Annotated in this window: 53 protein-coding genes and 4 pseudogenes (1 of these 57 only partly in view); 37 read left to right on the forward strand and 20 right to left on the reverse strand. The window is 44.3% G+C overall.

Going from position 1 to position 57,671, the window contains the following annotated elements:
- Window positions 1-701: 701 nt before the first annotated feature.
- Window positions 702-1,790 (reverse strand): DUF1214 domain-containing protein, encoded by a 1,089-nt coding sequence (locus tag H735_RS16620; protein ID WP_020197337.1) that lies wholly within the window; start codon window positions 1,788-1,790, stop codon window positions 702-704.
- Window positions 1,791-1,925: 135 nt separating this feature from the next.
- On the opposite strand from H735_RS16620, the gene H735_RS16625 reads away from it, so the two are divergent.
- From H735_RS16625 to H735_RS16655, 7 genes are all read left to right on the forward strand, one after another.
- Window positions 1,926-2,861 (forward strand): LysR family transcriptional regulator, encoded by a 936-nt coding sequence (locus H735_RS16625; protein WP_020197338.1) that lies wholly within the window; start codon window positions 1,926-1,928, stop codon window positions 2,859-2,861.
- 44 nt (window positions 2,862-2,905) lie between these two features.
- Window positions 2,906-3,454 carry an AAA family ATPase gene (locus tag H735_RS16630; RefSeq protein ID WP_020197339.1) on the forward strand — a complete coding sequence of 183 codons (549 nt, stop codon included), beginning with the start codon at window positions 2,906-2,908 and terminating at the stop codon, window positions 3,452-3,454.
- A gap of 226 nt (window positions 3,455-3,680) precedes the next feature.
- Window positions 3,681-5,000 (forward strand): peptidoglycan DD-metalloendopeptidase family protein, encoded by a 1,320-nt coding sequence (locus H735_RS16635; protein WP_020197340.1) that lies wholly within the window; start codon window positions 3,681-3,683, stop codon window positions 4,998-5,000.
- 241 nt (window positions 5,001-5,241) lie between these two features.
- Window positions 5,242-6,120 (forward strand): AraC family transcriptional regulator, encoded by an 879-nt coding sequence (locus H735_RS16640; protein WP_020197341.1) that lies wholly within the window; start codon window positions 5,242-5,244, stop codon window positions 6,118-6,120.
- 123 nt (window positions 6,121-6,243) lie between these two features.
- Complete coding sequence (locus H735_RS16645; RefSeq protein ID WP_020197342.1) at window positions 6,244-7,104, forward strand: nuclear transport factor 2 family protein; 861 nt, start codon at window positions 6,244-6,246, stop codon at window positions 7,102-7,104.
- 829 nt (window positions 7,105-7,933) lie between these two features.
- Entirely contained in the window at window positions 7,934-10,822 is a 2,889-nt protein-coding gene (locus H735_RS16650; RefSeq protein ID WP_020196355.1) for an Ig-like domain-containing protein, read from the forward strand.
- 138 nt (window positions 10,823-10,960) lie between these two features.
- Window positions 10,961-11,593, forward strand: a complete 633-nt coding sequence (locus H735_RS16655; protein WP_020196354.1) for a cytochrome b — start codon at window positions 10,961-10,963, stop codon at window positions 11,591-11,593.
- 119 nt (window positions 11,594-11,712) lie between these two features.
- Here H735_RS16655 and H735_RS16660 read toward each other — a convergent pair whose 3' ends face one another.
- Complete coding sequence (locus H735_RS16660) at window positions 11,713-12,285, reverse strand: YceI family protein (protein ID WP_020196353.1); 573 nt, start codon at window positions 12,283-12,285, stop codon at window positions 11,713-11,715.
- A gap of 428 nt (window positions 12,286-12,713) precedes the next feature.
- On the opposite strand from H735_RS16660, the gene H735_RS16665 reads away from it, so the two are divergent.
- Complete coding sequence (locus H735_RS16665) at window positions 12,714-14,273, forward strand: methyl-accepting chemotaxis protein (protein WP_027726711.1); 1,560 nt, start codon at window positions 12,714-12,716, stop codon at window positions 14,271-14,273.
- 70 nt (window positions 14,274-14,343) lie between these two features.
- On the opposite strand, the gene H735_RS16670 is transcribed toward H735_RS16665, so the two are convergent.
- Window positions 14,344-15,867 carry an AGE family epimerase/isomerase gene (locus H735_RS16670; protein WP_020196351.1) on the reverse strand — a complete coding sequence of 508 codons (1,524 nt, stop codon included), beginning with the start codon at window positions 15,865-15,867 and terminating at the stop codon, window positions 14,344-14,346.
- 47 nt (window positions 15,868-15,914) lie between these two features.
- On the reverse strand, window positions 15,915-16,511 hold the full coding sequence (locus H735_RS16675; RefSeq protein ID WP_020196350.1) for a sugar O-acetyltransferase: 597 nt from the start codon (window positions 16,509-16,511) through the stop codon (window positions 15,915-15,917).
- Between the two features lie 331 nt (window positions 16,512-16,842).
- On the opposite strand from H735_RS16675, the gene H735_RS16680 reads away from it, so the two are divergent.
- The 3 genes and pseudogenes from H735_RS16680 (at window position 16,843) to H735_RS16685 (ending at window position 18,752) form a co-directional block, all read left to right on the forward strand.
- Entirely contained in the window at window positions 16,843-18,000 is a 1,158-nt protein-coding gene (locus H735_RS16680) for an AI-2E family transporter (RefSeq protein WP_027726709.1), read from the forward strand.
- 128 nt (window positions 18,001-18,128) lie between these two features.
- Window positions 18,129-18,278, forward strand: a pseudogene (locus H735_RS31415) (DUF1349 domain-containing protein); the annotation flags it as partial.
- Window positions 18,279-18,311: 33 nt separating this feature from the next.
- Window positions 18,312-18,752 carry a YtoQ family protein gene (locus tag H735_RS16685; protein ID WP_020196348.1) on the forward strand — a complete coding sequence of 147 codons (441 nt, stop codon included), beginning with the start codon at window positions 18,312-18,314 and terminating at the stop codon, window positions 18,750-18,752.
- Window positions 18,753-18,842: 90 nt separating this feature from the next.
- Here H735_RS16685 and H735_RS16690 read toward each other — a convergent pair whose 3' ends face one another.
- Window positions 18,843-19,733: a helix-turn-helix domain-containing protein gene (locus H735_RS16690; protein WP_020196347.1), complete on the reverse strand. Its 891-nt coding sequence runs from the start codon at window positions 19,731-19,733 to the stop codon at window positions 18,843-18,845.
- Between the two features lie 166 nt (window positions 19,734-19,899).
- Between H735_RS16690 and H735_RS16695 the strand changes: the two genes are divergently transcribed.
- Window positions 19,900-20,865: a phytanoyl-CoA dioxygenase family protein gene (locus H735_RS16695; protein WP_020196346.1), complete on the forward strand. Its 966-nt coding sequence runs from the start codon at window positions 19,900-19,902 to the stop codon at window positions 20,863-20,865.
- A gap of 114 nt (window positions 20,866-20,979) precedes the next feature.
- Here H735_RS16695 and H735_RS16700 read toward each other — a convergent pair whose 3' ends face one another.
- Window positions 20,980-21,966 carry a zinc-dependent alcohol dehydrogenase family protein gene (locus tag H735_RS16700; protein ID WP_020196345.1) on the reverse strand — a complete coding sequence of 329 codons (987 nt, stop codon included), beginning with the start codon at window positions 21,964-21,966 and terminating at the stop codon, window positions 20,980-20,982.
- A gap of 326 nt (window positions 21,967-22,292) precedes the next feature.
- Here H735_RS16700 and H735_RS16705 point away from each other — a divergent pair, with 326 nt between their 5' ends.
- On the forward strand, window positions 22,293-23,138 hold the full coding sequence (locus H735_RS16705) for an enoyl-CoA hydratase/isomerase family protein (RefSeq protein ID WP_020196344.1): 846 nt from the start codon (window positions 22,293-22,295) through the stop codon (window positions 23,136-23,138).
- A gap of 205 nt (window positions 23,139-23,343) precedes the next feature.
- Window positions 23,344-23,973 carry an SGNH/GDSL hydrolase family protein gene (locus H735_RS16710; protein ID WP_020196343.1) on the forward strand — a complete coding sequence of 210 codons (630 nt, stop codon included), beginning with the start codon at window positions 23,344-23,346 and terminating at the stop codon, window positions 23,971-23,973.
- A gap of 187 nt (window positions 23,974-24,160) precedes the next feature.
- Here H735_RS16710 and H735_RS31420 read toward each other — a convergent pair whose 3' ends face one another.
- A complete protein-coding gene (locus H735_RS31420; RefSeq protein WP_162998339.1) occupies window positions 24,161-24,322 on the reverse strand; it encodes a hypothetical protein in 162 nt (53 codons plus the stop codon).
- A 276-nt stretch (window positions 24,323-24,598) separates the two neighbouring features.
- Here H735_RS31420 and H735_RS16720 point away from each other — a divergent pair, with 276 nt between their 5' ends.
- A complete protein-coding gene (locus H735_RS16720; protein ID WP_020196341.1) occupies window positions 24,599-25,813 on the forward strand; it encodes a CobW family GTP-binding protein in 1,215 nt (404 codons plus the stop codon).
- Between the two features lie 147 nt (window positions 25,814-25,960).
- On the opposite strand, the gene zigA is transcribed toward H735_RS16720, so the two are convergent.
- Entirely contained in the window at window positions 25,961-27,160 is a 1,200-nt protein-coding gene (gene zigA / locus H735_RS16725) for a zinc metallochaperone GTPase ZigA (RefSeq protein WP_020196340.1), read from the reverse strand.
- 190 nt (window positions 27,161-27,350) lie between these two features.
- Here zigA and H735_RS16730 point away from each other — a divergent pair, with 190 nt between their 5' ends.
- From H735_RS16730 to H735_RS16740, 3 genes and pseudogenes are all read left to right on the forward strand, one after another.
- The gene (locus H735_RS16730) at window positions 27,351-27,776 is read left to right on the forward strand and encodes a TraR/DksA C4-type zinc finger protein (RefSeq protein WP_020196339.1); all 426 of its coding nucleotides are present in this window, start codon (window positions 27,351-27,353) and stop codon (window positions 27,774-27,776) included.
- Between the two features lie 188 nt (window positions 27,777-27,964).
- A pseudogene (locus H735_RS16735) lies at window positions 27,965-28,867 on the forward strand (homocysteine S-methyltransferase family protein).
- Window positions 28,854-30,389 carry a BCCT family transporter gene (locus H735_RS16740; RefSeq protein WP_020196336.1) on the forward strand — a complete coding sequence of 512 codons (1,536 nt, stop codon included), beginning with the start codon at window positions 28,854-28,856 and terminating at the stop codon, window positions 30,387-30,389. The pseudogene H735_RS16735 and the gene H735_RS16740 overlap by 14 nt, the downstream one beginning before the upstream one ends.
- Window positions 30,390-30,476: 87 nt before the next feature.
- Here H735_RS16740 and H735_RS16745 read toward each other — a convergent pair whose 3' ends face one another.
- The 3 genes from H735_RS16745 to H735_RS16755 are packed head-to-tail and all read right to left on the reverse strand — an operon-like array spanning window position 30,477 to window position 33,272.
- Entirely contained in the window at window positions 30,477-31,484 is a 1,008-nt protein-coding gene (locus tag H735_RS16745; protein ID WP_152447632.1) for a FecCD family ABC transporter permease, read from the reverse strand.
- 25 nt (window positions 31,485-31,509) lie between these two features.
- Complete coding sequence (locus H735_RS16750; protein ID WP_020196334.1) at window positions 31,510-32,451, reverse strand: ABC transporter substrate-binding protein; 942 nt, start codon at window positions 32,449-32,451, stop codon at window positions 31,510-31,512.
- Window positions 32,448-33,272: an ABC transporter ATP-binding protein gene (locus H735_RS16755; protein WP_020196333.1), complete on the reverse strand. Its 825-nt coding sequence runs from the start codon at window positions 33,270-33,272 to the stop codon at window positions 32,448-32,450. Before H735_RS16755 ends, H735_RS16750 begins: the two co-directional genes overlap by 4 nt.
- Window positions 33,273-33,692: 420 nt before the next feature.
- On the opposite strand from H735_RS16755, the gene H735_RS16760 reads away from it, so the two are divergent.
- Window positions 33,693-34,043, forward strand: coding sequence for a DUF3147 family protein (locus tag H735_RS16760; protein ID WP_005440716.1), 351 nt, complete (start codon window positions 33,693-33,695; stop codon window positions 34,041-34,043).
- On the opposite strand, the gene H735_RS16765 is transcribed toward H735_RS16760, so the two are convergent.
- The gene (locus H735_RS16765; protein ID WP_020196332.1) at window positions 34,030-34,869 is read right to left on the reverse strand and encodes an AraC family transcriptional regulator; all 840 of its coding nucleotides are present in this window, start codon (window positions 34,867-34,869) and stop codon (window positions 34,030-34,032) included. The genes H735_RS16760 and H735_RS16765 overlap by 14 nt on opposite strands.
- Window positions 34,870-34,979: 110 nt before the next feature.
- On the opposite strand from H735_RS16765, the gene H735_RS16770 reads away from it, so the two are divergent.
- The 3 genes from H735_RS16770 to H735_RS16775 all read left to right on the forward strand — a co-directional run bounded on the left by H735_RS16770 (window position 34,980) and on the right by H735_RS16775 (window position 36,913).
- Complete coding sequence (locus tag H735_RS16770; RefSeq protein ID WP_020196331.1) at window positions 34,980-35,456, forward strand: YHS domain-containing (seleno)protein; 477 nt, start codon at window positions 34,980-34,982, stop codon at window positions 35,454-35,456.
- A gap of 416 nt (window positions 35,457-35,872) precedes the next feature.
- Window positions 35,873-36,031 (forward strand): YceK/YidQ family lipoprotein, encoded by a 159-nt coding sequence (locus H735_RS32200; RefSeq protein WP_475349702.1) that lies wholly within the window; start codon window positions 35,873-35,875, stop codon window positions 36,029-36,031.
- Between the two features lie 132 nt (window positions 36,032-36,163).
- Window positions 36,164-36,913 (forward strand): acid phosphatase, encoded by a 750-nt coding sequence (locus H735_RS16775; protein WP_020196330.1) that lies wholly within the window; start codon window positions 36,164-36,166, stop codon window positions 36,911-36,913.
- Window positions 36,914-36,970: 57 nt separating this feature from the next.
- On the opposite strand, the gene H735_RS16780 is transcribed toward H735_RS16775, so the two are convergent.
- Window positions 36,971-37,303 carry a PepSY domain-containing protein gene (locus H735_RS16780; protein WP_020196329.1) on the reverse strand — a complete coding sequence of 111 codons (333 nt, stop codon included), beginning with the start codon at window positions 37,301-37,303 and terminating at the stop codon, window positions 36,971-36,973.
- 261 nt (window positions 37,304-37,564) lie between these two features.
- Between H735_RS16780 and H735_RS16785 the strand changes: the two genes are divergently transcribed.
- Window positions 37,565-38,869, forward strand: coding sequence for a ferredoxin reductase family protein (locus tag H735_RS16785; protein ID WP_020196328.1), 1,305 nt, complete (start codon window positions 37,565-37,567; stop codon window positions 38,867-38,869).
- 76 nt (window positions 38,870-38,945) lie between these two features.
- Here the strand turns inward: H735_RS16785 and H735_RS16790 are convergent, their stop codons facing one another.
- Together H735_RS16790 and H735_RS16795 are read right to left on the reverse strand one after the other, a co-directional pair.
- Window positions 38,946-40,277, reverse strand: a complete 1,332-nt coding sequence (locus H735_RS16790) for an MFS transporter (protein ID WP_020196327.1) — start codon at window positions 40,275-40,277, stop codon at window positions 38,946-38,948.
- Window positions 40,278-40,391: 114 nt separating this feature from the next.
- The gene (locus H735_RS16795) at window positions 40,392-41,183 is read right to left on the reverse strand and encodes a CLCA_X family protein (RefSeq protein WP_020196326.1); all 792 of its coding nucleotides are present in this window, start codon (window positions 41,181-41,183) and stop codon (window positions 40,392-40,394) included.
- A 284-nt stretch (window positions 41,184-41,467) separates the two neighbouring features.
- Here H735_RS16795 and H735_RS16800 point away from each other — a divergent pair, with 284 nt between their 5' ends.
- Complete coding sequence (locus H735_RS16800; protein WP_020196325.1) at window positions 41,468-42,472, forward strand: metal-dependent hydrolase; 1,005 nt, start codon at window positions 41,468-41,470, stop codon at window positions 42,470-42,472.
- 17 nt (window positions 42,473-42,489) lie between these two features.
- Here H735_RS16800 and H735_RS16805 read toward each other — a convergent pair whose 3' ends face one another.
- Complete coding sequence (locus tag H735_RS16805; RefSeq protein WP_020196324.1) at window positions 42,490-42,882, reverse strand: hypothetical protein; 393 nt, start codon at window positions 42,880-42,882, stop codon at window positions 42,490-42,492.
- Window positions 42,883-43,134: 252 nt separating this feature from the next.
- Here H735_RS16805 and H735_RS16810 point away from each other — a divergent pair, with 252 nt between their 5' ends.
- From H735_RS16810 to H735_RS16830, 5 genes are all read left to right on the forward strand, one after another.
- Window positions 43,135-43,821 (forward strand): glutathione S-transferase, encoded by a 687-nt coding sequence (locus H735_RS16810; protein ID WP_020196323.1) that lies wholly within the window; start codon window positions 43,135-43,137, stop codon window positions 43,819-43,821.
- A 198-nt stretch (window positions 43,822-44,019) separates the two neighbouring features.
- On the forward strand, window positions 44,020-44,211 hold the full coding sequence (locus H735_RS16815; RefSeq protein WP_009704524.1) for a hypothetical protein: 192 nt from the start codon (window positions 44,020-44,022) through the stop codon (window positions 44,209-44,211).
- Window positions 44,212-44,323: 112 nt separating this feature from the next.
- Complete coding sequence (locus H735_RS16820) at window positions 44,324-44,782, forward strand: hypothetical protein (protein ID WP_009704523.1); 459 nt, start codon at window positions 44,324-44,326, stop codon at window positions 44,780-44,782.
- A 236-nt stretch (window positions 44,783-45,018) separates the two neighbouring features.
- Entirely contained in the window at window positions 45,019-45,456 is a 438-nt protein-coding gene (locus H735_RS16825; RefSeq protein ID WP_005440697.1) for a hypothetical protein, read from the forward strand.
- Window positions 45,457-45,636 carry a DUF1289 domain-containing protein gene (locus tag H735_RS16830; RefSeq protein ID WP_020196322.1) on the forward strand — a complete coding sequence of 60 codons (180 nt, stop codon included), beginning with the start codon at window positions 45,457-45,459 and terminating at the stop codon, window positions 45,634-45,636. It begins immediately after the preceding gene.
- A 9-nt stretch (window positions 45,637-45,645) separates the two neighbouring features.
- Here H735_RS16830 and rcnR read toward each other — a convergent pair whose 3' ends face one another.
- On the reverse strand, window positions 45,646-45,918 hold the full coding sequence (rcnR, locus tag H735_RS16835) for a Ni(II)/Co(II)-binding transcriptional repressor RcnR (protein ID WP_005440696.1): 273 nt from the start codon (window positions 45,916-45,918) through the stop codon (window positions 45,646-45,648).
- 157 nt (window positions 45,919-46,075) lie between these two features.
- Complete coding sequence (locus tag H735_RS16840; protein ID WP_020196321.1) at window positions 46,076-47,836, reverse strand: ABC transporter ATP-binding protein/permease; 1,761 nt, start codon at window positions 47,834-47,836, stop codon at window positions 46,076-46,078.
- Between the two features lie 297 nt (window positions 47,837-48,133).
- On the opposite strand from H735_RS16840, the gene H735_RS16845 reads away from it, so the two are divergent.
- A complete protein-coding gene (locus H735_RS16845) occupies window positions 48,134-48,547 on the forward strand; it encodes a PaaI family thioesterase (RefSeq protein ID WP_020196320.1) in 414 nt (137 codons plus the stop codon).
- Between the two features lie 153 nt (window positions 48,548-48,700).
- Here the strand turns inward: H735_RS16845 and H735_RS16850 are convergent, their stop codons facing one another.
- Together H735_RS16850 and H735_RS30965 are read right to left on the reverse strand one after the other, a co-directional pair.
- Window positions 48,701-49,339, reverse strand: a complete 639-nt coding sequence (locus tag H735_RS16850) for a hypothetical protein (protein WP_020196319.1) — start codon at window positions 49,337-49,339, stop codon at window positions 48,701-48,703.
- A 290-nt stretch (window positions 49,340-49,629) separates the two neighbouring features.
- On the reverse strand, window positions 49,630-49,806 hold the full coding sequence (locus H735_RS30965; RefSeq protein WP_009704518.1) for a DUF6435 family protein: 177 nt from the start codon (window positions 49,804-49,806) through the stop codon (window positions 49,630-49,632).
- Window positions 49,807-50,271: 465 nt separating this feature from the next.
- On the opposite strand from H735_RS30965, the gene H735_RS16855 reads away from it, so the two are divergent.
- The 7 genes and pseudogenes from H735_RS16855 to H735_RS16885 all read left to right on the forward strand — a co-directional run.
- Window positions 50,272-51,498 carry a DUF819 family protein gene (locus H735_RS16855; RefSeq protein WP_020196318.1) on the forward strand — a complete coding sequence of 409 codons (1,227 nt, stop codon included), beginning with the start codon at window positions 50,272-50,274 and terminating at the stop codon, window positions 51,496-51,498.
- Window positions 51,499-51,746: 248 nt separating this feature from the next.
- A pseudogene (locus tag H735_RS16860) lies at window positions 51,747-52,827 on the forward strand (threonine aldolase family protein).
- 82 nt (window positions 52,828-52,909) lie between these two features.
- On the forward strand, window positions 52,910-53,170 hold the full coding sequence (locus H735_RS16865) for a DUF5062 family protein (protein ID WP_005376453.1): 261 nt from the start codon (window positions 52,910-52,912) through the stop codon (window positions 53,168-53,170).
- Between the two features lie 685 nt (window positions 53,171-53,855).
- Window positions 53,856-54,311, forward strand: coding sequence for a DUF6392 family protein (locus H735_RS16870; protein ID WP_020196317.1), 456 nt, complete (start codon window positions 53,856-53,858; stop codon window positions 54,309-54,311).
- A gap of 164 nt (window positions 54,312-54,475) precedes the next feature.
- Window positions 54,476-54,811, forward strand: coding sequence for a DUF6392 family protein (locus H735_RS16875; RefSeq protein WP_020196316.1), 336 nt, complete (start codon window positions 54,476-54,478; stop codon window positions 54,809-54,811).
- Between the two features lie 697 nt (window positions 54,812-55,508).
- Window positions 55,509-56,225: pseudogene (locus H735_RS16880) on the forward strand (diguanylate cyclase domain-containing protein); the annotation flags it as partial.
- 303 nt (window positions 56,226-56,528) lie between these two features.
- A protein-coding gene (locus H735_RS16885) for an ATP-binding protein (RefSeq protein WP_020196314.1) crosses the window boundary here: on the forward strand, window positions 56,529-57,671 show its 5' end (the start). The gene runs 2,508 nt beyond the window's last position; 1,143 of the gene's 3,651 nt are visible here — the first part of the coding sequence; its start codon is at window positions 56,529-56,531; its stop codon lies off the right edge, out of view.

Here is a 57,671-nt window from a genome sequence, read left to right on the forward strand (position 1 = left end):
CAAAAACGTGCCGTACTAGAAATCGTGTGTATCTGTAATTTAGTTACGAAAAATCGGGCAGTTTGGATTCATGTATCGAGAAAGACAGGTGATTCTGTTTTCTTCTAACCATGATTTATATCAACTAAGACAAAGAAAGGAGTGTGGGAAATTGTCTCAAAATGCCGCTAATAGTCGCGAGAAGTGAGTAAAAGAAAGCAAATGTAACTGAAGCTGCATGAATTAAGATTAGTTCGAATTATCCTTATGATGGTTTCGATAATTCTGAAATAAAATTACAGAAACAGTGTTTTTAGTAAGGATATTCGCGTTTGTTGCTTTGGATGTTCGATTTTGGTTTATCAGACAAAAAAACGGCGCGGAATTGGAGTCATCCGCGCGAGTCAATGACTGCTAGATACATAAGAGTGCTTGGCTAATCACTCGGAGATCTTGAAAAACACAACAATCGAGTAGAACGTTAGCGTTTTCGCCAACCATTCCATTCTTTTGTGACTACGTTTAATTCTCCATTAATTAATGGCTAAATAATGCACATAAGTGCATATTTGAGTTCCAACGTGAAAGTACTCAGCCATTGACCCATTATTTGTCTTGCCCTAAAAAGAAAGGACAAGCAACAAGAGAGGACAAACAACAAAAAGGACAAGCGTTAACTTGTCCTTAAAAACTATTAATCGAAATTGTCTAGAGCGTTTTCACTACAGTTTTTCTAGTTTTGGTAACTGGTAGTGTTTCATCTTCTCCACATCTGGCACGTAAGCTCGAAGCTGTGCGCGCCATCCATCTACTGGTGTTTTCGCGTAGTTCACGCCTTTTTCGTCAGCGATGGCATGACATTGTTCCCCACCAAAGATGATCGTAAAGCTGCCGTCTTCGTTACTCTTAAAGTCTTTACGGTTTGTGCTCACAATATTGTGGTCGTTTGTCATCAAGTAGTTGTCTGAGTTGTACATAGTTAGCGAGCTGAAGGCTTTCGCCGGAACATGATCAAACGTTGCGGTGTAACATTCATTCGCCTTGGTGTTTTTAGGCGCCCAAGAAGCATACATTGCCGTCGATTCAGGGCTCAGACCCCAAGAACCAGCGATGGTGTAGGTCCATTTCTCCCAATTAGAAACATCATGAATATCGAATTGCACCGTGTCGTACATGTCAGGTAACTTACCCCATTCTTTAAGTAGGGCAGAACGCAGCTCAGCAATGTCTTCCTCTTTGGTGTCAGTGGTATATGGTACAGCTGAGTTTGACTCAATCTTCATCTTGGGTTGAATTTCGTTCTTGATGTACGCCAAGTCATCGGCCGTTGCGTCTGTTCCTACACGAACACCAATAAACGCGTAGTCGGTTTCAATATCACCCGCTTTGTATTCATACACACCCGGTGTCCAAGTGTACTGAACAAAAGTATGGTTTTGGTCTTGGATGTGAAGGGAGACAAAACGGTCACCCATGTCTGGGATTTCAATCTTGAAGCCTTTACGCGCATCAATAACCGCAAGGGAATAGACGTTGTCGACATTCGGCGTGACTACCCAAGTATCACCCGCTTGAGATAGGCCAGGGAAGTGGATGAACTGGTTCAACTCACCACGGCTTAGCATCTTTTGTGCGAACAAATCGGCTTCTTTGCGCTGGTACTCCATTGCTGTCATGCCGTAATCAAGCGGATTTACTGCCCAGTTAGAGGAATCGATGCTGTCGATCACTTGTTGTGTCGTCGGTAAATCAGCAGCAAAAGCAGCCGAAGAGATCAGAGCCATGGTCAGTGCTAATGACGTCTTTTTCATAATAGGACCTTTCAGGGTTAAGGAAGCGTTGACCCCATATTAGGCAGAACGAGATATGTTCAGAAGTGAAGCTGTTGAATGTTAGAAATTAACTGTATTAATATCTAAGACAAAGAGTGATGAAAGAGACGGCGTATGTTTGACTACAACCTACTCAAAGTATTACGAGTGCTGCTCGAAACCAGAAATACTAAGCAGGCAGCAGAACGTTTGAACCTTAGTCAATCGGCGGTAAGTCACGCGCTCAGTCGATTAAGGGAAACTTTTGATGACGCATTGTTCGTGCGCGAGCGTTATGGATTAGTGCCTACAGAGCGTTGTTATGAATTAGAGCGCCGTCTTCCTGAATTGATCGAGCAGATTGATGGACTGTTGGCCTTAGAAGCGGCATTTGATCCCTCTAAATATCAAGAAAAAGTTTCCATCAGTTTGACCAATGCACTGACGAATGCAATTGGTGTGGATCTGTTCTCTACTTTGCAAGAGAAAGCCCCAAACGCAAGATTTGAGATTATGGATTGGCGTTCACAAGTAGAATCGGCTTTGTTGTCTCGAAAAATCCACGTCGCTTTGGATTACGGCCCAGAAGGGTATTCCAAACAGATCAAACAAGAGTTGATGCCCAAGAACCACTTCAAGTTTTGTGTCAGACAAGGGCATCCGCTCACTCAACTTGATGTTGTTACTATTCATGATCTAGCCAAGTATCCAATGGTGTTGATTCGTACTCCGGATTGGCAAACAAGACACGAAACGGCAGAGCAGACCATGTTAAAAGCCGGTCATGTTCCGGATATTTTGTTGAAATCGGATTCGCCGGAGGTTAACTTTAATGCCATCCGACATTCTGATGCCTTCTTCCCAGTCGCCAGTGTCATGACGACACTTCCAGACGATATCGTCGCTATTCATCCTAACGTTACTTCCAGCACAGGCTTACCCAAGCAAAATATGGATGTGTACGCCTATTACCTCTATCAAACTCAAGATACCCCATTGATTAACTGGCTTCTTTCAGAGATCAAACTTCTTCTACAACACCGATTCGAGAATAACCAAAGACCGACATAAAAAGGGCGGAAGGCGAACATTACGCTTCAACAATCGAGGTCTACATGAACAACCTAATCGTATTTACAGGTGGCCCAGGTGCGGGCAAAACCTCTGTAATAGAAAAGCTGATTGAGCTTGGTTACGCTTGCGCGCCAGAAGTGGGGCGCAAAGTGATCAAACAGCAAGTTGCTCTGGATGGTGATGCTTTACCGTGGAAAGACAAAATAGCCTTTCGTGATGAGATGGTACGTGAAGAGAAAAAACACCATCAAGCCTTCGAACAACTCAATGAGCTTGTCTTCTTTGACCGCTGTATTGTGGATTCATACGGTTATAGCCAATTAGAAAACTTACCCATTCCACAAGCATTAATGGATACTTGTCAGCATATACGTTACGCCAACTCTGTCTTTATCTTTCCACCTTGGGAAGCCATTTTTGCTAATGATGAAGAACGAAAACAAGACTTTGCTGAAGCCGTAAGGACTTATCAATCCATGGTAGCGGCATATCATCAATATGGTTATGAGTTGATAGAAGTGCCGACGATGAGTGTCGAACAACGTGTGGATTTTATTCTCGAACGCTTAAAAGATCGGCAGTTGCTATAGAATTTATAGAAGTTGGGAGTAGTAAAGTGAACTAAACTGGGATCACGCAATCATAGAGAGGGTAAGAGGAATTTACCCTTTTTTACAGTAAGGTTTATTTAAGCAAAATAGGCGCTTAGCGAGACTAGAAAAGCTTAGAAACAAAGTTCTCAAATACGCAATGTTTAAATTTTGAGATTCAGATGTTATAACATAACAATTACTGTTTCCGATTATCCCAAGTACTATGAAGTTTGTTCGTTATTCACTCATTGCTGTCGCTGCTACCGCATTCTCTCTTGCAGCCTATCTCACCTATCAAGCAGAAACGAAACCAGAAGAAATCACCATTAAGGTCACGCCTTATTCCGAGCTAGAGGGCTCTCACGTACACGAGGCTCAGACAGACGACACGGCACCAAACGCCGAAGAGGCAAACCAAGATCACGACAACATTGCACGTATTCACTACTTCGTTAAAGTAGGTGACACACTCAGCACGATCTTCTCCTCATGGGGCGTCCCATACGAAACCACGCAAAAGCTTCTTGAAGCCGATTTAACCTCCTTGAAACTGGATACCATCAAACCAGGTGACCACCTTGAGTTTGTCGTGGACAGAGACACCAAGACACTGCAACAAGTGATCTTCCACGAAAGCCTTGTCGAACGTTCGATTTACACGCAGAACGACGATGGCACATTCGCTTATGACTTTGTTGAAGAGCCGGGTGAATGGCGTGAGGAAATGTATTCCGGTGAAATCAACGGCAGTTTCTCATCTTCTGCGCACCGACAAGGATTAACTACTACCCAGATTGCCAACATTACGCGTGTACTTCGTGACAAAGTGAATTTTGCCCGCGAGCTGCGAGCTGGCGATAGCTTTCATGTGCTGGTGCGTCGTCAGTACGTTGATGACCACTTAACCGGCAATACCGAAGTACAGGGCATTGCCATCAAGATGCGTGGTAAAGACGTAGAAGCGTTTTTGGCTGAAGATGGTCGCTTCTATGACCGTGATGGAAACAGCCTAGAACAAGCCTTTAACCGTTATCCAATCGACAAACAATTCCGACGTATTACGTCTCCGTTTAACCCGAACCGAAGACACCCAGTAACAGGCCGCATTCAACCGCATAATGGTACCGATTTCGCGACGCCAGTGGGTTCGCCAGTTTACTCAACGGGTGATGGCAAAGTGATTGCTGTTCGTAACCACCCTTACGCAGGCAAATACTTGGTGATTGAGCACAACAGTGTGTACAAAACTCGTTATTTGCACTTGAGCCGTTTCTTAGTCAAGAAAGGCGATCATGTTAAGCGTGGACAAAAGATTGCGCTTTCGGGTGCGACAGGTCGTCTAACAGGCCCACACTTGCACTTCGAAGTACTGGTGCGCAACCGTGCAGTGGATTCGATGACAGCCGATTTGCCGTTGGCGAGTTCGATTCCAAACAAAGACAAACCTGCGTTCCTAGCACGAGTTTCTGAGTTTGATGACATGGTTGCTACCGCGCAAAACGCAAGCAACGCAGAAGCGAGCGAGGGTAAAAAAACGTCTTAGACTCTTTGCATAGCTCAATGAACAAAGGCAGGCTTCGGCTTGCCTTTGTGTTTTAAGAGCCATGTTTTTTATGGACCATGTTGTTTTATGAACTGGCTTATTTTAAGCAGCATGTTGGTTTAGAGAGAATAGACAGACATTCACCACCTCAAACGCTACCTTGGTTGCGCGATGTGATACAGTTCGATTCGCATTCCTGCTGAAATTGACCAAAATACAAGTAGTAACGAGTGGAGGGTGAATGCAAATACCAACCGTAGGCTTTGACCATAAGAAATCGAATCAAGCAGAGATTGAAATCTTCGATCTAGAAAGCTTGCATGGCCAAGAGTACAAAAGCCATTCACCTCAAAAACCGCATCGCATTACCTTCTTTATGATGGTTTACATCGAAAAAGGCAGTGGCGTGCACATGGTGGATTTTAAGCAGTATCCGTTTGAATCTGGCAGCATCCTCTTTGTTCGTCGCGAGCAGGTGCAAGCTTTCGATTTGTCCAACAAACCCTCCGGCAAAGTGATCATTTTCACCCAAGCGTTTTTAGACCAAGTGCATGCCAACATGCGTTTACCTAACTACACTCCAACGCATTTAAACCAAGCTCGTTCACCGTTATTGAACTTAGACGAAGCTACCTGCCAGAGTGCCAAACTGCTTATTGGTGAGGTTATCAAGGAAATTGAAAGTCAGCATTCCGACCCATTGATCGTCATGTATCTTTTCTCTTCTTTCGCCCTGATGCTGCATCGCCTTCGCCCTGAGGAGCGGCACGATAAGTTAACCAAAGAGCAGAGCTACAAGCTTGCACGTTTCTTTGATTTGCTCCAAGCGAATTATGAACATATCCGTGATGCGAACTGGTATGCGAGGCAGATGGGGTCAACGTATAAAACGTTAAATGTTATCTGCAAGCTGGCTACCAACTTAACCGCGAAACAAATGATCGATGCGTTTGTCACGATAGAGATAAAGCGTCGCTTGGTGGTGAGTAACGTTACGACACAACAGTTAGCTTTTGACTTTGGTTTTGAAGATGCGAGTAATTTTGTTCGATACTTTAAAAATCAAACCGATATGACACCAAGCCAATTCCAGAAGCAATACGCCGAACCACAGTTATGATGTTGACTATGAACGCCTTTTTGTGTTCATGTTCGATATTGACCATTTTCCGACGCACATCCACACAGACGAGTCTTTGATTCATTCCTATTATTGTTCTCAAGCCAACAAGAGGAAAATAATATGAACAAATTGACTCGCTTTTTCGCTAGCTCTGTTATCGCATTCACTGTTTTTGCTAGTGCTTCTTTCGCTGTAAATGCCGAGGAATTGTCGAATCGTGATAAAGCCGTCGCGGTTATCTCAAGCATTGAAAGTGGTGACCAAAACGCGATTTCATACATTAATCCAAACAAGTACATTCAGCATAACCTTGCGGTTGCAGACGGTTTAGCGGGCTTTGGTGAAGTAATGAAGATGCTGCCAGAGGGCAGTGCTAAAGCGAAAGTGATTCGTACCATTCAAGATGGCGAATACGTGGCATTGCACACGGAATACGACTTTTTCGGACCGAAAGCTGGCTTTGATATTTTCCGTTTTGAAGATGGTTTGATCGTCGAGCACTGGGATAACTTACAAGACGTAGCGAAACCTAATCCAAGTGGTCGCACTCAATTTGACGGTGCAACAGAAATTACAGATGTAAACAAAACGGATGAGAACAAAGCGATCGTTTCTGATTTTGTACAAACCATTCTGATGAAAGGGGATATGTCTCAGATCAGTAAGTTTATCGGTGATAAAGACAGTGACTACATCCAACACAACGTTGCAGTGGCCGACGGTTTGAGTGGTTTGGGTGTTGCACTTAAACAATTAGCGGAAGCGGGCATGCCGATGGTATACAGCAAGAACCATTTGATTATCGGTGAAGGGAACTTCGTGTTATCAGTGAGCGAAGGTCAGTTCATGAATCAACATGTCGCGTTCTATGACTTATTCCGTGTCGACAATGGCAAAATTGTAGAGCATTGGGACACGATTGAAGCGATTCCACCGAAGTCAGAGTGGAAGAACGGCAATGGCAAGTTCGGCTTTAAATAGCATCTAAAGACAACATGCACGAAAAAGAGAGTCACATTGTGGGCTCTCTTTTTTCGTTTAAGCGAGTTATATATCCAATAATAGTTCGAAAATAAATCAATGTGATACAGGTGTAAAATAAAAACAGCTTAACTTTGGTTTTTATTTGTACAGAAATTAACGACATTAAGTGATAACTGGATTATTAGGGTCTTTATGAAGTATGAATAGAATTAAGGCTCTAATTTTTCTCTTTCGTATTTTTGTTGTGGCGCATGAAAAATGTGTGACTTTAATTCCAAATAATATTTTGAAAATCGATTTATTTGATTTTCTTCGCCTTTGTTATCTTTCTATTTGTGCTGGCTATTAAATTGGGTGAATTATGCATCTTACTTATTTGTTGTAAGAAAAATACTACAACAAAGTCAGTTAAGTTAATGTTTTTACGGTTTTATTTAACTCAGAGTTAGTTCTTTTTGTTGAATGTGAAATGAGGCTTTTGTTGCTAACTTGCTGTTAGAGTTCTAAAAGTTGCCGTCTATTTTCTCAAAACAACGCCTTTCTTTTGATCGTAACAAAGCTACTTTGAATTAAATTAAAATAAGCTAATTAAGTTTATTCTTTAACATGAATTTAAACTTGGTTGATATAATAATTAGCTTTATAAAATTGGGCGGTTATTCGCTATCAAAGATAAAGTTTGATATTTATCCCAGAAGTAAGAAGGAATTTTTGCCTTGGTTATTTTTATTTATAAATTAAGTGTGCTTGCAAAAAATAAATGAACCGTTAATTGCAGGTCTTTGTGCAGTACCTAAATAATTAATATAAGACTAAGGACTTAATTATGTATCTAAGAAAGAGCAGTGCTACGCAGACAAACTCCATTGGTTATCGCACGTTAGGGTTAACAATGCTTTGTTCTGGTTTATTGTTGAATCCGATCTCCCAAGCCATGGCAGCGGAATTCAGCACCGATGCGGTTGCACAATCAGAAAGCGAATACTGGAGCACCTATAAGTTAGACATCAAAAACACTGGCTCAGACAGCGCAGACATGCGTGAGGCAGTGATTGAGTTCGTACTGCCTGTCGCAATTAACGACATTGGTTGGGCATCAAATCACCTTTCATACCCATCATGGGAGATTGCTCATACAACACAAGCTGACGGCGTATTGAGCGCTGTAACACTTAAATTCCCAGCAGGCTCTTGGGTAGACAGTGAGTTGGCATCTGGTGAGTCGGCGGCGTTAACCATCTCTTTTGGCGGTGAACTGAAGGATCTCAATGCGTTTGAAGATTCCGTAGTGGTGAAAGTCGATGGTGAAGTTGTTCCTCCACCAGAGTTCTCATTGGATATCTTAGCGCCGGCACAAAACTCTGTGGTTTACACTGGCTCGAACGTAGACATCATCACGAGCGTAGAGGGTGAAGGTGCAAGCAAGCTAGAGTTCTGGGTCAACAATAACAAGCTGGCAGAACAGCCTGTAGTAGAAGGAACGACCGAGTATCAACAAGCTTGGCTACCAGCGGAACTTGGCGCCGCTTCAATTGCTGTCATGGCGTTCAACGAGAGTGGCGAAAAGCTGACTGAACAATCTGTACAAGTCTCGGTTGAATCAGAATCTACCGCGCCGAATCCTCCTGTGATTGAGTTTATCTCGCCAGATGCAGGCTCTTCTCACCAAAAAGGTGACACGATTTCGATCTCAGCTAATGTTACCGATGCGGATGATGACTTAGCGACGGTTAAGTTCTTCGCTAACGATGCTGAAGTATGTCAGTTAGACGCGAAAACGACACAAGATTTCTCTTGTGATTGGACTGCACAAACAGCGGGTTCAGCAACGCTTCGCGCAGAAGCTCAAGATGACGAACAACATGTTACTCGCAAGAGCCTAACCATTACTGTGACAGACACGGGCACCAGTTGTGGCGATGTTCCTCAATACGAAGATGGCGTGGCATACAAGGTGGGTGATGAAGTTACCAATATCGGTAACATCTATTCATGTACCGTAGCAGGTTGGTGTGGAAACCCAGTTTGGACGCCGGGGACAGGTCACCCAGATTATCCGGATGCGTGGAAAGACGCGTGGGACGAAGTAGGGCAATGTGATCCGAACCCAGTTCCAGTGGTGGATGTTCAATCTCCTCAAGATGGGCAAAAAATTGCACCAAACCAAGCGTTCGATGTGATTGTCGATGCGACTGACGATACTGAAGTTGCTCGTGTTGACGTTCAGTTGAATGGTCAAGTGGTGGCAACATCAAGCACTCCGTCACAAGGCGATACCTACACCATTACAGTTCCTGCACAAGACGAAGGTCAATATACGCTAACCGTCGTCGCTTACGATGACCAAGGCGCAAGTGCAGAAGCCGCACCAATTTCTCTGGCGATCACCGATAAAGACTTGGTGGTTTCGCTGTCTTCTCCTGTTGATGGTTCGAGCTACTTTGAAGGTCGTGCGATTTCAATCAAAGCTGACGCGAAGAGCTACGAAGGTGATATTACTTCAGTAAGCTTTATTGCAAATGGTAATGAGCTATTCAAAGACACCGAAGCACCATACGAATACGAATGGCTAGGTGCACAGAAGGGCGCTTACGCGATCACGGCTAAAGCGGTTAACACAGCAAGCCAAGAACAAACTTCGGCAACGTCAAACATTACGGTGAAAGAAAGCACTGGCGGCGGTGGTTTAGTCGATAACCCAGATCGCTCTATCAGTTACCTAACATCATGGGGCTTGAATGACTACGAGCAGTTGTTCAATTCAGAGGGTGACGGTTACCTATTGTCATTTGGTAAGTGGGACGCGAGCGGTAACATTACGATCTCTGATGGCATGCTAACGCCACCAGATTACAATCCGGATTGGATGCCAACGCAGTACCTAGCTTGGTCGACGCTTAAGCATGACAATGAAAACGTGACTATGATGGTGGCGTTCGGTGGTCAAACGTACGAAAGCATTTGGTCAGCGATCAGCACGCCACAAAGCCGTGAAGCGGTTGCAACTGGATTGGTTGATTTGGTACATACGCCATTCCCTGTGTACAAAAAGAATCTGACACCAGAAGAGATGGAAGGTGAATGTCTTGCATCAAAACCTGATGGCAGCTGTGATTACAGTAAATACCAGCTAGCAGGCTACGTACACATTGACGGTCTAGATTTTGACTTCGAAAAAGCCGCTCGAATCACGGATAAAGAGAACCAAGATCTGACTGCTCTGATCAAACTGATCCGTGAGAAAGTAGGCAATACGAAGGTTCTGTCTCTGACTACTTACCACGTAGGTGCAGACCCAGTTGAATGTATGGATGCGAGTGTGTTCGAAAATTGTTCTTACATTGAGCCATCAGGCCGTTCATCTCACCACGGTGAAGTAATCGATTTGCTGAAAGCAACCAAGAACGACTTCGATTTCTTCAACGTAATGACATATGACGCAGGTCGAAATTTCCTCTACGACGTCGCGATGGCGAACTATGCTGAATATATTGGAGACAAGTCGAAGATTGTTTTAGGTAACACGATCAACAGCCAATGGGCGCCAGGTGGCAACTTTGTTGAAACGCGTCAAAACAACCTAGACCGTGCTAAATGGCAGAAAGATAACGGTTATGGTGGTTTCTTTATGTGGACGCTAGGTTCAAACAACCAAGGTTTGAGCATGGCAGAACAAGTTGACTACTTTAACGACATGATCAGTGTAAGCAAGTAGTACTCACCTCATCTTGTAATCTACTTGAACGACGGAAGGCTCTCATGCCTTCCGTTATTTCTTCAATCTTCATCATGGGAACGCTTCTCGCTCGCCGTATTCCCATGCAAATTCCAATTGAAATTCAGTGGTGACAATATGTCAAAACTAGATTCTGGTCAGCACCAGAAAGCGATTCCGCACGCCCAAAATAAGGCATTCAAACCTAAAAATGACTCACCCCAACGCCAAAGTAATACGTCACAACACTATGACGCGTTTAGTAAATGGTTACATTGGATAATGGCGGTGATCATCATCTACGCCACCATTGCTGGTTATGGCATGTTGTTTGTGATGGATATGCCGCAACTGTTTCATGTGTTGTCGACGCTCAATATGTCATTCGCGACCATCGCATCCGTGTTGTTAATCGTACGTTGGGGTTGGTCATTCTTTCGAAAGACACCGGAGTTACCAAGCACGATACCTAGCACGCAGAAAAGCATTGCTAAATTGGCCCATGGCACCATCTATCTTGTGATGTTTGTTGTCTTTGTTAGTGGCTTTTTGATGCTTAAGCACGAGTACCCATTCTTTTGGCTGTTTACCATTCCAAACCCAATTTCTAATGCCGAAGTGAATGAGTTTTTCTTTATGGTTCATCGAGTTGGTTGTGCCACATTAGCGACGCTGGTGGCGTTGCACGTCGCGGCGGCATTGAAACACCACTTCGTGAGTAAGAATGATGTGTTAAGAAGCATGGCGTTGAGTACGTCTAAGCAAAATTGATAGCGGGGAAACTGGCGCTTTAACGCACATTGAATAAAGCGGTTTAAACCACAAGAAAAAAGGCTTGGTGAGCCTCCAAGCCTTTGTTTCGCGTTATCAAGCCGTTTTGGGCTAAATAACTACTTTTTAAAGGTGAGATTCAGAGTGAGTGGAACTCGGTCTGAAATCTTAATGCCACCAACCGTTGCTGCTAGGTTTGTTAAGTTTTCAGTTGGGATACCAAAATCTGAAGCGCCAATAATGACAGGCGCACTTGAGCTAACCATCACAGTATCGCCAGCATTGAGTACCACAACAGGGAATTCTACCGACTTGGTCTTACCAAACAGCGTCACTTCAGCAGGGACTTTAAGCTTGTGAGAGCCTTCGCCTAGTGCTGACCAATCGACTTTACCGACAACTTTCACAGGGGCATGTTTTGCCGATTCGAAGAAGATTTCGTTGAGTCGCGTATTACGGATTGGAATGCCGGTTTCAATGCTGTTTAGGTCGATAGACACATCAAATTGTCCTTCGCTGTTAAGCGTGCCTTTGAGGGCATCGATGGTCGCGGGTTCAACAACAAATTGATTTTTGATGGTAGCAAAGCTGACTGAGGAGAATTCTGAATCTAGCGTGTAGTTATCAGCAGCGAACGATGCACCTGAAAATAGCGCAAGCGCGATGCTTAGGGTGGATAAAGTCTTTCTCATTATTATTAACCTTATATACGTTGAACAACGGTTCTACTTGATAGTAGTTCGGATTTATAAAAGTTAATAAAGAATTAAATCGATTGATTTCGATGATTTTTTCGATGTGATTGTGCGCTCACTAATGATGATTTGATATCAATGTAACTGATGCCATTTACGCTTTTTATGTCAAAAATGTGCTAATTAGCAATGACTTATTAAGGTGTTGGTAAATCTATACGCCCAATATGGTTATTCTATAAAAGTGTGATGCTGATATAAAAAAGGTTCATTTTATTAAAGTGGTTGCACCTGATGCGGATAACGTAACTGAATAGTTAAAACCAGTGTCGCGGGAGAGAGATTTGGCAAAGAGAGTAATGCCAAACCATCGGCTTAATTAACCCCGTTGATAGAAATTAATCGCTTGCGTTGAGACAACCATAATGAAAAGAATCATTCTATTAGCCGTTTGTGCCATGTTTGGCATTGCTGTCATGGCGAGTATGGCGTCTACCTACTTTATCTCAAGTCAGAAAATCGATGACATTATCTTGCACAAATCTCAGGTTCAGGCTGAGTTTTTAGCTGAGAATGCAAGTTACATTCTAGAGAACTCAAACCATCCTACCGAAGATCTCCAAGCGTTAGTTGACCAGTTAAAGCAACGTTCAGATGTAAGTTATGCCATTGTAATAGATAGCAATGTTTCTGCTGTTGCACACAGTGATAGACAAAAGCTAAACAAGAAGTACGAAGATGACTATACAGTGGCGGGGGCAACCAAAGGTGTGCAGCAATACTCGAAGTGGTATGCGGATGTGCAGCAAGTGTGGGTGTTCGATATCATGGCTCCAATCTACGTGAATGGCCAGCTCTACGGCACGTTCGATATCGGTATTCCAATTACGGAAGTGAGCCAAGCAACGAACGGTATTATTAGCTATCAACTTGGTTCAATGATCGTGATTTTTGTACTTTGCGTGGTACTACTTTCACTTCTGCTAAGCCATTTAATGAAGCCGTTATCAGTATTGAAAAATGCACTGCATGACATTTCGCAAGGGGAAGGCGATCTGACTGTTCGTTTGCCAACAAAAGGCAATGATGAAGTGGCTCAGATTTCATCAGCATTTAATCTCTTTGTCGAAAAGGTTCATGGAATTATTTCGCAAGTGGTGAATACTGGTGTTGCATTGAATGGCTCTGCAACTGCCTTACGTGAGCAATCTCAACAGGCGTTGACTCGTGGGCAGGAGCAAAACGAGCAAACCATGCTGGTGGTGACGTCGATGAATGAAATGATTGCGACAGTTAATGAGATTGCATCGAACGCAGCAGGTGCAGCGAGCGCGGCAAGTACTGCAACGGATGAAACGCAAGAAGGCTACAAGACGCTACAAAAGACCACTACGGCAATCACAAACCTTGAAACCGAGATGAACAGCACGTCCAGCATCATCGTCAGTTTGGCAGATAATACTCAATCGATCGGTTCAATCCTTGAGGTGATTCGTGGTATCTCAGAACAGACCAACTTGTTAGCACTTAATGCTGCAATTGAGGCTGCTCGTGCTGGTGACGCAGGTCGTGGTTTTGCTGTGGTAGCTGACGAGGTGCGTAACCTTGCGACGAAAACCGCGCAGTCAACCGATGAGATTGACCTGATGATCAAACGCTTACAAGACGAAGCGCAAAATGCCGTGAATTCGATGGGGAACAGTAAAGCTCTGATCGAAGAAGGAACTGCGGAGACGGAACTGGCGCGACAAGCACTAGAAGCAATTTCTAAACAGGTAATGACCATTTTGGATATTAATACTCAGGTTGCAACGGCAACAGAACAGCAATCGACGGTAGCTAACGAGATCAACATGAACATGGATACGGTGAGCAACTCAGTGAAGCTCGGTCTAAATGCAAGTGAGCAATTAGAGCAATCGAGTCAACAACTGGCCGAGCTTTCACAAACGCTTGATCATTACGTCGGCTCGTTCAAAATCTAACCCACAACAAGCATGCAAAAGGCGACCATCGAGTCGCCTTTTTGTTTGCTGATACGTATACAAAGAGTGGTTATGGGGTGATGTTACTAAAGGTCACTGCTTGAATTTCGCCTTGCGCCGTTCGCTTGAAGTTATCCAATTTGCCCTGGAAATAATAAGGCATGAAATCGGATTGCGCTTTGCTCGAATTTGCGTAATACAAAGTCACTGGCTGCTGGTTTAGTGCACCAGACGTTAAGGTGCCAATCAATGCGTGCTCGAATTGATGATAACCATTGCCCCAATGAAACGCTTTGGTTGATTTTGGATCGAGACCGACGCCCCCATATTGATGATCAACCCATGCATCCATAAAAGCACGGGTAGTGTATGGCAGTACATTTCCCACCTTGTTATCTAAAATGGCAAGTGTCATTGCTGATTGGTCAAGCTCCGCCCATTCCCAAGAAGAGCTGCCGTTAGAATAAGGGCGGCTTTGCCAAGCAGGGATGGACTGATTCGCCCATTCGCTTTGTAGTTCGGCAGAGAATAAAGCGCTAACTGGTTCAAACTGTTGTTGATATTGCGCTCGCTCTAATGTCGTTCTCATGCCTTGTTTCGCAAACTGTTTCCAATCGGCATTGTTTATTTGTTCTGCGACAAGGTAAGTCATCCAATACGCTTTAATGGTGTGACCAAAATCGTTATGTTTAGCGTTTGGCTGCATGACGGCTTTGTGATGAATGGCGCCGTAGAAGCGCTGCTCTTTATCTGAGTGATAATGTTCAACTAATGTATCTGTTAACCAAGTCAGATCCCTTAGCCATGTCGTTCGGTGTGGTTCTGGTAATAGGGGAGCAACCAAAAGCATATAGCCGTTAATTTGGTCTAATTGTGCAACCAACTCATGCTGTTTTGCACTTTGCTCATCACCATCTTGTAAAACCCAAGCAAGTCCTACTTCATCGTTTAACCTGTAGTTATCAAAGATAAATTTTTGCTGATCAATAAGCACTTTTTCTACTTGAGGATCGCCCGTTAAGTAGTAATACATTGCAAGTCCAACGAGTGCGTAAGCTTGGTCTTGTGAAGTTCTCTGTGTCCACTTTAATCCAGCTTGTTTGTTTTGCGTGAACGAAATAAAGCCGCCATGCTCTTTGTCTTGCAATTCATTGATTAAGTAATATGCCCCTTGTTTAGCTAACTCAAGGGCTTGAGTGTCTCCAGTCAGGTGGAAAAGAACCCCATAGGCGTAGGTTTGGCGTGACTTCATTCGCGTATATTCACGACCAAAATAGGGAGTAATCCAACCTCGATCTAACTCATTGCAGACATTGGCTGTATCCAGTTTGCGACCATCGTTGCAGCGGAAAGTGGGGAAGTTTCCAACAGGTTCTCCGTAAGCTTTCTCATCCATCCAGTAAGGGGCTAAGCCAGTTGTGACGTGGTTTAGCCATGTCTGAGTAGATGGAAAGGTCGTTGACGCCGCATTATTTGCAAGCGAGCCTTGGGAAACTGTTTCGTTTGAAGCTGAGCTTTCAATTGTCGCCGCCAGTGACACCGAACTTGTGGCGAGAGAGAGCGCTATTATTAACGACTTTGTCGAAAAAGGCATAAAGCAAGTCCTTGAAAGAAAAGAAAGAGTATATCGGTTGGCGACCTCTACAAACCGTTGAATCTCTCCGGTTTTCTATTCCTTCTGCTGACAAGCTTGTCATTCTTTTTGATAGAACGAGCGGGGTTCCCAGCAACGCGGTCTCCCGGAGCAACATCTTTCGTTACGACCGATCCGGCCCCAATCACGGCTTCTTCTCCAATCGTCACGCCCGGCATAATGATCGCACCGCCACCAATCCAGACTTTATCTCTTATCGTTACAGGTTTTGCAGTTTCATCACCAGCAAGGCGTTGCTCTGTCTCTAAAGCATGTGCTGCGGTATAGATTTGAACTCGTGGACCAATCATCACGTTCGCGCCGATAGTTACCTGCCCGTTGTCTATGATGATGGCGTCCCAATTAATGTAAGTGTGCGAGCCAACTGAAAGGTTGCATCCATACGACAATTGCAACGGGGCTTGGATACAAGCACCATCACCAAGATTGACACCTATTTCAACGAGAAGTGCATGACGCTTTGCTGCATTGGGTTCGTGGTTGAAGTTGAAAGTGAGCTCACACGTGCGCTCTCGCATGAGCTGAAGTTCTTCGTCCAGACAGTTATAAACCTTTCCTGAACGCATAAGTTCGAGTGCTGACATCTTTTTGTCCCTAACGCTTAAATAATGCAACAAAGTGAGCAATATAAAGCGCGCGCTATACAAGTAGAAATTGAGAACCGTAAAATCAGAATATGGTCACTCAATAACACTTCATAACATCGCCTTGAGAAACACTTCAATACTAAACCGTTGAATGTACGGGGAAGTGTACTAGGTTTTATATGAGTGCTTGTTTTATGAAACCGTGGCTATTTAAGCCGTCGGTCTTTGATTAAGTGCGGATAAATACTGTGTTGGGTCTATTCACGCGTCATCGATTTTCGGATTACCGATGAATAAGAATATGGCGCGAAACCAAAGGGAAAAACAGTTGAGCAATCCAAATGAAAACTTAGAGAAAGTGTTGGCTAAGGCGTTTACCACGTCTTTGATACGATTCTCAGTCACGACGCTTATCGTTATTGTCTGTTGGTGGGCGTTTTTACCATTTCTTCCTATCTTGCTTTGGGCGCTGGTGCTTGCCATTGCGCTCTATCCAGTCAAACTCGTCATTGAAAGAAAGCTTGGGTTAAGCTCGGCGCGTGCTGCCACATTAATTGCCATCATTGGGGTTTTGATTCTCGGTACGCCAACGGCCATGGTGGGCAATTCCTTTGCTTCGAAAACACTCGGTGCCTTTGAATCGTATCGAGATGGCACTTTGGTCATCGCCAAGCCTGCAGATAGCGTCAAAACGTGGCCTCTAGTCGGTGAAAAAGTTCATGCCGTTTGGTACGAGGCCGCAGACGATCTGCCAACGTTTGTCGAAAAGCGTCAGCCTCAAATCAAAGGCATCTTTAGTTGGTTCGTTGACAGTGCAACGGGAGCGGCGAAGAGCGTGTTTATGCTGATAGGCGCGATCATTATCGCCGGTATCATGCTCGCTTGGGCTCAACCTGCTGCAAAGTCGATACGTAAGATCTTCATTAGCTTCACCGATGAGGTGAGGGGGCCAGATTTACATCAACTCACCACGGCCACCATCAGACAAGTCGCCGTGGGAATCATCGGTATTGCGTTCTTAACGGCAATGGCATTCGGCGGAGTTGTTGCATTATCCGGTGTACCTGCTGCCGCTTTGTTTACACTCATTGCGTTGATCTTTGCGATTGTGCAATTGCCAGTGACCATTATTGCGTTGGTTGCTGTCGGTATTCTATGGGCAGGAGATAGCGGCACGGTTCATAACGTCATCTTTACTGTGTTATTGATTGCAGCGAGTCTGATCGACAACTTCTTGAAACCACTGATTCTCGGACGTGGGTTAGAAGTCCCTATGCCCATTGTCCTGATTGGTGCAGTCGGCGGCATGATGTCGGGTGGTATTCTTGGCATGTTCATTGGTGCTGCCTTCTTAGCGGCGGGTTACCAAGTGTTTATGAAGTGGGTAGACACAGAAACCCAAGACGTTGCTGATGTCATCGAAAGTGAACAGGTACAAGAAGCTCCTCAAGAAACCGCGCAAAAAGGAAAGGACTCGAACGACTAACGTTTTATTCAGTTTTTACTGCAGATAAACAAAAAGACGGCTCACACGTCCGTCTTTTTTGTGTTCGTTAATCCGCGATCAACACGCTTTTAATGCAATCTATTCTCTGTGCTATTCGGATACTCTTTGATTGGGCTACTTTTGAGATCCCGCTATCTGAGGCAATCTGGTATCGCTTGAGTCGCTGTGGCCCAGGTTTTCTGATTAAATCTTCATTTACCGCCACATTCACAGATATGCGTTTAGAGCCTTGTAAATGGCTAGCGCATGCGGTTTAAATCCAACTACACAACAAAGCAAAGTGAGGGATTATGAAGTTAACTGTGTACCTGTCGGGTGAGATCCATACCGACTGGCGTGAGCAAATCATCAAAGGTTGTGAGGCAAAAGACCTGAATGTGTCGTTTATTTCTGCCAACACGCACCATGAATCCAGTGATGCAGCGGGCGATGGTTTGGGCCCGGAAGACAATCCTTTTTGGCGCGATCATAAATCAGCGAAAGTAAATGCGATTCGAATTCAGACCGCCATTAAGTCTTGTGACCTTGCCGTGATTCGATTTGGTGACAAATACAAGCAGTGGAATGCGGCGTTTGATGCCGGTTTCTGTGCCGCTTTAGGTAAGCCTTACATCACTTTGCATGATGAAAACATTGTCCATGCACTTAAAGAAGTTGATGCTTCTGCTCAGGCATGGGCAACGACTCCAGAACAGATCGTCGAGTTAATCGCGTACACGGTAAACCCTTAATCACTCGAAGCTAACTCTATCTTGTCATAGATATAAGCTGACCTTTAGGGTTTTAAATGCACTTAGATACTTAAACGCATAGTCATTTGGCTATGCGTTTTTTTCTGTTTCGCAATGGGATTGTGTGAACTTCGCACGGAATGCTTTGGGCGTAAGCTGCTTGTATTTTAAGAACAATCGATTGAAGTTCGACAAGTTATTGAATCCAGATAACTCCGCAACGAGGGAAACGGGCTTGTCGGTTTGTACCAATAGCGAACAGCCTTTACCCAGTCTTACTTGAGTGATGTAGTGACTGACACTCTGTCCCATCATCTTTTTAAAAAATCGCCCTAAGGTACTTTCACTCATTCCAACCAAAGAGGCCAACTCTGTGACTGATAGCGGTTCGGTGTAGTTTGCGTGTATTACTTCAAGTAATTGACTGAGTAATCTTTGCTGACGTTTGTCGGAGTCTTGTCGGTTAAAGGTTTGATTCACTGATATGGGTTGGTAATCAACAGTGCTGCTTAGCTCATCAAGAATACTCAGCATGATGGTGAGCTTTTGCATTGGCGTCGCAGTGTCTAACTCTTCAAAAAGAGGCAGCAATTGCTTCGCGATAGCTTGAGAGAAGTGCAGCCCTCTATGAGCTTCGAGTAGCAGGGGAGAAAAGGCTTGGCATTCAGGAAATAAACGGGAGAGTTCCTCTATCCATTGTGTGTCAAACCACAAGACATAAACCTTCTGCTCCTTATCTGCTTCTAGGCTTGTTCTTGATTGCCATGTGTGAGGGATGTTGGGCCCTAATAGCACTAAGTCGAAATCCTCATACTCAGAGATCGTATCGCCAATGTAGCGTTCGCCCTTGCTGTTCAGAGTCAGTGTCAGCTCGTACTCAGGGTGAAAATGCCATTCGAAAGGAATCGCCTCTAAGCGCCGAATCAGCAGTTGCCATGAATTGTTTTGGTTGTATTGAACCTTTTCGTATTGAGCTTTCATGAGTAATACAAACCTATCTAACGCGCATGTTTCTATGACGGTAAAGTATCAGTATCTGCGTTTTTTGTATCACTTTGTTGGATTGATTGTTGTCAGAATGTGATCAATCAAGCGCGCTCAATGCTTGTTAAACCAATAATAATCAGCCCTACAGGAATCAGTCACTATGAAAAACAAATACGGATTCGGCGACAACGCACCCGGAAATAACAGTGTTTCCAACATCAATTCAGCGCAACTAAAAGACATCAAAAAAACACTGCCGTTGAAAAAGTTAACCCAAGAACAGTTCGACTTTTGGCAACACAATGGCTATTTGGTGCTTCGTCAAATCATCTCTCCGGAAGCGGTAAAGCGTTCTCAGGATTTCCTATGGGAGTTCCAAGAAATGGACCCAAACGATTCGAGCACTTGGTATCAAGCACAGCGCCGTGACCACGCCATGGTTGAGCTCAACAACTCTGGCATGGTGGAGTGTTATAACAACCAAGTGTTGTGGGATAACCGCCAGAACCCAGAGGTGTATAATGCATTTGTTGATATCTGGGATCAGGAAAACTTATGGGTCACTATTGACCGCGCTAACCTTAACCCACCGAACAAATCGGGTCGTGAATTCAGTGGCTTTGTTCATTGGGATGCGGATTCCTCACTCGATCCATTGCCAGTAAACGTGCAAGGTGTGTTAGCACTGTCTGATACGGACGAAGAAACTGGTGGTTTCCAATGTGTGCCGGAGCTTTATCGTCAACTGGAAGAGTGGCGTAAAACCCAGCCTGCTGACCGCGACCCTTATGTGCCAGATCTCACTGGTTTTGAGGTGGAGTTTATTTCGATGAAAGCAGGGGACTTGTTGATCTTTAATAGCCTGCTTCCTCATGGCATTCGCCCAAACCAGTCCGATAAAGTACGTATGGCGCAATATATCTCTATGGTTCCGGCAGAAGAAGGTAACCAACCCATTCGAGATTGGCGTGTTCGCTCTTGGCAAGAACGTCTTCCACCAGAAGGGTTTGCTTTCCCGGGTGATCCACGCAATTGGGAACAGGTGAAGTATCCCCAAGTTAAGCTCACACCACTAGGTGAGAAGTTGCTAGGTCTGGTGAGTTGGAAAGTACCTGAGTTTGCCTAAACAGATAGCTCTGGCTAAAACCAAGGTAAGCTGAAAATAAAGTTAGCTAAAAACAAAAGACCTCCATCACGGAGGTCTTTTTGAATTGTGCTGTTAATGTAACTAAGACAAAACTTAGATATTCACGACGACTTTACCAATCGCTTGACCACTGGCTAGACGATCATGCGCAGCGCCGGCTTGCTCAAGGGTAAACTCGTGTTCATCGAGAATCGGTTTTAGTGCGCCTGATTCTGCAATCTTAGCTAACTCTTTTAGGATGATGGCATGTTCACGTCGACCAACATTATGGATCATCGGAATAAGCATAAATACCACGTGCAATGACAAGCCTTTCATGTGAACGGTACTTAAATCTTGCTCATGCAAAGACACGGTTGTTGCAACTTGGCCGTTGAGTTTTGCTGCATCAAACGAGTTAGTTAGGTTTGCACCGCCAACCGAATCGAAGACCACATCAAAACCAGCGCCAGAGGTGTGTTTCGCAACGTAATCGGCTACTGACTCAGTACGGTAATCAATCGCGGTTGCACCAAGCTCGGTAATCAGGTCATTCTTCACACCAGTAGAACCAGTTGCGAAGACTTCAGCACCCATGTGACGAGCAAGTTGCAGTGCAATATGGCCAACACCACCTGCGCCACCATGAACCAGTACTTTTTGGCCTTGGCGAACGCCAGCACGAATTAAACCTTCGTAAGCCGTAATGCCAACCAATGGAATTGCCGCCGCTTCACGCATAGAAAGGTTGCTTGGCTTGTGAGCGATAAGGTCTGCGTCTGCCACCATGTATTCCGCTAGAGAACCTTGAAGGTCACCGAGGCCACCCGCACAACCATAAACCTCATCACCAACCGTGTATTCGGTAACACCTTCACCAACGGCTTCAACCGTACCTGCGAAGTCCATACCCAGAATGCCCGGAAGTTGTGGGTGGAAGGGTAAACCTTCGCCCATTTCACGCAGCATCATGTCAACAGTATTAACACTTGATGCAGCGACTTTAACTAGGACGTGGCCTGCTTTAACTTCCGGTTTTTGCACGTCTGCTGTTTCGAATACTTCTGAACTACCAAACTGACGAATTACGGCTGCTTTCATTATGATTTCCTCGGTTGTGCGTTCGTATGGATTCAGTATAGGCGCGATTTCAAAATTGATAATTGGGCTGAAAAAGAAATCAGTTTTAAGTTTTTGTTGATAATACTACGAGTAGTAAACCGCAGAGTTACTTACTCACCAATTGAGATTAAAGATCAGATTTACGTGATTTGTTGCTAGCCGTTATTGAGGAAATCACCTTTTAGTTTTCGTAGATACTGTTTCTTTTTATGCGTCATTGTTTGATGTTTTTTAGAGGCGTAACGTTAATTGCGTTGCTTCGAAAAATAGCAACCTAATGATTTTATTGGAAAAAGGAAATGGATATGGCTTACGAAGGCTACAAAACGTTTACTGCAAAGCAAGAAGACGCAATTCTTTATGTCACGTTTGATTTTGGTACGGTAAACGTGCAAGGGCAGGAAATGTTGTCGGATTTGAATGGGTTAGCACTGCGATTAGAACGTGATCGTAGTGTCAAAGTGGTTGTATTCCAATCAGCCAACCCGGAGATTTGGGTTTGTCATTACGATACCGAATTGCTTAAAGAGATGTCGACAGAGGCCGTTTCTCGCGAAGAAGCGAAGTTACTCGATCTCCAAGCGGTTCTTGAAAGAATCAGCAAGCTACCGCAAGCCACAATTGCGAAGCTAGAAGGCTTTGCCCGTGGTGGCGGTCATGAATTTGCATTGGCATGTGACATGCGTTTTGCCGCTCGCGGTAAATACAAGTTCATGCAGATGGAAGTGGGTATGGGCATCTTGCCTTGTGGTGGCGGTGCATCTCGTATGGCACGTCAGGTGGGATTAGGTCGTGCCCTAGAGATCATCTTGAGCGCCCGAGACTTCGACGCGGATGAAGCAGAAGCGTACGGCACTATCAACAAAGCGTTAGAACCGGATGAAATTGGCCCTTATGTTGATGCATTAGCGCAGCGAATTTCTAAGTTCCCGGCTGAATCTATCAATGCGTGTAAACAGATGGTGTACGAGTCAATCGACAAGCCAATTGATGAAGCATTGAAAGCCGAAGCCTACTGGCTTTACCAAGCAACGAGCAAGACGCCTGCAGTTAAGCGTTTCCAAATTGCCGATGATCAAGGCTTAGAGCATGACATCGAGAACCAACGCAATTGGGAAGACTTGGTGATGAAGGTACAAGACATCAACTAAGCTGCTGCATTAGTTTCTTATTAAGCACTAGAAAGGCGAGCCAAGTGGTTCGCCTTTTTGTGTTCAACTACCGACGTGTTTATCGTTCTTAAATTCGCAAGCCTATTGAGCTTGTTTATGGGCATGATCTTTCGAATTAAATCACAGACTTGAACAACGTTTTTGATAGACTGCAAAGCGATAGTTTTAGTGAGGAACACGTTTAATGCCGACCATACTTTGTTTTGGCGATTCAAATACCTGGGGCGCAGTACCGAATGAAGACCGCCGTTACGGACCAAACGAGCGATGGCCATCCTTGTTACGAATGTCTCTACCGGATGGTTATGAGGTCATAGAGGAAGGGCAACCGGGGCGAACCACTGTGCATGATGATCCTTTTGAGGGTGAGAAAAACGGCCTTCGCTATTTACGCCCTTGCTTGGAATCTCATCTGCCCGACTTGGTCATCATTATGCTCGGCACGAATGATATGAAAAACTGCTTGGGTTTATCAGCTTTCGATATTTCGCGTGGTGCAGCACGCTTAGCGCAAGAAGTGCTTAACTTTGATAACTGGGCAAAGCGAGAAGCGCCGCAAGTTCTTTTAGTCGCGCCGCCACCCGTGCATGAGATTGGTTTCTTCGGCAGTATGTTTATTGGCGGGGCGGAGAAGTCCAAAGAGTTTGGCTTTCATTATCGAAACCGAGCACAGGAACTGGGGTGTGCATTTCTTGATGCCGGGACCGTGGTGGAGTCGTGTCCTAACGAAGGGATTCATTGGCAACAAGACCAGCATGAGAAATTGGCTAGAGCACTGCAACCCATGGTGCTAGCGGCTTTTCAAAAATCATAGATGTTAAGGGATTACAGGGAAAACAGGCTTTTCGTCTAAGGAAAAGCCTGTATTGAAAAGGTTGAGAAGTAGGGCGATTATGCGCTGTGCCCTTGAGGCGATCACGTAATCTGGTTGGCGTGTTCAGCATTTTTAAAGTGTCTACGCCAAGGCAAAACCGCTGTCTGGGCTTTCGTGTGCTGGGATTCTATGTATCCTTGCGGGACTGCCTTTTACGTGCGCCCACATCCGCAACATCGGACGCTTTGCAACAACCTCCGCCTTTGATCGGCCTACGTGAAAACATCACACCAATCGCGAGCATCGCAATACAACTTAGGAAAATAAGAACGGTAAGAACTAAAGTCATAACACCACCTCCTATAAATCGCTGTATTGTCATCTTTCTCCAATTTTATAAACAAAGCAATGGTCGTTTTGTAACCACTTATTATTTTTATCAATAGTCAGACCTTTGCTGGTGATGAAACGTGCTGAGAAACGAAGGCTAGTTCTGAAAAATCAGTCTCTGTGGTCTTTACCGATTCTTAAGCTTTGGGTCTAAGACAGCAATTGGATTCCTTCTACAACTCATTAAATTGTTATGTTATAACATGTGTTTATTCAGAGTTTGTAGGTCAAAGGTATGCCATCAATTCCAGTCACCATTTTGCATGGATTTCTTGGGTCAGGGAAAACCACTTTTTTACGCAACATTCTTCAACAAGCCGATTCTTCTGGTATTGATCTTTCCGTTATTGTGAATGACATGAGTGAGTTAGACGTTGATGGCGTGCTTATCTTAAATACCGATGCGGTGAGTGAAGAGCAGGGCAACTTTGTCACGATCAGTGGAGACAGCATCAGCAGCCCGAGTGGTGTAAAGCAGCTCGATACAGCCCTTAAAAAGCTCTGCGTAGAAAAGTCGCCAGAATGGATTGTGATTGAAACGTCGGGCAGTAGTCATCCTTTGCCTTTGGTTGAGTATTTCAAAAATAACGCACAATTCGCTCTCAAAGACGTGATTACGTTGGTGGATGCGACTTGGTTGCGAGATGACTATCGACAAGGCTCTGCCTTAATTCCGAAGTGGCAAGAGAACGTACAGCAGGGTGTTCGCGGCGTTGAAAACTTGTTGGTAGAGCAAATCATGTTCTCAAACCGTGTCATGCTCACCAAGACGGACAAAGTGGATGACAATACCGTTCGCAACATCGCGCAGGCGATTCACCCGCTTAACGTTTACACCGAGATAATCAAAACGTCATGGGGAAACTTGGATATCCGCATGTTGAAAGGTGAGCAAGACTACAATTTCTTCCTCGTTGAGCAGTTAATCGCAGAACTTCGTGAGACGGTGAATGAGCCGTTGAATCTCTCTGATAAAGACGAACAAAGCCTTGTCGCCAAAGTGATCAAAGATGATCGACCTTTTCATCCTGCGCGTTTGTGGAATACCTGCCATCAGTATTTAACGAAAGGTGTGTTCCGCAGTAAGGGGTTCTTTTGGTTCCCAACTCGAGACGATGTTTCACTGCTTTGGAGCCAAGCGAATGGCAATGTGGGGCTTGAAATTACAGGCTTTTGGCGCGCTTCGGTAATCAATGACGAATCACAAAACTTCACTGACGAACATCGCCAAACCCTGCAAGATAAGATAGACAGCGTTGAAAGCCGCTTTGGTGATCGCCGTTGTCGCTTAACGGTGATTGGTCAAGAAAACGAAGTCGATGCGTTTATTGATGCGCTGGAAAGCTGCTTTTTAACGGATGCGGAATTGGAGCAATGGCAACAAGGGGCAACATTTGAAGATCCTTGGCCAAAGAAAATTGCTAAGTTGAGCCAGAAGAAGACGCTTTGAATGCTCTGGTGAGGATTCCCTCGCTGCATGTTTGAATCTCGGGTTGTTTCGAGAACGGACTTACTGAATTGGCTCGGTATACCAAAATTGGCTCTGTGTAACGAGAAAGCCTCCCGAATGGTGGGAGGCTTTTTGTGTCTCAGTCGTTTACTGTTCCCATTCAGGGAAAGGGTCTTCCAGAGATAACCAATAGTCGAGCCCTTGCTCCATCTCATCTTCTGTTAACAAGCATTCGTTAAGACGAGCAATCAATTTCTCTTGCTCTAATCCCTGACCAATAAACACCAATTCTTGTCGCATATCGCCGTATGGTTCTTGCCAAATGTCGTTTATAGCATCTAAGTAATCTTGATCCGTCGGCCATTCCTCCTTCGGAATCGCTTTCCAAAACATACCCGCAACACCATAACGTGCGATGCCTCCCGCTTGGCTCCATTGACCGACAAACTCTGGTCTGGTTGCTAGCCAAAAATAACCCTTGGAACGAATCAGTTTGCCGTAATCTTTCGCATTGTGGAGGAAGTCGTAAAACTTCTCTGGATGGAAAGGGCGTCTCGCATGATAAGCAAAACTGGAAATGCCGTATTCTTCGGTTTCAGGTATGTGCTCGCCTCGCATTTCCTTCAACCAACCTGGGGCTTGTTGTGCCTTTTCAAAACTGAAGCTTTGTGTGTCGAGTACCGCATCAAGTTCTACTTCACCATTCGAGATAGGAAGAATAGTGGCCGATGTATTGAGAGTTCTAAGAATCGCAAGAAGCCTTTCGATTTCTGATTTCTCAACGAGGTCGGTTTTACTTATCAAGATAACGTCAGCGAACTCTACTTGATCAACGAGCAAGTCGGCGACGCTGCGTTCATCGTCTTCACCTAAGGATTCGGCTGTCTCTGTTAAGAACTTAGCTTCATCGTAATCACGCAGAAAGTTAATCGCATCAACCACCGTAACCATTGTGTCTAAACGTGCAACGTCTGAAAGTGATAGCCCGTTTTCATCAGCAAACGTAAAAGTCTCTGCAACGGGAAGTGGCTCGGCGATGCCAGTGGACTCGATAACTAAGTAATCGAATCTGCCTTCTTGTGCGAGTTTAGTGACTTCTTCAAGCAGATCCTCACGCAAGGTACAACAGATGCAGCCGTTACTCATTTCAACCAATTTTTCTTCACTGTGATTGAGAGAAACTTCATTCTGAACGGTCGCCGCATCGATGTTGACTTCGCTCATGTCGTTGACGATGACCGCGACTTTTCTGCCTTGTCTATTGTTAAGAATATGACTTAAAACGGTTGTTTTTCCTGCGCCTAGAAAGCCGGATAAAACCGTAACAGGGAGTTTCTGGGTGTTCATGCTCATGCTCTTTATAGTGTAACGTTATAATGTAACAATTAATATAGTCGGTGATCTTAACTCTGGCATCAAGCAGTTTGTGACTGTGTCGAGTACTGCACCTTATTGGCGCATTCATTCGTCGTTAAGTTATACAGATTCAGATGTACAGAATTTAGAGATCGAACTCTTATCTCGGTGTGGAGGTTCTATGAACGAAGAGAAAAAGCATGTCATGACAGAAGAAGAAATTCTTGCAGCACCCGAGGCGGATTATATGAATGAAGCTCAGCTCGCGTTTTTTGAAAACCGATTATTTGAGCTTTATGAATCGACGTTAGCGCATATTGAACGTGCGAAAGAAGAGATGATTGCGCCAATGGAATTCAGTGACGAAAGCGATAGGGCGTCCAGTGAAGAGCAGTCTGCAATCGCATTAAGAATCATAGACAGAGAGCAAAAGCTGTTACCTAAGATTCAACAATCGTTGGCTCGCTTGCGCGCAGGGGAGTATGGCTACTGTTTAGAGTCCGGAGAACCTATCGGCATTCCAAGGTTATTGGCGCGACCTACCGCTGAATATAGTGCAGAAGTAAAAGCGCAAATGGAGTCAAAAGAGCACTGGTACAGAGAGTAAAATGTCACCCAAGTAAATAGGGAGAAAGTGGGTTTTAATTCCCTCTGCGTCGCATAACATTGTGTAAGATATTGCTCGTTTTCACTCAACATGAATCTTCTTCATGTTGAGTGTGAGGAAATGTAACTTTCACTTACGTCACATTGTGATTGAATAGCCAAATAGATTTTAGCGGTATGGATGTCTAAATGGTAAATCTTACAATATTGGATGGTGGTATGGGGCGCGAGCTAAAACGCATAGGTGCTCCTTTTTCTCAACCTCTCTGGAGTGCCCAAGCACTTATCGAATCCCCACAGCATGTTACGCAAGCGCACCAAGGTTTTATTGATGCAGGTGCACAAATCATTACCGTCAACAGTTATGCCTGTGTTCCGTTTCATCTAGGTGAAGATTTGTATGCAAAACAGGGATGCGGTCTGGCAGAGAAAGCCGCGAAAATTGCTCGTGACGTCGTGACCGTGTCACAAAAAGAAGTGCTTGTTGCTGGCGCGATACCTCCTGCCTTTGGCTCTTATCGACCTGATTTATTTGAAGAAAAGCGTGCTTAAGACATCAGTGAGACTCTATTTGAAGCGCAAGAGCCACATGTAGATATTTGGTTGGCGGAAACTGTCGCAAGCCTTGGTGAAGCGCGAGTGATCAGCAAAGTTCTGTCTAAAACCGACAAGCCAGTTTATATCTCTTTCACGTTAGAAGATGAAATCAGCGAAGTCTCACGTCTGCGCTCTGGTGAGCTTGTCATAGACGCAGTTGAAGCACTTCTTGATACTAATGCGACCGGTATTTTCTTCAACTGCTCAATTCCTGAAGTGATTGAACAAGCGATCAAAGATGTGAATCAGGTATTGGAGCGGGCTGGGAAGACGTTAACTATTGGTGTCTACGCGAACAGCTTTGCGCCCATTAAAGCGAATCACCAAGCGAACGAGTCATACCAAGGGCTTAGAAACTTCTCTCCAACAGAATATCTAGAATACGCGAAAACGCGGCATCGCTTAGGGGCGAGTATCATTGGCGGCTGTTGTGGCATTGAGCCTAGTCATATTGAAGAACTGACAGCGTGGAGAGACAGCCTTGAAGAATCTTAATCTCGGACTCACCATTCCTGCGATTGGCACTGTCCTGCTCATTTTACTTGTCTCTTCGATGTTCCCAGAGCAGTCTCAAGCTATGGCGAACAACGCAATGACGTTTGTGACCGATTGGTTTGGCTGGCTAGTGCAAATCTGCAGTCTTGCTCTTGTTGGCTTTCTACTTTGGTTGGCGTTTTCCAAGTATGGCGACATTCGATTAGGTGAAGGAAAGCCAGAGTATTCGAACTTCTCTTTTGGCGGCATGATCTTTACGGCTGGTGTTGGTGCATCGCTTATTTATTGGGGGATTGGAGAGCCAATGTACTACCTGCAATCTCCACCACTATTTGCTGAAGCGAACAGTTACACTGCAGCTGCGTGGTCAGTCACTTATTCAATGTTCCACTGGGGGATAACAGGGTGGGCGATCTACTGTTTCCCTGCGATTCCTTTTGCTTACGCTTTTTATGTGCAAAAACGCCGTACATTGAAGCTCTCGACACTGTGTGAACCCGTACTGGGCAAGAATCCAATCGTGGGTAAATGCGTCGACCTTTTGGCCATCTTCGGAACACTAGCGGCTTTTGCGAGTTCATTGGCGTTAACCGTCACGTTGCTGAGTACAGGAGCGGCAGAGTTATTTGGGATAGAGAACAACTTGTTGCTTCAAGGCGGCATCATCTTCTTGTTCGTATTGGTTTTATTCGCAGTGACGCTGGTGGGCTTCAACAAAGGCATCAGTAAGGTATCCGATTACACCGTCATCGCTGCGATTCTCTTTGCCTTGTTTGTGCTGTTTTCATCAAATGCCCAATTTGTGCTGAACAACGTGACGGATTCGCTCGGTGTTATGTTAGATAGCTTCTTCCGCATGTCTCTTTGGACAGATCCGGTGCAGAAGAGTGGTTTTCCTCAAACATGGACTCAATATTATTGGTTTTGGTACTACGCGTACTTAATCATGATGGGTTTGTTCATTACACGTATATCGAGAGGCCGCACCATTCGTGAAGTCATCTTGTATACCATGTCGATGGGTGCTCTGGGATGTGCATTCTTTATCTCAATCTTTGGAGGCTATGCGGTTTGGGCGCAGCTATTAGGTGGTTATCCCGTTCAAGAATGGATGAGCAATGGTGGATTGACGTTTGCCGTCGTCTCGTTGATCAAAACTTTGCCAGCAAACAATGTAGTTCTTGCGGTCTTTTTGGTGATTCAGTTCTTCTTAATGTTGACTACGATGTCGAGCGCTAGCGTGGCCACATCGATGCTGACCACGAATCAGTTATCCCTAAACGGAGACCCAGACAACAAGGTCAAACTGATGTGGGCAGGGGCGATTGCACTTATCAGCTTTAGCGTATTCCTCACGGGTGGTGGCATCAATACCATTAAATCCTTGTGCGTGGTGGCGGGACTACCGATGATGTTTATCTACGGAGTTTTGGTGAAACAACTCATGATGGAACTGAAAGGCAAGGCAGTTTCGCAACCAGAGCCGGAAGCATCTGTAGAAGCACAAGAACTGATTGCTTAGCCTCAAAAAAACCTCTTCATGTTTAAACTTGAAGAGGGTTTTTATCGATTCATCCACCAACTTTGGCTTTTATCTCTTCCCTGAGCGCTAACTTGATGCGCTGTTCTTCATCAGTAAGAAAAACACAAACACGCCGCCTATTGAGGTCGTAACAATACCGACAGGAAGCTCCTGAGGAATGAGTATGACTCGTGCTATTAAGTCACTTCCAAGTAAAAATATACTGCCAAGGATTGCGGAGAAAACAATTAAACCTTTGTGCATAGAGCCCGTTAACATGCGCGCGATATGAGGCACCATAAGGCCAATAAAACCAATAAAACCAATAATGCCAGTGAGTGACACAAAGATTGCGGTACTAAAAGCACATACGACAAAGGTGAGGTTTTGTTGTTTAACTGGGTCGACGCCGAGGGTGCGGGCGGTGTGTTCTCCTGCCAATAGTGCATCAAAGTTTCGATGACTATAGAGCGCATAACCGAACACGATCGCAAACCCAGCTATAGCTAAAAATAAGTTGTCCCAGCGAGCGAGCCCTAGTCCTCCCAAAGACCAGAATAGGACAGAGTGTGCTGCTCTTTGGTCACCAGAAAAGATCAAATAGTTGGTCAACGCGGTAAACACAAACGAGACAGCAAGGCCGGCTAATACGAGCTTTTCTGGCCCAGAATTCGCCATTCTCCTGACTAGCAAAATCACTAACCCTGAAGCCGTCATGCCACCAATGAAAGAAGCAAGCGGAAGCGTCCAAATGCCTAGAAAATCACCACCCAGTGTAATAACTGCGACAGCACCAGCGGCAGCTCCTGAGCTCAAACCAAACAAGAAAGGATCAGCGAGATCGTTTTTTGTTGTGGTCTGCAAGAGCGTACCAACAACCCCCAATCCAGCTCCGACGAGTATGGCGAGAAGTGCTCGCGGAAGTCTTAGATCGACAACAATGCCGTACACTGGTCCCATCGTGTTTTCATTGTGAATAAACAGTTGTCCAAATGCCTGCAAAGTCGTTTCAAGGGAAATAGGGGTAGAGCCATGTACAACAGACATAATCAACAAGGTAGCGATTAAGGCGAAACCTAACGCTACCCAAATCATGGTTTTAACGCTATCGGACATCTTGTTAGAAAAGCTCGGGATGCATGGCTTTTGCCACTTTTTCGATAACAGCGATATTGACTGGCCCTGGCGTTAACTCTGCGTACTTGAGTGCGATAAAACGCTCGTTTTTAACTGCGTCTGTTTCTTTCATTGCAGGGTGTTGTTTCAAAAATTCCATTAACTTAGTGGCACCATTGCCATCTTCATAATCCAAAAGGAGCAAAAACTCTGGATTTCTCATCGCCACAGTTTCCCAGGAGGTTCGACCCCAACTCGTTTCCATATCAGCCATGACATTCTGACCACCCGCGGCTTCAATCATTGGCGTAATAATGGCGTATTTTCCGGCGGTGAAGGGTTTCTCGTCACCAGAGTCATATAAGAAAACTCGGGTTTCTGGTGCGTTTTTCACTTTGGATTGGATATCCGAAAGCTGCGATTTCCAGTCGGTTATTAACTTGGCTGCTTGTTGCTCTTTATCAAACACCTTCCCCAATCGAGCAATATCGTTAAAGAGCAAATCCATGGTTGCTTTCTCGCGTTTACCCTCTAAGTGCGAGCAGCTTTCGCTTAAAACGAGAGTGTTGATATTCTGTGCCGCGAGCGTATCTGGTGTCACTTCGCCGCCTGGTTTCATTCCATAATACCAACCAGCGAAAAACAGATCAGGATCAGCAGAAAGCAAGTTCTCCATGGTAGGGTATTTAGGCGCAAGTTCAGGGATGTCACCGCGCATTTTGTCGAACTCGGGGCCAGTTTTATACCAACCAGTGATGCCCGTTAAACCGACAATCTTGTCTTGTAGATCGAGAGCAAAAGCCATCTCTGCCATATTAATGTCGTGCACGACCATGCGTTCAGGAACGGAGTTAAAAGTGATTGGCTGACCACAGTTCTCGACAGTGACACTTGCCTGTGTTGTTGCGCTCAAGCAAAGAGCGAGAGAGGAGATGACTCTTTTCATATAAATTCCATTATTTGACAGTTTTTTCTCATAGGGATATCGATACAGACGAGGCTTCGATCTCCCAGGGGGTGTTCAAAGCGATGCAATCCAACCCCAAACACTTGGTGGACAAGTTCTGTGGTTAACGCTTGGTCTGGAGTGCCAAATGCTCGCACTCTGGCTGATTCGAGCAAAAGAAGCTTGTCGCACATCTGAGCGGCAAGCGGCAGTTCATGCAAGACGGTAATCGTAGTGATACCAAGGCTAGCAACGATAGATAAAACCTCGCCTTTTGCTTTGGGGTCGAGGTGATTAGTAGGTTCATCAAGAATCAGAACATCGGGCTTTTGGCATAAACTTCGCGCAACATAGGTTTTTTGCTTCTCACCACCCGATAGCTGCTGCATTGTTTTACCGGATAAATGTGATATCCCGAGCAATGACATAGCGTGTTCGACGCGATGTGTTATCTCTTCTTTAGAGATTTGAGCTTCATGTGGGATACACCCAAGGCGGACGTAATCACGAACTAATAAGCGAGGATCTGGTTTTTCGTGTTGGTCAATCACCGCAATTTTCGCGGCGCGCTGCTTAAGGGTTAGGCGCTGGAGTGGTGTGTTGTCATACACGACTTGGCCTTGCGAAGGGGTTAACGTTCCAGTTAAAAGTTTAAGTAGCGTGCTTTTTCCTGACCCATTGGGACCGATAATGACTAGGTTTTCTCCTACGTGCAGTTCGAAGCTTACATTGTCGATCAGAAGTTGGTCACCACTGGTTTTGTAGCTTAAGTCTGACACCCGAATGACAGGGTAATTGGCGGCGTTGGGGGCTGGATGCATCTTTAATTTTCTAATATTCAAAACCGAGATCGTGTTGATGTAAGAGCGGCAAAAGAACCGACAAAAGATTCGATCAAAACAAACCCAAGTCGGTACTAGTGTAACCAAGTCTCATTTATACATTGGCAATGTTATAACATACCAATTAGCACAGAGTTAGACTTTTGATAAAAAACTCAAAGTATCCGCGATATTGCAATGGCTAAAGCATTACGTTAGTGAGTTAATTCGATTAGTGTTAACAAACAAGAGTCGATGAGCAAATCAGCAATACATTTCCGTTAAGCAAATACAGAGAAGGTTTTGGATTGTCGGTGTGTTTTGCTTAACATTCTGAAAAATAGATTAAAGTACTTATCAACTAGCATTGGACGTATTACATTACTCATTTGAAAGGCCATCGTTGGCAAGGAGGCAAAAATGCTATGGATTGTGACAAAGTACTTAACCACCGCCGCGATTGTGGTTCTCATTTCTGAAGTCGCGAAGCGAAGTGATAGGTTAGGTGCGCTCGTGGCTGCATTGCCAACCGTGACCATATTGGCGTTGGTATGGATGTATATTGAAGGGCAAGGCACAGAGAAGCTGTCTAACCACGCGTTTTATACCTTTTGGTTTGTTGTACCAACATTGCCAATGTTTCTTCTTTTCCCTTATCTACTGAGCAAGTATTCCTTTTGGATTACCTTGCTGATTAGCTGTGTTGTATCCGTAATTTGTTTTGCGATAACGAATTTGATCGCGAAACAATTTGGTATCAACTTGCTTTAAGCTCGTTTTCTTTTTGGCTTTGTATCCATTGGCGAGGTGACATACCAGATACATTTTGGAAAGCACGAGAAAAACCCGAGTAGCTGTTGTATCCCACCTCGTCAGACACCCAGTTGAGCGGTTTATTTTGCAGTAATAAAGACTGGGCAATGGATACTCGCCATTTTTGCACATAATCTCCCGGAGTTTCCCCAACGGTTTGTTTGAACGTCTCAATAAACTGAGTGCGAGACATGGCCGCCAATGACGCCAATTCATTTAGATGAAAATGACGGGCAGGGAGCTGATGAATAGCCGTCATAACGGGAGCTAAACGAGGGTGGACGAGCGCAGCAAACAAGCCGTGTTCAATTTGCTTTTCCTCAATAAGATAACGAAAGATCAACGCCATTAAGGTATCGCTCAGCTTATCCAATAAAAACTCTTGTCCGATGCCATTTCCTCTTGCTTCCGAGGACAGCATATCCAAGAGCGGAGTTAGGTTCGGCACCGCGTTAAAAGGGATAACGACGACATCCGGCAAGACAGACAATAGAGGGTTGATCTGCCCACCTCGGTAATCCACATTGGCGCAAACTAATTCTGTTTCTTCGCTTCCTTCAATTCTATGCGGCGTATTGTTTGGCAGATAAACGATGCAAGGCTCTGTTAGCTTTTGAGCCTTCTCGTTTGCGCTTGTCAGTATCAATTCACCAGCATTCAAAACATGCAAATGGCCTCGGTTATGGTGCTCTGCTTGGAACGAGGAGATACCACACAAGTGTCCAGAATAGAAAACGCCTGTGCGTATTGAGAAATGCTTCATCAGCTGTGACAACAGATCCATGTTACCTCCGAACGATTCGCGTACTTTTTTGGTCTTTTGTCCCTTTATAGACCGGAAGAGTTAGCTAATTTATTCACACAAGGCAAACAAACACAGACAAGGAGCTTACTATGTCACGCATTAAATCAACTGGTCGAAAACTCACTTTAATGACCGCTTTACTCGGAACCAGTTTTTCACTGATGGCTGCGGATGTAGGCATGAGCGTTGATGCAAATGATCTCGCTATCAAGGGTTACGATCCGGTGGCTTACTTCACGGATAATGGCCCAGCTCAAGGGAAGGCTCAATATTCAGCTACGTATAACAATGCGATTTATCACTTTGTGAACGCAGCAAACCGAGACCAGTTCAAAGCTGATCCTCAAGCGTATGCGCCGCAATACGGTGGTTACTGTGCATTTGGTGTTGCGATGGGCAAAAAGTTTGAAACTGACCCAGAGGCATGGAAGATTGAAGGTGGCAAACTGTACTTAAACTTGGATAAATCGGTACAGAAGCGCTGGCTAGAAGATACGCAAGGCTTTATTCAAGACGCCAACACCAACTGGACAACGATTAAAGTTGTTGATGCAGATAAGCTGTAACGGACGTCGTTTTTATCCTTTCCTCACATATTTAAGGCGAGCCAATTGGTTCGCCTTTGTGTATTGGGTCGAGGGAACGGACGTTTATAAGTTGTTATTTACCCAAGGTAGAAGCGATATATTTGTCACGAAAATTGATTTATTCCCAATCGAATTAGTTAGATAGGTTGTTTTATAAATGCAGATGGGATTATTGTTGTCGAATAATAATTTATATCAATAACAATCAGTTGGAACCTATCAGACATGAAAAACAATCTTCTCAAAAAACTTCAAGTACTCACCGTTATTGCAATGGCTTCTTTGACGGTGGGATGTTCATCTATGGATGCACATGCGAGAGGGGTTACGGTAAACCATTTTCCGGTACAGCGTTGTCCGTTGCGCGCCAGCCATGCTTCTTGGATGGCTCAGCCGTGTCTTACGCTTTATATCCTATTTCTTTCGTCGATATGCCTTTGTCATTGGTTACTGATGTTGTATTCCTGCCTGCTGATTTAATCATGTTATTTACTCCAACGACCAGCTACGGCAGTGTTTTGTCACAAGGTTGCCCAAGTGGCAGTATGATTTAGTTGCTTTGCTTCATTCCATTATTAACTTTTAGGAATAATCGTTATAACTTCCAGCACTAAAGGGCTGCGGATAATATTGGATTCAGTTGTTAAGAATATTCCTACGATCCTTTAATTCTGGAGGGAAAGCAAATGAAGAAAGCTCTAATTTGCGTAGCTCTAACTTTGCCTGCATTTCACGTGTTCTCTGCGCCAACAGACATCAATTCGCTTGAACGTATCGACTACGGAAACTATCAGTTTTATCAACCATACATTGAAACGGTACACACGGTAGATTTGATTGCACCGCCACCGACAGAAGGCAGCAAACAAGATCTCGAAGATAAGCGTGTGGGTGCTATCGACTTTTCAGTTGATGACCCAGCGAGAATGGCTCAAGCGACACAAGACGCGCGTATTACTCCAGAATACTTTGCCAAGATTTATGGTGATGTATTGGGCGTGAAGATTACTAAGGAAGACACCCCAGCGATGTATACCGTTTTAGGACGTAGCATTGCTTCTTTTGGTCTTGCGACATCAGACTCTAAAAAGCACTACAACAAAGCGCGTCCATTTGCGGTAAACGGCTTACCTTCTTGTACACCTTATGCCGAAGACTACCTATCTAAAGACGGATCGTACCCTTCTGGTCATACAGCATCAGGCTACGGGGTTTCACTCGTTGCGGCAGCAATTGCGCCGAACAGTGCAAAAGCACTGGCTGAGAGAGGTGCGGATTACGGCTACAGCCGAGTCGTTTGTAACGCACACTGGATGAGTGATGTGGAAGCAGGGCAAAAAGTAGCGCACATCGTGTTTGATAAGCTCAAGGCAGATAAACAATTTTCTGAGGACTTACAAGCTGCGCAGCAAGGGTACGTTGCGCTAACCCAATAACGATAAATCGATACAGATACAGGCGGCCACAGTGCCGCCTTTTTCATTTTTAGCTATCTACTTATCTACATCACCGATAACGCCTTCATGAGATAGATCGCCAGATAACTCTGCTTGGATCTCTGCAAGGCTTTCTTCTTCAGCCGCGACGATTTTTCCTGTTAAAGCATCAACCTCAACTTCATAAGCTTTGTCACCTTTCTTAACGAAGACATCCCATTGCGTATCTGGTTCGTCATGGCGAATGCCAAGCACTTCAACATCTAAAGCGCCAAGCGCGGATTTAATGGCTTCTTCTTGGCTAATGATTTTTGCGTCGGACGCGGCGTAACTTGGAAGGCTCAATACACCAAATACGGTCAAGGCCGAACATAAGATTAACGTTTTCATTGGTTTCTCCTTAAGCTCTCATCTCACCAGAGAGAATTCTTTCGTTGGCGTCTCCATAGTGTAGGTGGTGACGTAAAAGAAATGTGAATATGCTTTTTGAGCGGTATTCATCCTAAAACACGCGCTTTTGTTACTTCGGGGGCTTGGTGTAAAAAGGGACGGTCGATTCTGGAAACGTGGGGCGCTAGGGCTATACAAGTTTTTCACATTTCTATTGGTAGTTTGGCGACAGTTAAAACCATGATGGATTGAAGTCGTCGTATGAACAGAAATTTGATGCTCAACTTTGGCATTGTATTCGTTGCTTTACTTATCCCTTACTCGGTGCTGCAAATAGGCACGCCGACAGTTGAGTGGCCAATGTTTTGGCAGGTGCGCACTTATTTGGTCAACTACAGCGGTATCGTATCAATGATCTTGATGTCATTGTGCGTGATTCTATCTGTGAAGCATTGGCCGTTGGAACGCTTGCTAGGCGGATTAGATAAGCAATATCGTCTGCACAAATACCTAGGGATATCGGCGGTGTTTTTTGCTTTGTTTCACTGGGGGGCATTTTTAAGTGATGATTTCGCGATGGATTTTGGTTATGTCGAGCCAAAGAATGAAACCTTTCCGTTTTGGAAGCTGATTGATGCCTTGGGTGATCAGGCGCAGTTGATTGGCGAATATGGTTTCTATCTGTCCGCGGCTTTTGTTTTGATTGCGTGGATTAAGAAGTTCAAACATAACGTCTTTCAGCTCACTCATAAAGTCTTTCCATATCTTTACCTGCTTTTAGTGCTGCATATGGTGATGTTCTTTGATGTAAGCCTATGGTTAACCGTTACCGGAGCTATCCTTCTGTTGGTCAGCGGTTTAGCAACGGTAGGATGCTTGATTACTATCTTAGGTTTGAATGGTAAGAAGAAACGTTATCCCGCCAAGGTTAGTCGTATCAAATCAATCAACGGCGGAATTGAAGTGGTGCTTAAAGTACTTGAGCCTCAGTTTAAGTATCAGCCGGGTCAGTTTGCATTCATCGGATTTGACGATAAAGAACGGCCACATCCATTTAGTTTGGCGTCAGCTCATAACGAAAACGGCCAGGTGCGATTACTAATCAAAGCCAATGGTGATTACACGCGTTCATTGATGAAAACGCTTGAAATCGGGCAATCGGCTCAGATCGAAGGCCCATACGGATGTTTCAATTTCCAAGATGATACAGAGCAACAAATTTGGTTTGCAGCAGGCATCGGCATCGCGCCATTTTTAACCGCTATTGAAGCGATAGGTAGAGCAAAGTCTGTAACGCTTTTCTACAGCTATCGAGAAGAGGACAAGGTGCTTCTGGATGAATTACAACACAGAGCAAAGGAAGCGGGCGTTAAGCTATACATTAGAAATACAAGTGAAGAAGGGCGTTTCACCAACACGGAGCTCATTGAGCGCATAGCAAATGTGGAGAGCAGCAGTGTGTGGTTTTGTGGGCCTTCCGAGCTGGGTAAGACGCTTGAGAAAGCATTTATCAATATCGGTCTACCAGCCAAGTCATTCCATCGAGAGTTGTTTGAGTTTAGATAGAACTAACTGAAATTCGGGCCAATAATGAATAAGGCGAACCAAATGGCTCGCCTTATTTTGTTTTTGCTGCAAGGGCTTAGAAGATCGCCTGTTTTTTATCTTTGATATAGAAATAGACGCTGATAGCGATGAACAAGAACGTGAAATAGTAGAAGAACGAAGACAGCGATGCGATAAAGTCGATGTGTTGTTCTATTTGCGCTTCGGTGTAGTTTTGCGAGAGTAACTTGTAGTAGTAGGCATAGAGCATACCTATCAAGCCGTAACCCAAGTTAAACATCAAACCTTTGAAGCTTAATACTGTCGCTCGGTTGTGAGATTCTGTTTTCTTGTTTAAGTGGTAGCTGATGAAAATGTTCATCGTCATGATAATAAAGATCAGAATCAGCGCAGGAATCACCCCGTAAATTGACCAACCTAAGCTTATCCAATAGTAGGTCGCCATTGTTGCCACGCCCATGACTAGAATGAACGTCTTCGGTGCCATACTCTCTGCCAAACGGCGGCTTTGGCCAGCTAAGACAATCTGCAAGAGGCTAATGCCAGCGCCGATTAAACCAAAGTAGATAATTGGAATATCAATCGCACGATAGTACTGACTGTTCATGGTCAAAAACATTCGTGAAGTGTGCTCGAACAAACTGTAGTAGAGCAGAATGAACAGTACGTAAGGCGTAGACAATACCCACTTGGCGGTGTTGAGTGTGAGCTTCATGCTGGCCATGGTTGAAGCCAACTTGCTTTCACTGCTTGGTATGACCTTTTTCTCTTCTCTCATGCTGAATGCGGCGTAGATGGCGATCAACGCAACAAACAAAGTCGCGTAAACAGGGATGCGCATGATGTCTTGTGTGGTTTCTGGTTTGTCGAATCCAAGGAACTGATACACGTTGGCCATAAAGTTGACGTCGTACATGGCAGCACCCATAAGCGTAACGACGATACCCACGCTAGACGCAATACGAAGTTGAATCTGTAACACTCTCGGCCACAGCTCTTCCTTACCTTGTTCCTTTAATGTGTCGTAAGCCAACGCCTCATCTGCGCCACTTGCTAACGCCATTGCTAAGCCGCTCAGCACCCGGTTAATCAAAAACACAACGAAAACAAAAGTGGGATTCCCTGTAGGGACAAAGGCGATCATTGCGATTTCGATGAACATGACGATGGACGACAGCACCACCAGTCGTTTTCGCCCTAAGGTATCGGCAAAAGCGCCGGAAGGGACTTCCGCAAGTACAATCGTCGCTGCCCAAACAACATTGAGCATGGCGAATTGAGACAGCGTCAATCCGTAATCCAAATAGAGCAGCGTGAATACGGGGTAATAGAAGCGCGCAAAGTAACTGCTTCGGAACATGAGGAAGCAGCGAACGTTACGGATTTTAAGGATTTCTTTCAGCGTCATGAAACATTCAGCAATATGAATAACATAACGTTATGTATAAACCTTTTTTAGATTGATGGGAAAGGTTTGTGCTTTGAAATCGCGAGATTTTTCTGAATAGTCGCTATTCCTTAGTTAACGACTCAACGCGTCACCCAGTGGACGAAAGTACGCTTGAAGCGCTTCGTATATCGCGTTTCTGTGTGCGATATCTGGGTAAAGAGGCAGGGTGTCGGCCTTTGTTGTGCCAGAAACTAGGTATGCGTTTTCAATACCAGAACAAGACTCCACAACGGCTTCAAATGCTCGTGCCATCATTTCGGTGGGTTGTGAAAAGTAGCTCGACCCCATCGCTTGGTCTGCTTTTACACTTCGGGATACATAGTCATGTCTATCTTGTCCGTCTGGCGTGAGCAATGTGGCGTCAAAAATCTTCAGTAATCGCTCGTTGAGTGGATGCGGGAAATGATCGGCATTTTTCAGCCAGCAATCACTCGCAAATAAGATTTGGCGCTGCGGCCCCGAACGATCGCCAATGTCGAAAGCTTTCTCGGCAATGTAATGATCGAACGCATGCCAAAACTCATGAGCAAGCGCACCTGCACCAGCATTCTTTGCTAAGGCTAATTCACGTTGATTTGGTGCGTAATGTGCTTGAACCCCTTTGCGGCCACCAGTACCAAAAGCAAGGTTCAAATTACCACGAAGTCCAATCGCCGAAGGCGGTAGCGCAAGGATGTACGCTAAGTCTGCGAGAGAATCGAATATTAAGTTTGCTGCGAGGTCTTTTTCTTCTTTGTTCACCCACTTACCAATACGAATTCCGCCGATGCCAAATGTTTCTTTGATGTCGACAAACGACACCTGGTCGCCATGGCGATAATCAGGGCCTTTACGCGTTTTGTATTTAAAACTGGTTAACTGCAAGACATGCCTCGAAGTGGTGCTGAAGGAGTGGAAACTTATACTCAAAACATAAGACGTCAGATTATACCGCAATAGAAGGCAGAGTCGGAGATTTCGTCCTATCTCGTTTTACGCAGGCTCGCGAACTTGTCCAATCCATCTACACTAAAACTAACACTTGTTTTATTCGCTTTGATTTTCAATAGCTTTGATGTGATTCCAATCAATGGGTTCGAGTCATCGAAATACGGATATTTTATGTGGCAAACATTTCTGGTTTTTAAGCATGATTGGGAGATTTCGCCGTGGACCCGTTAACGCAAGGGTTGGTTGGGGCGTCATTGTCTCTATCAGTAAGCAAAAAACAACACTTGGTGGCGGCAGGTGTCCTTGGAATGCTCGCCGGTATGGCACCAGATTTGGACATACTGATTCGCTCTTTCAATGATCCGCTGCTGTTTTTGGAATATCACCGACAGTTCACCCACTCATTGTTGTTTATTCCTATTGGCAGCTTACTCTGCGCTTTGGTTTTACATCCCGTTTTTGCCAAAAAGCTTGGTTTATCGTTCACACAAAGCTGGTGGTATTGTGCGCTCGGCTACGGTACACACGGGTTATTGGATGCGTGTACCAGTTACGGAACTCAACTTTTGTGGCCGTTTACCAACGAGCGGTATGCGTGGAATACCGTTTCTGTTATTGACCCTGCATTCACGCTTCCTGTTTTAACAGGCGTCGTGTTTGTTTTGCTGAAACGTAACCCTTGGTATGCACGAATCGCGATAGTTTGGGCGTTTGCTTATCTTACGTTCGGCATGATTCAAAGAGACAGAGCAGAAGAAGCAGGATGGGAGCTTGCACAAGCAAGGCAACATGCTCCAGTGCGATTAGAGGCCAAACCTACGTTCGCGAATAGTTTGGTTTGGAAAGTCATCTACGAGACTGAAGGTCGATACTATGTAGACGCCATAAGAGTAGGGGCTGCGACCAAAATCTATACTGGAGAATCGGTTGCCAAACTGGACATCGGGAAAGACTTCCCTTGGTTAAGCTCAACATCGCAGCAGGCCTTAGATATTGAGCGATTTCGTTGGTTCTCTGATGGCTTTGTCGCGCGTGATCCGGACGATGAAAAGCGCATTATAGACGTGCGTTACTCAATGGTTCCAAACGAGATAAAAGCTTTGTGGGGCATTGAGCTTTCTCAATCTGCTGATGAAAACACCCATGTGGCCTACACAACACATCGAGACACTTCGCAAGAATCAAGACAAGCATTTATCGATATGCTGAAAGGCAGCGACTGAGTGTGACTCAAGAGTAATTAAGCGCATTGAAAGTCTTTAATCAATGTTGGCTTTTTGGAGAAGAAAAGTTTGCTAAACAAGGATTTGTATTCCCATCCAAGAGACAGCAGGCTTTTCGCTAGGTTCTTGTTTTCAATGATGGCAACTTCAACACCTTGATAGTGATACGGGTTGTTTCTTACGTAGTTGATAAACGCCGTTAAAACCCCTTGGCCACGGACCGAAGGATCAAGGTTGATCGACACAATGGAAAAGCGCTGACTCCCCACAGGACAACGGACAAAGCAGTAACCCAACGGGTGAGTAATGGTTTCTGAAAACTCAGGGAAAGGGCGAGATTCGAAGTCCTTAGATAACTCATCGTATTGGTTACAGAGGTAATGAAAGAGTTGTTTCGCGTCGTTGTTCATAATGGCGTTGCTTTGTATTACTGGATTTCACAGTAATTTTAACCACAGCTTGCACCACAAAATGCGGTGAACTTTTTCCAAATTGATTTCCTCTTTTTGAAAGTTATGTGATTTCAAATGAAGATTCATGATTTCTATATGGAATAGAAAAAGCAGAACTTGCTACTCTGAAATTGAAAGAGTTAGAAAGTAAAATAGTAAGAAGAGACAGTAATAGATAGAAGCAAAGGCCACGGCTTGATGGAACCAAATATGACGAACGGTACGGCACCCATTCTTTATTCTTTGCACAATTGCCCCTACGCGATTCGTGCAAGATTTGCGTTGCTCAAAGCTCAGCAACGTGTGCTTATTCGTTCTATCAAGCTCGATAACAAGCCATCAGAAATGCTAGAGGTATCGCCGAAGGGCAGTGTGCCAGTATTAGTGATTCCCAACCGTTCTCAAATGGAGACTACACAGCAAAAACAGATACTTGAAGAAAGCTTAGACATTATGGTTTGGGCGCTTTCTGAGTGTGATCCGCAGGATCTTTTGAATAGCAGTCATCCAGAAGCATTGCCTAAAATGCTCGAAGTGATTGGAGAGTTTGAATCGCACTTTGTACTCGCGATGAACGCCTTTGGTTGTGCGAAGCGTTACCATGAAGATAATGCAGATGAACTGCGTAAAGAGTGTGAAAGGGAGCTCATCAAGTTGGAGTTTCTTTTAACGCAGCACTCCTTTTTGTTTTCGGAACGAGAAAGTCTGGTCGATATTGCTATTCTGCCTTTCATCCGTAAGTACGCCCGCATCGATAAACAGTGGTTTAGGCAAAGTCCTTACCCAAAACTAAAAGCGTGGCTGAATGGTTATATTCAAAGTCCTCAGTTTTCCAAAGTGATGAAAAACTATGACTTGTGGTTAGACGCTCGGGAGGAGCAATACTTTGGCAATTAAGCGCTGCTCTTAAGGCTATTTGGGCGGAATCATCTAGCACATCTTCACATTTGCAATATTAGCTTACTGCCTCATCCATTGACGACCACACCTACGACGCGCATCCTTTTAAGTTCACTCAGGGCCAAGGCTCTTATTTCGCAAACAACTCGATAGCTGCGTTTGGTGCGCAGTGCTTGAACTTAAAAGGTAGCGTGTATGAACAAGATTGTTATGTTGGTGATGGGGCTACTTTTTACCAGTCGGTTATTTGCAAGTATTGTCCCTCACGCAAGCCAACTTGAACACGATGCGCCCATTCTTCTTCGTTCTGTGTTGCTTGTCGGTGTCGCAGGTTTCCTGATCTGGAAAGTGGTTCAGTACTTCCAGAAAAGCAAATCTTCAGAGTAACTCGCTGCTACTAGACTTTATCTGCACATCGAAACAAATAAAAAGTGGTAATTGAAATCACAGCCCTTAGAATGCGCAAATTAAAAGTTAATAACAGATGTAGAGTGATTTTATGCTTCGTGATTACACATTCGATTGTCTTGTGACTATGCCGCGCCATGAACTGGAAGAGTTTAGCGCTCGCATGATCAGTAAAATGGTGCCAGAAGATGTGATGAACGAACTGTTTACCTTTGACCAAGAAGAAGTAGACAGTGAAGACCGCATGTTGTCAGCGCGCCTAGATGCGATGTTACGCATGACCGCAATCGCACTAAGTGAAATTCAGCAAGCGTTTGATGATTCGGACAACGCGAAGCAAAACAGCGAACGTATGACGCGTCTTGTGCTTTGGCACTTCTACGCAATTTCATTCCGTCTAGAAGAAGCAATCACGCTTGAAACACACTGTGAGCAAGTAGAAAAGCTGCTACAAAACACACCGACAGACGTATTCGCATGGGTGAAGACGCTAACAGAGCTTCTGCACACGTACGCGGAAATCAACGCGAAGGAAAACCCAGAAGGCTAAGTCCTACTAGGGATAAAAGTACAGCATGAAAGGCGAGCCAACTGGTTCGCCTTTTTCGTTTGTATTTTTAAGTGGCTTAAAGCTGCATGTTGGATTTGTTTCCTTGGAGTTATAAATAACGCCATTACTCTTTCTCCCGCATCCCGCCCAAATAACCACATATACTAGGGGGTAGTATTATATACTGGAGGGGAGTATAGTTTTTAAAAACATAACTCACTGGGAAGTGTCACTGTATGAAAGACGTAAAGGGTGTTTTTCGTAACCTAGAAAAAATGCTGCAAAACGCGAATTGGTTTGAAGATGGTTGGGAAATTTACAACCGAGGAGAGTACCTGCAGCTGTATAAGCAAAACTGGTTCAACGAAAACCAAGGTGGTGTGCATTTCGAAACGTATATCGAAGGGCCTCAAGTGAAGCAAAAAGCCTTTCCGATTTGTATGCATGCGGAAGAAGACTGTCCATCTCAAGCTGAATTTGTACGTCAATTCAAAGAGCTAGAAGGGAGCCGTATTGCTGGTTGGAAAGGGTATAAGACACTGGATAACAGCTATGGCATTTGCCAGCGAACCCTGCCGCTCAACTTTAAAAACCTAGAACAACGTTTGTTTGAAGAATTCAACCGACTGCGTGCGCTAGAAGCAAGCATCGACAAAGTGCTGGATAGGTTATAAATGAAAAAGCAGAAAAGCCCTTGTATCGATGTATGTGATTTCTCCCATAGCAAAGGGTGGTGCGCTGGGTGCGGAAGAACGCGAGAAGAATGTAAGACTTGGAAGTCGATGAAGCCTTACGCCATCAATGCGCTCAAAAAAGATCTGCAAAAGAGAATGTCTCAAATGAAAGCTCAGTAATACTGGGCTTTATTTAATGTATGAGTCGATAACTTTAATCACCACGTCCATATCTGCTTCTCGCTGTTCTTTGCTTTCTTCTAGAACAAGGTGCTCATGTAAATGACCTTTGATGACCTCTTTCATCAAACCGTTTACCGCGCCTCGAATCGCGGCGATCTGCTGCAATACGTCCTGGCACTCTTGCTCTTCATCCAACATTTTCTTAAGACCATTAACCTGACCTTGTATCTTGCTGACTCGGGCCGTTAGCTTTTTCTTATCTTTGGCTGTATGTGACATAGCATCTGTACTCAATGTAATTGGCAGGAGAGAGGAGTTAGTCGGTAATGTAGCACCGAATTTATACTGGGGGGTAGTGTTTATACTAACGGGGAGTATATTTGCGATGAATTGTTTTAAAACAAAGCCCGCTAGTTTCAGCGGGCTTTATGGAAGGTTACTCTAGGTGCTTAAACTGCAACGCGACGAGGCGCTGATAGAGTTCGCAGCTTTGCATTAGCGACTGGTGGTTGCCAAGATCAATCAACTCGCCGCCGTCTAGCACCGCTATTTTATCAGCGTGTTGGATGGTTGAAAGTCGGTGAGCAATGATCAGAGTCGTGCGGTCTTTCATCAATGCTTCAAGTGCTTGTTGAACATGGTGCTCACTTTCACTGTCCAGTGCGCTGGTGGCTTCATCAAGCAAAAGGATTTTTGGATCTTTCAGAATCGCACGAGCAATTGCGATACGTTGTTTTTGACCGCCAGATAATCTCACGCCACGTTCACCCAAAAAGCTATGGTAACCGTCGGGTAGCTTCTCAATAAACTCATGCGCGTGTGCTTTCTTCGCTGCTTCAATCACTTGCTCGTCAGTCGCGTTTGGGTTGCCGTAGCGAATGTTGTGGAACACATCGTGGCTAAACAGAGCGGGTTGCTGCGGAACCAATGCCATTTGACGGCGAAGATCATTCGGGTCGAACTGTCGAATGTCTTCTCCACCAAACAATACTTGGCCTTGTTGCGGGTCGTAGAAGCGTTGCAGCAATTCGAATAAAGTCGTTTTACCAGCGCCAGAAGGGCCAACTAAAGCCAACACCTTACCTTTCTCTGCAGTCAGGTTTAACCCTTTGATAGCGGGTTGGTCGGGGCGAGAAGGGTAGTTGAAGTTCACTGAATCAAACGTCACTTCCGCTGGCATATCATCGGTGATAGGAAGGTGATTGCTTGGTGCGCTGATGTCGCTTTCTACTTGAAGGATCTCAATCAGCCTTTCTGTTGCGCCGGCGGCTCTTTGTAGTTCCCCCATGACTTCGGAAATCGTTGCCATAGAAGACGCAACCATGATGGCGTAGAACACAAATGCCGCTAGATCGCCAGCAGACATTTTGCCGTGAATCACATCACTGCCACCAACCCAAAGCATGCCAGCAATGGCGCTGAACACGATAACGATAACGCCAGAAATCAGAATCGCGCGCTGTTTTACTCGCTGTCTGCCAACTTCATAAGCTTTTTCTACCTCGACAGCAAACGCCGCGCGTTCATGCTGCTCTGAGCTAAAGCTTTGAACCGTTTTGATGTGCTCAATCGCTTCACCTGCGTAGCTGCCGACGTCGGCCATGGTGTCTTGGCTTTGGCGTGATAGGGCACGTACTCGTCTTCCATAAACCAAAATAGGAACCAGTACGAACGGCACAGAAGCCAGCACAATCAAAGTGAGCTTAAAGTTGGTTGCGAACAACATGATGATCGCACCAATACACATAAGCGCGCTGCGCATCGCCATAGAAAACGACGACCCAATAATGCTTTGCAGCAGCGTCGTATCTGTCGTGAGGCGAGACATAATATCGCCGCTACTATTGGTCTCAAAATAACTAGGATGCAGCGTAATCACATGGTTAAACACCGCAAGACGAATGTCTGCGCTGACGCGTTCGCCCACGGAAGAAACCAGATAGAAACGGAAGAACGTCCCCACCGCGATACACAGCGTCACACCGACGATAAATTGAATCGCATTGGTGAGTTCTTGCAGCGATTGCTGAGCAAAGCCTTGGTCTATAAGAATGCGCACGCCGTAACCGACGGACAGCGTTAGGCTAGCTGTGGCGATAAGGGCAACTAAGGCAGCAGCAACGCGCCATTTATAAGGTGAAACGAAGGTGTTGAGTTTAAGAAGAATGCCGAGATTTTTATTATTTTTACTGCTCATGAGTGGCTCACAAAGCGTTATAGGTACTTGGCATAGTAAGCGACTTTGGTACGTGAAACCAGTGGTGAGTCAGTTTCGATAACAGAGTGATCCTTCTGGCAAGGCATTCAGCTCGATGGAACCTAATTTCTCACTTTTTGTTATTGGCATATGCTAATTACAGGGCATAAAGTGAATGCCTCAAATAGATAAAGGAATTCACCATGTCAGTCGCTCGCCAAGTCTAACGCTTCTTTTCTTTGTTCTCTTTACTCATTCTGTTTTGTTCCACAGACAATCTCAAACTCAGAGGTCTTTATGTCTATTCATGCTCCTAGAAACCACCAACATTGCGCAGTCTGCTGCCAGCCGTTTTTCAACGCGCACGATACGATTCAATTTACGGCAATGCCGAGTGGTGGCGTGCAAGGACAAATCGTGCCGACAGAAAAGGTTCAAGGCTATCAAGGCGTGATGCAAGGCGGTGCCATCAGTGCGCTGCACGATACTGCTATGACACACTGTCTTTTCGCCCAAGATATCTGCGCAATGACGGCTAAGCTGGAGGTGCGCTTTATCAAACCTATCCCTCTCAATAGTTCAATCCGAGTGGAAGCGCATTGCATCAAGAGTAAGCGAGGCATGTATTTGCTAGAAAGCGAAATCTATGTTGGTGAGCAGTGCTACTCAAAGGCTGAAGCCAAGTTTATGCAGCAGGCTGTTGAGGTCTAATATTGCTTACTTTTTGAGTACAGCAGTGAGCCACGAGAAGAGTTTAAAAGGAAAGGTTGTTACGGAAGGGAAAGGGAAGTGAGTCAACCTATTTGGTCAACTCACATTCTTTGCTATTGGCGTAGTGAGTAAAGAACCTAAACAGCGATGCAGTTAATCCACATACGCCACGGAGCTTGGTTCTTTATAAATACAGTCTACTTTTGTCACACTGCCACTCGAGTCTTGATATTGAGCATAGACGACCCATAGGCCATTGGTTCGCGCGCCCATTACCGTAACCCGAGTATTTTCACCATAAGTTGTATTGTCCGTGCCAGATCCTCTACCAAAAGAGACTTGGAACTCCTTCTGGACAGCACGTTGTACTTCCATGCCGTTAAAGTCCCCCTTTGGCTGAACATGCAAAAACTCAAGCCCGCCTCCTTTTCCTTTACGGATTGCAAAGGTACAACCGGTCAATTGAGTGGTTACCAAGTAGTCAGCAGCATCATAATGGGTGACTTTAGAAATGGAGTCGGGTTTAAGTTGTTCAAAAGGAGAAACGGGGATATGAATACATTGAAGTGCTTTCGCGTTTTTAACTAACGATTTTGGACCAAGGCGGAAACGCATCTCCTTCATCTTTACCCCCTGATTTATCCCGAAAGCGGTATCGCCATGGCTATACAAGTAAAACCTCATAGCACCTTTCGATTGGCCCGCGCTGGTAATGGATAGTGGGAAGCGAAGTAAAAACTCCTCTAAATCTCGGTCTAAAACCTGAACAGCCTGATCTAACGTTTGTGGCATAACACAGTCCTTTGTTGTTATTTATAGAATGTGTGGAATCTTATTGATTATAGTTCACAGGCATAAGCATATATGAACATATCGAATCCAATGAAATTTCTTCTTCTTTCATCACGAGAACATGATATTGCTCGGAAGTAAGCACTGGTTATGTTGATGAAGTCGCCCGTTAGCAAAAAGAGATTGTCGCTTCGCCATTCAATAACAGAAAGGTGAACCGAACCGTTCACCTTCATCGTTTCATTGCTTAGCGCTTTGACCTAAATCGAGCATCAAACTCAGTTAGTACCTCAACTTTGGGGTTTGTGGGCCGTTTTTATCTGTTCGAAAAGCTCTTCCGCCTCCGCAGTTAATAGAGAGTAGGTACGTATATCGCCTCGTCTTTGGGCTTGCATCGCTTGTTCAAGCAGCATTGAGTGGCGTTTTTTGAGTTTCTTGACTGAATTGTTTTTGAAGAAAGAAAACATAAATAAATCCTTTACTTAGAACCTCCCTTTATTACGCGTTTTGTCTGCTTTTGGTTCAAACCATCAAAACCGCACTATTGTTTTGTTACGTCTTTCTTTTGTTCAATCTGTCGCCAAAGATGACGGTTTTCGACTCATTGATGGGAGGGCGTTTGGGACAATTTTGACTCACTTTGCCATACAAAAACTTATCTGAATTCATGTGGCTAATTGTTTGTTGTTTATATCGTTATTTTACATATGAACTACAGAGCACTATTGGCGAAATGAGGGGATATATTTTTTGAGTCAATAGTAAATAACGGTCAGGTCATGAAAATAAAGGCTTCAAAGATGAAGGATGTGATGTTGTAAGAGTATTTCAAAATGTTTCCGTTGTTACACCTTGTAACATTGGTGCGTTGTCGGTATGGTTCGTCCCCTCAAAAAATAGACTTTTACGCTCAACTTAAAGGAAGAACTATAATGATTTCTAATGATGCGGTAATCATGGGCATGCTCGCTGTCATTCTCGGCGCTATCTTTATCACGGAAAGCAGCCAAAACAGCGCACTAAAAAGATTCTATTCGATCATTCCGGGTCTTTTACTCTGTTACTTTGTTCCTTCATTGCTAAACAGTTTCGGTATCATTGATGCGTCGAACTCTAAACTGTACTTCGTAGCAAGCCGTTACCTATTACCAGCAGCGTTGGTGCTTTTGATCATCTCTGCTGATCTTCACAAAATCATTGGTCTTGGCCCGAAAGCGGTCATCATGTTCTTGACCGGTACGGCAGGGATTATCATCGGTGGTCCTTTGGCGGTTCTGATTATCGATCAAGTTTCTCCAGATCTCGTTTCTGGTGATGTATGGCGTGGCCTAACCACGGTTGCTGGTTCTTGGATCGGTGGCGGTGCAAACCAAGCCGCAATGAAAGAAGTTTTCGAGGTGAACGACGAACTGTTCTCGGCAATGATTACGGTTGACGTTATTTGTGCCAACGTTTGGATGGCAATCTTATTGATTATGGTTGGCCGTCAGAAGAAGGTAGACGCATGGCTTAAAGCGGATACATCGTCAATCGAAGAGCTAAAAGAAACCGTTTCTAAGTACCAAGAAGAAAACGATCGCCCAACCACAACAACCGACCTTGTTAAGATCGCTTCAATTGCGTTTGGTCTAACCGGTCTTGCACATTACTTTGCCGATATGATTGCACCGTGGATTTCGACTAACGCTCCAGAACTGGCGAAATACAGCCTGACTTCGGGGTTCTTCTGGCTAATCGTATTGGTAACAACATTTGCGCTTGTTGCTTCTTGCTTTAAATCGACACGCAGTCTTGAGCACGGTGGGGCATCCAAAGTAGGTTCAACCTTCATCTACATCCTTGTTGCAACGATTGGTATGCAGATGGACGTCACGGCAATCTTCGATAACCCAGGTTACTTCTTTATCGGCATCGTTTGGTTAACCATCCATGCTGTATTAATGATTGTCGTTGCGAAACTGATTCGTGCGCCACTGTTCTTTATGGCGGTAGGTAGCCAAGCGAACGTTGGTGGTGCGGCATCTGCGCCTGTTGTTGCGGCAGCATTCCACCCAGCACTAGCGCCGGTTGGTATTCTAATGGCCGTTCTTGGTTATGCATTAGGTACATACGGCGCCTACATCAGTGGTCTACTAATGCAGTTGGCTGCGGGTCAATAATTTAACCTCGCAATTCAACCTAACGATACCTAAAGAAAAGTCCGGCATAGGAGCAACCATGCCGGACTTTTTGTATCTAGTTTGCTTGGATTAATTAGTAATGGTATCGGTGATTTAGCGACATTTATTTGCGTCGGTTATAGAAATAATCTTCTGAAGCATACGCAGAAAATACATTGCGAAAATGCAGTTTACGCCTCCGTTTTAACAAGTTACATTGTTGAAACTTTGATTCAAAGGACAGAACAATGAGTGCCCACCTAAAACAGCTTTGTCATACCCATCTCCCTGGTAATAAAGAAGACTCTCCAGCCGAACACTTTGCGAAAATGGCAAAGTGGTGTGAAGAAAACAACGTGAATCACGATGTCTACGGCGATGGAGAAACGATTCAAGCGTTCGAGCAAAAGGTTGCCGATCTGCTGGGTTACGAGGCGGGGCTTTTTGTTGTGACAGCGACGATAACACAGCCAACAGTGCTCGAAATCGTTACAAGACAAAAGCGTAATCCTATTGTCGCCATGCATGCATGCATCTAGCCATATTCCTGTGCATGAAAAACAAGGCTATCAGCTTCAACATCGTTTTAGTATTTTGCCAGTAGGGAACCCTTACCAAACATGGAAGCTTGAGGATCTCACTGCGTGGCCGGATGAAATCGCAGCCGTTCTTTATGAACTCCCGATGCGTGAAATTGGCGGTCAGCTACCTTCATGGCAAGAACTGGAAGAAATCAAAGCGTACTGCGCCGAAAATGATATTCATCTTCACATGGATGGTGCAAGACTATGGGAAACCGCGGCTTATTATCAGAAAGAATACCGCGAGATCGCCGCTGGTTTTGATACGACCTATGTTTCACTTTACAAAGGCATCAACGGCATGAGCGGGTCTATGTTGCTTGGCTCAAAGTCGTTCATTGAACTGGCTTCAATGTGGATGAAGCGACAAGGTGGCAACCTGTATCACAGAACACCTTATGTGGTGTCTGCGGCAATGCAGTTTGATGAAAGGTTGTCACAAATGCCGGCTCTGTTTGAGCGAACAAAACAGATCTACAAGATCATTGAAGAGTTCCCATCTTTGGCGGTAAGACCTACTCAGCCTCAAGCAAACATATTGCATCTTATCCTGCCATTTAGCTGTGAAGAGTTGAAAGAACTCCAACACACGTTTGCCACGGAAAAGGGCATTTGGTTTGGTAACCCACAGGTCAAGGCACATCCAAATCAATCCATTGTTGAATGGTATGTTGGCGACTACCTGCTCAATCTTGGTGATGACGAATTAAGGTCATTTTTCAATCAGTTACTCAGTAATAACGCATAAACTTATCAATATGCGAGCTTACTAACACGCGATACGTTACACTTCATGTATTCTTAATTGAAGCGAAGAAGAGGATTTATCAATGTCAAAAAGCTCCAAGCTTCACAATGAAGACAAACTGGTTAAGAAGGCACTAGAGATTGGTGGGAAGATGGCGAAGCTACAAGGTTTTGACCTTCCACAGTCACCACAACCTCTAAGAGTAAAAGCGATTTACCTATTCTTGGTCGATGCAAAACAGATCACACCACTACCGGAAAGCAAGCTAGACGGCGCAAGCATCAAACACCGACTGGCAGTCTGGATACACAGCGCATTGCCAGACAACGACCCTCTAAAGTAGACATCATCACAATGTGTCGGTCGTCACTGTTGTCACTCACTATCAAGGCGAATTAAATGGTTCGCCTTTTTAAATTTGGTCTTTGCGAGTAGGGCTTACTTACTCGGAAGTAAGGCAATAATGTTACTTAAGTTTAAATCGATTCAGTGAAGAAGAGGGAAAGCAGTGTTTAATAATGACTAAAAGGGAGCAGGGTGTAAGACCCTATTTCATCGAGCTAAATGGACGGACTTAGCTGCATAATGACCAATACTTCAGAGGTTCTGCCTGCAAAAAAGTGCGAATCGTTAAGTTATTTTATTGTACAATAGAAGAATGAATTTTTCTTGATGAAGATTTCCGGTTGGCTGCTTTGGTAAGTTAATCCTATCATTTGTAGTACCGCTACTATATCTATTTCGTGAAACAGTGCTTGATGCTCTTAAAGCGGCAAATCTTACCGGGATCGGTTTCATAAGGGGTGACCAGTGGCAACCCGCAACAATGTTTTGTATTGATGACTTCGGCTATTTATAGGTTTTGTTTATGCGTAAGTTGGTGAGAATAAATTTTCGGAATTGCAAAAGTGATTCTATAAAAACTTAACTAATTATAGTTTTTAAGTAAAATATCCACTTTGAGCCGTTTTTTTAATTATTTATAACGTCTTCATGGAACGACTGATAGTAAAAAGGAAAGTGTATTAATGGATTCTTCCAACGTCATTATCCAGATTGATAAACAGAAGTACGATAATTTCATTAAAGAGAATTTGAGTAATGAAAATTATAAGATTTATGAAGATTCTCTCAACTATAGGAAAATAAGCGTCAGTGATGACGACTTGATCTTTGAATTCAATCGAAAATCAAACTTGTTGTTTTCCGTCGAGATTAATGATCTAAGTGGGAAGATTTTTATACCTTCCGAACCATTTAATAATGTTATGAACCGCTCTCAAGTACAATCTTTTTTTGGAGATCCTATTAACTCTTTACCACCTAGGAAAGCTCTCGGTATACAAACAGGTTGGATAGAACAATACAGTTGGTCTGATGAACAAAACTTATCAGTTTTAATTTATCATACTTATGAAAGTGAAGTGATTGACGGGTTAATCTTTATGCCGGCCTCTAAGGTTAGTTGGGGAGAGGAACGTTGAATAAATTTTATAGATCTATAGTCTTGAGCTATTGGGTTTGAAATGTTAATGGAAGCATTATTTTTATAGAGCGAATTGGCACATATACATATCAAGATTTTATAGTTGGAGAGCATTTAAAGGGTGATATTGAGCTTGACCAAGATGATATTGAGGAGTTTTCAGTGTCCATTTATAAATATGGCCTGACTCTCATCTTTTCCAAAAAAAGCTCACTTCTTGTATGTGTTGAAGTATTAAATATAGATACTATTTACAACATGCTTCCAAGTCCCCTAGAGGTTAGTATGGTTAGAAGTGATGTCCTAGAATTACTCGGCCTCCCTATTACCTCTAAACCGCCTAGAAAGATAATAAATATTTTTACCGGTGGTGTTGATCAATTTAATTATAATGGTCAAAGTTACCTAGGTATGTTAGTTTACTATCATTATGAAGGGTTAGATATCAAAACCATAAAATTTAAAGATAGTCATACAATATCTTGGGGTAGATTTTAGAATTTAAACGGCGGACTTTATTATGAATATGACTTTCAAAGATTGAATAATAGTGTAATTCTGTTAAGTAGAAAAATATTTACCGAACCGAGCATAATTGAGGTATTTATTATAAATCAGTTTCATAAGAGTACTGGGTGAGGTAAGGCTATGCCCAAAGAGATCCCAGATGAAGAGTGCGAGGCGCTGTATGATTAATTGCGCACCTACCTGAAGTTGAAGGTAGTCAATAAACAAATCAGAGGGATTCAAAAGAGCTGAGAAAAATATTACTCTAAAGCTCCAACAAAGAAGAGTTTACCGATGACCCAGATTATGCATTTATAATGGAAAAACTAAACGTTTTTATTGCACTCTGTGTAGATGTGGTAGAATTGAAAGCAACAAAAAGTAAAGAAGCATGTCCTCACAGGCTTAATATTACACGAACTAGGCACACTATTCGGAATAAATTATGCAAAATAATGGAACCTAGAATGTTAAAGGCAGGACCATGAGCAATTATTTTTTCGTAAACGGAAGCCAAATTACGTTAATCTATACAGTTCCTGAGGAATATGAATAAGTAGCATGCTGCGCAAGGTTCACTCTTCCATTAACCCCGTTCCAGGCGAAGGTAATAAATCTTATATTTCGTTTTATCAGTAAAGGTGCAGATGTAAATCTTGAAACAGGTACTGATGATGGAAGTATCTAAGAGCTTTTATCTCCTTTTGAAGTAACAAAGGCCATCAAACTGCGATTACTCAAAACTGGGCACGACAAGACGCACGTAGAGCTCAAAAACCAACAGGGGCGGGTGATGCCTTGTGAGTTGAAAGTACGTGTATTGAAGAGCGAAACGGGTCGAGCAGAAGCCTTTGTTGTTTCCTTTACCGATCTCACCATTGATATTGAATTGAAGCGTTTGAACTACCAAGCGAATCATGACCCGCTCACTGGGCTTGCGAACCGCTCTAAAGCAATGCGCCGTCTGCAAGAAAAGCACGATGTTGGTGCTTCTCAGCATATCTTGTATGTCGACTTAGATGGATTTAAAGCCGTGAATGACAAATATGGTCACGCGATAGGCGACCAACTGCTCAAAGTCGTTGCTCAACGATTGATGAACTGCGTCGCTCGCAGAGATTTAGTTTCGCGTTTGGCTGGTGACGAGTTTTTGATTGCTGTAAGGGATGCGACAAGTTGTGAGCCTATTGCACAACGCATCATAGAAAGTTTATCCAAGCCATTTCAGTTTGGTGACGTAACGTGTGACATCTCTGCCAGCATCGGCGTGAGTTATTGGTCGAGAGAAGACGGTTCGACATTGGATGAGAAAATCAATGAAGCCGATATGGCAATGTATCTAGCCAAGAATAACGGGAAAAATCAGTTTCATTGTCTTAATGAAATAGCATGTCTGGTTGAATAATCATCAAGGCCACACTTAACTAGTGTGGCCTTTTGTTCATCACAAGCTGGTGTCTAATTATACTTTTTTGTTTATTGTGACGCACGTTATGCTGTTTATTTGTTGTGCAAACAGTTTCGTTTTGATGATGAGATGGTCTACGCAAATGTGTTGTAGTCCAAGGTGGATAATTTTGTAAGAATGTCCTGACGAAATTGAATAAAGTCTTTTAATAACAGTAATATAAAAACATTTCTTAAACTGTCGAAGTTTGACATTTAAGCTGTGCAAATTAGTCTGACCTCCCAAGTTGTGGAAGTCGTTATGTTCAGCATTCTAAGAAAAACCGTTGTATTTTTTGCCGCATTCATCGGAATTGCGTCTTCAAACTATTCTCTCGCTGCGGAAGAACCAACTGATGCCGTTGTGGTTGGCGTGATCGCACAAATGTCCGATGACCCTAACGCCGGCATCAAGGTGAACGCCTTCTATGGTATTAACCTAGAGTACCTGACGAACATTGCGAAAGTTCTCAATCTCAAGCTTGTTCTACGCTCTTATGACAACATTCCCGATATCCTCAATGATATTGAAAGTGGCAAGATTGACGGGGCCGTTGGTTTTAGTAAAACCCCTGAGCGTGAAGCCCGATTCATTTTCTCTGAACCTTTCTTCTCTAGCACCGTCGCTGTTTGGTATCGCGAAAACAGTTACTACAAACGCGACCCTCGAGAACTGCAATGGGTATGCGTGGTAGGGACCGTATATTGTGAGTTCCTGAAAGACATGGGCGCAACCAAAGTTCGCGAAGTTCAAACACGTGCTAAAGCATTTGAAGAGGTGAGAACTGGCCGTGCAAATGCGCTGATCTCAACTTATGTCGCGATCAACCAATATCTAGATCAGAACGACATTGTGAATGGTTCGGTTGATATCCCAAGTTGGTTAAACGAGGAGGATGTGAGCTTTATTACCTCTAAGGAAAACCAAGCGCTTGTCGATAGAATCGACCGCATTCTAAGCTGGGAGCGCAATGGTAAAAACATTCGCTCTGTTGCATCGAAAAATCCTTATCACGTCAACGACAAGTTACTGGTGGAATATCGCCGTGATCTCAAGAACAAAGAGACCATCACTTACAGCAGTAGTGAAGAGGCGTTCCCGTTTCTGTTCAGAAATGCGCACACTGGTCGTTTAGATGGCTTCCTACCGGACTTTATTGACCTCATTCAATCTAGGACGGGACTTAAGTTTGAGTATTTAAAACCTAGCAGCAGCTTAAACAGTGGTTTGACTGCATTTAGCGCCGACATTGTTCCTGTCGCCTACGTAGATCATGCGCGTTCTTCAGGCTGGCTCATCACCAAACCTTTTATGCACAACAACTTTGTCGCGATTGAAGCGCTCGATGTAGACAGTCATCCGCCTCATGATGCGAAATCGGGCATATTAATGAGCCTAAAGAAG

Origin of the sequence: Vibrio owensii CAIM 1854 = LMG 25443 (assembly GCF_000817815.1) — a bacterium.
GTDB lineage: Bacteria > Pseudomonadota > Gammaproteobacteria > Enterobacterales > Vibrionaceae > Vibrio > Vibrio owensii.

Coding starts and splice junctions, on each gene's coding strand:
- H735_RS16620 (WP_020197337.1), bottom strand. CDS start 1,790: ATGAAAAAGACGTCATTAGCACTGACCATGGCTCTGATCTCTTCGGCT.
- H735_RS16625 (WP_020197338.1), top strand. CDS start 1,926: ATGTTTGACTACAACCTACTCAAAGTATTACGAGTGCTGCTCGAAACC.
- H735_RS16630 (WP_020197339.1), top strand. CDS start 2,906: ATGAACAACCTAATCGTATTTACAGGTGGCCCAGGTGCGGGCAAAACC.
- H735_RS16635 (WP_020197340.1), top strand. CDS start 3,681: ATGAAGTTTGTTCGTTATTCACTCATTGCTGTCGCTGCTACCGCATTC.
- H735_RS16640 (WP_020197341.1), top strand. CDS start 5,242: ATGCAAATACCAACCGTAGGCTTTGACCATAAGAAATCGAATCAAGCA.
- H735_RS16645 (WP_020197342.1), top strand. CDS start 6,244: ATGAACAAATTGACTCGCTTTTTCGCTAGCTCTGTTATCGCATTCACT.
- H735_RS16650 (WP_020196355.1), top strand. CDS start 7,934: ATGTATCTAAGAAAGAGCAGTGCTACGCAGACAAACTCCATTGGTTAT.
- H735_RS16655 (WP_020196354.1), top strand. CDS start 10,961: ATGTCAAAACTAGATTCTGGTCAGCACCAGAAAGCGATTCCGCACGCC.
- H735_RS16660 (WP_020196353.1), bottom strand. CDS start 12,285: ATGAGAAAGACTTTATCCACCCTAAGCATCGCGCTTGCGCTATTTTCA.
- H735_RS16665 (WP_027726711.1), top strand. CDS start 12,714: ATGAAAAGAATCATTCTATTAGCCGTTTGTGCCATGTTTGGCATTGCT.
- H735_RS16670 (WP_020196351.1), bottom strand. CDS start 15,867: ATGCCTTTTTCGACAAAGTCGTTAATAATAGCGCTCTCTCTCGCCACA.
- H735_RS16675 (WP_020196350.1), bottom strand. CDS start 16,511: ATGTCAGCACTCGAACTTATGCGTTCAGGAAAGGTTTATAACTGTCTG.
- H735_RS16685 (WP_020196348.1), top strand. CDS start 18,312: ATGAAGTTAACTGTGTACCTGTCGGGTGAGATCCATACCGACTGGCGT.
- H735_RS16690 (WP_020196347.1), bottom strand. CDS start 19,733: ATGAAAGCTCAATACGAAAAGGTTCAATACAACCAAAACAATTCATGG.
- H735_RS16695 (WP_020196346.1), top strand. CDS start 19,900: ATGAAAAACAAATACGGATTCGGCGACAACGCACCCGGAAATAACAGT.
- H735_RS16700 (WP_020196345.1), bottom strand. CDS start 21,966: ATGAAAGCAGCCGTAATTCGTCAGTTTGGTAGTTCAGAAGTATTCGAA.
- H735_RS16705 (WP_020196344.1), top strand. CDS start 22,293: ATGGCTTACGAAGGCTACAAAACGTTTACTGCAAAGCAAGAAGACGCA.
- H735_RS16710 (WP_020196343.1), top strand. CDS start 23,344: ATGCCGACCATACTTTGTTTTGGCGATTCAAATACCTGGGGCGCAGTA.
- H735_RS31420 (WP_162998339.1), bottom strand. CDS start 24,322: ATGACTTTAGTTCTTACCGTTCTTATTTTCCTAAGTTGTATTGCGATG.
- H735_RS16720 (WP_020196341.1), top strand. CDS start 24,599: ATGCCATCAATTCCAGTCACCATTTTGCATGGATTTCTTGGGTCAGGG.
- zigA (WP_020196340.1), bottom strand. CDS start 27,160: ATGAACACCCAGAAACTCCCTGTTACGGTTTTATCCGGCTTTCTAGGC.
- H735_RS16730 (WP_020196339.1), top strand. CDS start 27,351: ATGAACGAAGAGAAAAAGCATGTCATGACAGAAGAAGAAATTCTTGCA.
- H735_RS16745 (WP_152447632.1), bottom strand. CDS start 31,484: ATGATTTGGGTAGCGTTAGGTTTCGCCTTAATCGCTACCTTGTTGATT.
- H735_RS16750 (WP_020196334.1), bottom strand. CDS start 32,451: ATGAAAAGAGTCATCTCCTCTCTCGCTCTTTGCTTGAGCGCAACAACA.
- H735_RS16755 (WP_020196333.1), bottom strand. CDS start 33,272: ATGCATCCAGCCCCCAACGCCGCCAATTACCCTGTCATTCGGGTGTCA.
- H735_RS16760 (WP_005440716.1), top strand. CDS start 33,693: ATGCTATGGATTGTGACAAAGTACTTAACCACCGCCGCGATTGTGGTT.
- H735_RS16765 (WP_020196332.1), bottom strand. CDS start 34,869: ATGGATCTGTTGTCACAGCTGATGAAGCATTTCTCAATACGCACAGGC.
- H735_RS16770 (WP_020196331.1), top strand. CDS start 34,980: ATGTCACGCATTAAATCAACTGGTCGAAAACTCACTTTAATGACCGCT.
- H735_RS16775 (WP_020196330.1), top strand. CDS start 36,164: ATGAAGAAAGCTCTAATTTGCGTAGCTCTAACTTTGCCTGCATTTCAC.
- H735_RS16780 (WP_020196329.1), bottom strand. CDS start 37,303: ATGAAAACGTTAATCTTATGTTCGGCCTTGACCGTATTTGGTGTATTG.
- H735_RS16785 (WP_020196328.1), top strand. CDS start 37,565: ATGAACAGAAATTTGATGCTCAACTTTGGCATTGTATTCGTTGCTTTA.
- H735_RS16790 (WP_020196327.1), bottom strand. CDS start 40,277: ATGACGCTGAAAGAAATCCTTAAAATCCGTAACGTTCGCTGCTTCCTC.
- H735_RS16805 (WP_020196324.1), bottom strand. CDS start 42,882: ATGAACAACGACGCGAAACAACTCTTTCATTACCTCTGTAACCAATAC.
- H735_RS16810 (WP_020196323.1), top strand. CDS start 43,135: ATGACGAACGGTACGGCACCCATTCTTTATTCTTTGCACAATTGCCCC.
- H735_RS16815 (WP_009704524.1), top strand. CDS start 44,020: ATGAACAAGATTGTTATGTTGGTGATGGGGCTACTTTTTACCAGTCGG.
- H735_RS16820 (WP_009704523.1), top strand. CDS start 44,324: ATGCTTCGTGATTACACATTCGATTGTCTTGTGACTATGCCGCGCCAT.
- H735_RS16825 (WP_005440697.1), top strand. CDS start 45,019: ATGAAAGACGTAAAGGGTGTTTTTCGTAACCTAGAAAAAATGCTGCAA.
- H735_RS16830 (WP_020196322.1), top strand. CDS start 45,457: ATGAAAAAGCAGAAAAGCCCTTGTATCGATGTATGTGATTTCTCCCAT.
- rcnR (WP_005440696.1), bottom strand. CDS start 45,918: ATGTCACATACAGCCAAAGATAAGAAAAAGCTAACGGCCCGAGTCAGC.
- H735_RS16840 (WP_020196321.1), bottom strand. CDS start 47,836: ATGAGCAGTAAAAATAATAAAAATCTCGGCATTCTTCTTAAACTCAAC.
- H735_RS16845 (WP_020196320.1), top strand. CDS start 48,134: ATGTCTATTCATGCTCCTAGAAACCACCAACATTGCGCAGTCTGCTGC.
- H735_RS16850 (WP_020196319.1), bottom strand. CDS start 49,339: ATGCCACAAACGTTAGATCAGGCTGTTCAGGTTTTAGACCGAGATTTA.
- H735_RS30965 (WP_009704518.1), bottom strand. CDS start 49,806: ATGTTTTCTTTCTTCAAAAACAATTCAGTCAAGAAACTCAAAAAACGC.
- H735_RS16855 (WP_020196318.1), top strand. CDS start 50,272: ATGATTTCTAATGATGCGGTAATCATGGGCATGCTCGCTGTCATTCTC.
- H735_RS16865 (WP_005376453.1), top strand. CDS start 52,910: ATGTCAAAAAGCTCCAAGCTTCACAATGAAGACAAACTGGTTAAGAAG.
- H735_RS16870 (WP_020196317.1), top strand. CDS start 53,856: ATGGATTCTTCCAACGTCATTATCCAGATTGATAAACAGAAGTACGAT.